Origin of the sequence: Pseudomonas gingeri, from assembly GCF_013386165.1 — a bacterium.
Taxonomy (GTDB): Bacteria; Pseudomonadota; Gammaproteobacteria; order Pseudomonadales; family Pseudomonadaceae; genus Aquipseudomonas; species Aquipseudomonas gingeri_C.
Window position 1 is genome coordinate 1 of record NZ_JACAOS010000001.1, and the last position, 56,907, is coordinate 56,907.

At 61.0% G+C, this 56,907-nt stretch carries 51 protein-coding genes (1 of these 51 only partly in view); 21 read left to right on the top strand and 30 right to left on the bottom strand.

Annotated features, from left to right (window positions below; genetic code table 11):
* Window positions 1-281: 281 nt before the first annotated feature.
* From HX866_RS00005 to HX866_RS00025, 5 genes are all read left to right on the top strand, one after another.
* Entirely contained in the window at window positions 282-1,199 is a 918-nt protein-coding gene (locus tag HX866_RS00005) for a glyoxalase (RefSeq protein ID WP_177137674.1), read from the top strand.
* Window positions 1,200-1,275: 76 nt separating this feature from the next.
* Window positions 1,276-2,745 (top strand): alginate export family protein, encoded by a 1,470-nt coding sequence (locus HX866_RS00010; RefSeq protein WP_177137676.1) that lies wholly within the window; start codon window positions 1,276-1,278, stop codon window positions 2,743-2,745.
* Between the two features lie 147 nt (window positions 2,746-2,892).
* The gene (locus tag HX866_RS00015) at window positions 2,893-3,552 is read left to right on the top strand and encodes a paraquat-inducible protein A (RefSeq protein ID WP_177093311.1); all 660 of its coding nucleotides are present in this window, start codon (window positions 2,893-2,895) and stop codon (window positions 3,550-3,552) included.
* Entirely contained in the window at window positions 3,539-4,162 is a 624-nt protein-coding gene (locus HX866_RS00020; RefSeq protein ID WP_177093310.1) for a paraquat-inducible protein A, read from the top strand. Before HX866_RS00015 ends, HX866_RS00020 begins: the two co-directional genes overlap by 14 nt.
* Complete coding sequence (locus tag HX866_RS00025; RefSeq protein WP_177093309.1) at window positions 4,155-6,458, top strand: PqiB family protein; 2,304 nt, start codon at window positions 4,155-4,157, stop codon at window positions 6,456-6,458. The genes HX866_RS00020 and HX866_RS00025 overlap by 8 nt, the downstream gene beginning before the upstream one ends.
* A 64-nt stretch (window positions 6,459-6,522) precedes the next feature.
* On the opposite strand, the gene mksF is transcribed toward HX866_RS00025, so the two are convergent.
* From mksF to mksB, 3 genes are read right to left on the bottom strand one after another with little or no spacing between them, the layout of a single operon-like run.
* A complete protein-coding gene (gene mksF, locus HX866_RS00030; protein WP_177137678.1) occupies window positions 6,523-9,363 on the bottom strand; it encodes an Mks condensin complex protein MksF in 2,841 nt (946 codons plus the stop codon).
* On the bottom strand, window positions 9,360-10,073 hold the full coding sequence (mksE, locus tag HX866_RS00035; RefSeq protein ID WP_177093307.1) for an Mks condensin complex protein MksE: 714 nt from the start codon (window positions 10,071-10,073) through the stop codon (window positions 9,360-9,362). The genes mksF and mksE overlap by 4 nt, the downstream gene beginning before the upstream one ends.
* Complete coding sequence (mksB, locus tag HX866_RS00040; protein WP_177137680.1) at window positions 10,063-11,343, bottom strand: Mks condensin complex protein MksB; 1,281 nt, start codon at window positions 11,341-11,343, stop codon at window positions 10,063-10,065. Before mksB ends, mksE begins: the two co-directional genes overlap by 11 nt.
* Window positions 11,344-11,511: 168 nt before the next feature.
* Between mksB and HX866_RS00045 the strand changes: the two genes are divergently transcribed.
* The 3 genes from HX866_RS00045 (at window position 11,512) to can (ending at window position 13,449) form a co-directional block, all read left to right on the top strand.
* Window positions 11,512-12,291 carry an energy transducer TonB gene (locus tag HX866_RS00045; RefSeq protein ID WP_177125696.1) on the top strand — a complete coding sequence of 260 codons (780 nt, stop codon included), beginning with the start codon at window positions 11,512-11,514 and terminating at the stop codon, window positions 12,289-12,291.
* Window positions 12,284-12,736, top strand: coding sequence for a ribosomal protein S18-alanine N-acetyltransferase (gene rimI / locus HX866_RS00050; protein WP_100942348.1), 453 nt, complete (start codon window positions 12,284-12,286; stop codon window positions 12,734-12,736). Before HX866_RS00045 ends, rimI begins: the two co-directional genes overlap by 8 nt.
* A 68-nt stretch (window positions 12,737-12,804) precedes the next feature.
* Window positions 12,805-13,449 carry a carbonate dehydratase gene (can, locus tag HX866_RS00055; RefSeq protein WP_177093304.1) on the top strand — a complete coding sequence of 215 codons (645 nt, stop codon included), beginning with the start codon at window positions 12,805-12,807 and terminating at the stop codon, window positions 13,447-13,449.
* A gap of 141 nt (window positions 13,450-13,590) precedes the next feature.
* Here the strand turns inward: can and HX866_RS00060 are convergent, their stop codons facing one another.
* The 4 genes from HX866_RS00060 to HX866_RS00075 form a co-directional block, all read right to left on the bottom strand.
* Window positions 13,591-14,766 carry a hypothetical protein gene (locus HX866_RS00060; protein ID WP_177104737.1) on the bottom strand — a complete coding sequence of 392 codons (1,176 nt, stop codon included), beginning with the start codon at window positions 14,764-14,766 and terminating at the stop codon, window positions 13,591-13,593.
* 199 nt (window positions 14,767-14,965) lie between these two features.
* Window positions 14,966-16,663 (bottom strand): acid phosphatase, encoded by a 1,698-nt coding sequence (locus HX866_RS00065; RefSeq protein ID WP_177137682.1) that lies wholly within the window; start codon window positions 16,661-16,663, stop codon window positions 14,966-14,968.
* Window positions 16,664-16,843: 180 nt separating this feature from the next.
* Window positions 16,844-17,533, bottom strand: a complete 690-nt coding sequence (locus HX866_RS00070; protein WP_177104735.1) for an autoinducer binding domain-containing protein — start codon at window positions 17,531-17,533, stop codon at window positions 16,844-16,846.
* A 278-nt stretch (window positions 17,534-17,811) separates the two neighbouring features.
* Window positions 17,812-19,230 carry a short-chain fatty acid transporter gene (locus HX866_RS00075; protein WP_177104733.1) on the bottom strand — a complete coding sequence of 473 codons (1,419 nt, stop codon included), beginning with the start codon at window positions 19,228-19,230 and terminating at the stop codon, window positions 17,812-17,814.
* Window positions 19,231-19,487: 257 nt separating this feature from the next.
* Between HX866_RS00075 and HX866_RS00080 the strand changes: the two genes are divergently transcribed.
* Complete coding sequence (locus HX866_RS00080) at window positions 19,488-20,801, top strand: MFS transporter (protein WP_177093298.1); 1,314 nt, start codon at window positions 19,488-19,490, stop codon at window positions 20,799-20,801.
* A gap of 25 nt (window positions 20,802-20,826) precedes the next feature.
* On the opposite strand, the gene HX866_RS00085 is transcribed toward HX866_RS00080, so the two are convergent.
* Genes HX866_RS00085 through HX866_RS00095 form a run of 3 tightly spaced genes read right to left on the bottom strand, consistent with a single transcriptional unit; the run spans window position 20,827 to window position 24,295 of the window.
* A complete protein-coding gene (locus tag HX866_RS00085) occupies window positions 20,827-21,855 on the bottom strand; it encodes an SIS domain-containing protein (RefSeq protein WP_177137684.1) in 1,029 nt (342 codons plus the stop codon).
* A 21-nt stretch (window positions 21,856-21,876) separates the two neighbouring features.
* A complete protein-coding gene (locus HX866_RS00090) occupies window positions 21,877-22,881 on the bottom strand; it encodes an ROK family protein (protein ID WP_177137686.1) in 1,005 nt (334 codons plus the stop codon).
* Window positions 22,859-24,295 (bottom strand): APC family permease, encoded by a 1,437-nt coding sequence (locus HX866_RS00095; protein ID WP_177104701.1) that lies wholly within the window; start codon window positions 24,293-24,295, stop codon window positions 22,859-22,861. Before HX866_RS00095 ends, HX866_RS00090 begins: the two co-directional genes overlap by 23 nt.
* 206 nt (window positions 24,296-24,501) lie before the next feature.
* Between HX866_RS00095 and HX866_RS00100 the strand changes: the two genes are divergently transcribed.
* On the top strand, window positions 24,502-25,704 hold the full coding sequence (locus tag HX866_RS00100; RefSeq protein WP_177137688.1) for an ROK family transcriptional regulator: 1,203 nt from the start codon (window positions 24,502-24,504) through the stop codon (window positions 25,702-25,704).
* 48 nt (window positions 25,705-25,752) lie between these two features.
* On the opposite strand, the gene HX866_RS00105 is transcribed toward HX866_RS00100, so the two are convergent.
* Complete coding sequence (locus HX866_RS00105) at window positions 25,753-25,977, bottom strand: DUF6555 family protein (protein WP_177093293.1); 225 nt, start codon at window positions 25,975-25,977, stop codon at window positions 25,753-25,755.
* A gap of 189 nt (window positions 25,978-26,166) precedes the next feature.
* On the opposite strand from HX866_RS00105, the gene HX866_RS00110 reads away from it, so the two are divergent.
* Entirely contained in the window at window positions 26,167-27,483 is a 1,317-nt protein-coding gene (locus tag HX866_RS00110; RefSeq protein ID WP_177093292.1) for a methyl-accepting chemotaxis protein, read from the top strand.
* On the opposite strand, the gene HX866_RS00115 is transcribed toward HX866_RS00110, so the two are convergent.
* Window positions 27,443-27,955, bottom strand: coding sequence for a RidA family protein (locus HX866_RS00115; RefSeq protein ID WP_177104695.1), 513 nt, complete (start codon window positions 27,953-27,955; stop codon window positions 27,443-27,445). The genes HX866_RS00110 and HX866_RS00115 overlap by 41 nt on opposite strands.
* A gap of 135 nt (window positions 27,956-28,090) precedes the next feature.
* Here HX866_RS00115 and HX866_RS00120 point away from each other — a divergent pair, with 135 nt between their 5' ends.
* The 4 genes from HX866_RS00120 (at window position 28,091) to ddlA (ending at window position 32,663) form a co-directional block, all read left to right on the top strand.
* A complete protein-coding gene (locus HX866_RS00120; protein ID WP_177125704.1) occupies window positions 28,091-29,722 on the top strand; it encodes a sensor domain-containing diguanylate cyclase in 1,632 nt (543 codons plus the stop codon).
* A gap of 74 nt (window positions 29,723-29,796) precedes the next feature.
* On the top strand, window positions 29,797-30,666 hold the full coding sequence (locus tag HX866_RS00125) for a Dyp-type peroxidase (RefSeq protein ID WP_177125705.1): 870 nt from the start codon (window positions 29,797-29,799) through the stop codon (window positions 30,664-30,666).
* A gap of 296 nt (window positions 30,667-30,962) precedes the next feature.
* On the top strand, window positions 30,963-31,415 hold the full coding sequence (locus tag HX866_RS00130) for a carboxypeptidase regulatory-like domain-containing protein (protein ID WP_177093288.1): 453 nt from the start codon (window positions 30,963-30,965) through the stop codon (window positions 31,413-31,415).
* A 153-nt stretch (window positions 31,416-31,568) separates the two neighbouring features.
* Window positions 31,569-32,663: a D-alanine--D-alanine ligase gene (gene ddlA, locus HX866_RS00135; RefSeq protein WP_177137690.1), complete on the top strand. Its 1,095-nt coding sequence runs from the start codon at window positions 31,569-31,571 to the stop codon at window positions 32,661-32,663.
* A gap of 47 nt (window positions 32,664-32,710) precedes the next feature.
* On the opposite strand, the gene HX866_RS00140 is transcribed toward ddlA, so the two are convergent.
* From HX866_RS00140 to HX866_RS00150, 3 genes are all read right to left on the bottom strand, one after another.
* Window positions 32,711-33,667, bottom strand: a complete 957-nt coding sequence (locus tag HX866_RS00140) for a cation diffusion facilitator family transporter (RefSeq protein WP_177137691.1) — start codon at window positions 33,665-33,667, stop codon at window positions 32,711-32,713.
* Between the two features lie 383 nt (window positions 33,668-34,050).
* Window positions 34,051-34,722 (bottom strand): ATPase, encoded by a 672-nt coding sequence (locus HX866_RS00145; protein ID WP_177137694.1) that lies wholly within the window; start codon window positions 34,720-34,722, stop codon window positions 34,051-34,053.
* Between the two features lie 183 nt (window positions 34,723-34,905).
* Window positions 34,906-35,298: a tautomerase family protein gene (locus tag HX866_RS00150; protein WP_177137696.1), complete on the bottom strand. Its 393-nt coding sequence runs from the start codon at window positions 35,296-35,298 to the stop codon at window positions 34,906-34,908.
* A gap of 123 nt (window positions 35,299-35,421) precedes the next feature.
* On the opposite strand from HX866_RS00150, the gene HX866_RS00155 reads away from it, so the two are divergent.
* Complete coding sequence (locus HX866_RS00155) at window positions 35,422-36,315, top strand: LysR family transcriptional regulator (RefSeq protein ID WP_218179609.1); 894 nt, start codon at window positions 35,422-35,424, stop codon at window positions 36,313-36,315.
* Window positions 36,316-36,547: 232 nt separating this feature from the next.
* Window positions 36,548-36,979 carry a nuclear transport factor 2 family protein gene (locus tag HX866_RS00160; protein ID WP_177093283.1) on the top strand — a complete coding sequence of 144 codons (432 nt, stop codon included), beginning with the start codon at window positions 36,548-36,550 and terminating at the stop codon, window positions 36,977-36,979.
* A 79-nt stretch (window positions 36,980-37,058) separates the two neighbouring features.
* Here HX866_RS00160 and HX866_RS00165 read toward each other — a convergent pair whose 3' ends face one another.
* Window positions 37,059-37,268 (bottom strand): hypothetical protein, encoded by a 210-nt coding sequence (locus tag HX866_RS00165; protein ID WP_177137698.1) that lies wholly within the window; start codon window positions 37,266-37,268, stop codon window positions 37,059-37,061.
* A gap of 44 nt (window positions 37,269-37,312) precedes the next feature.
* Window positions 37,313-38,248: a LysR family transcriptional regulator gene (locus tag HX866_RS00170; protein WP_177104683.1), complete on the bottom strand. Its 936-nt coding sequence runs from the start codon at window positions 38,246-38,248 to the stop codon at window positions 37,313-37,315.
* A gap of 154 nt (window positions 38,249-38,402) precedes the next feature.
* On the opposite strand from HX866_RS00170, the gene lysA reads away from it, so the two are divergent.
* Window positions 38,403-39,641, top strand: coding sequence for a diaminopimelate decarboxylase (gene lysA / locus HX866_RS00175; protein WP_177137700.1), 1,239 nt, complete (start codon window positions 38,403-38,405; stop codon window positions 39,639-39,641).
* A 42-nt stretch (window positions 39,642-39,683) separates the two neighbouring features.
* Here lysA and HX866_RS00180 read toward each other — a convergent pair whose 3' ends face one another.
* The 3 genes from HX866_RS00180 to HX866_RS00190 all read right to left on the bottom strand — a co-directional run bounded on the left by HX866_RS00180 (window position 39,684) and on the right by HX866_RS00190 (window position 41,184).
* Window positions 39,684-40,055 (bottom strand): VOC family protein, encoded by a 372-nt coding sequence (locus tag HX866_RS00180; RefSeq protein ID WP_177137702.1) that lies wholly within the window; start codon window positions 40,053-40,055, stop codon window positions 39,684-39,686.
* 103 nt (window positions 40,056-40,158) lie between these two features.
* Complete coding sequence (locus HX866_RS00185; protein WP_177137703.1) at window positions 40,159-40,848, bottom strand: helix-turn-helix transcriptional regulator; 690 nt, start codon at window positions 40,846-40,848, stop codon at window positions 40,159-40,161.
* 75 nt (window positions 40,849-40,923) lie between these two features.
* Window positions 40,924-41,184, bottom strand: coding sequence for a TetR family transcriptional regulator (locus tag HX866_RS00190; RefSeq protein WP_177137705.1), 261 nt, complete (start codon window positions 41,182-41,184; stop codon window positions 40,924-40,926).
* 384 nt (window positions 41,185-41,568) lie between these two features.
* On the opposite strand from HX866_RS00190, the gene HX866_RS00195 reads away from it, so the two are divergent.
* Entirely contained in the window at window positions 41,569-41,910 is a 342-nt protein-coding gene (locus tag HX866_RS00195; protein ID WP_256261507.1) for a hypothetical protein, read from the top strand.
* Window positions 41,911-42,029: 119 nt separating this feature from the next.
* On the opposite strand, the gene HX866_RS00200 is transcribed toward HX866_RS00195, so the two are convergent.
* Window positions 42,030-42,629, bottom strand: coding sequence for a SagB/ThcOx family dehydrogenase (locus tag HX866_RS00200; protein WP_177093275.1), 600 nt, complete (start codon window positions 42,627-42,629; stop codon window positions 42,030-42,032).
* A 70-nt stretch (window positions 42,630-42,699) separates the two neighbouring features.
* Between HX866_RS00200 and HX866_RS00205 the strand changes: the two genes are divergently transcribed.
* Entirely contained in the window at window positions 42,700-42,960 is a 261-nt protein-coding gene (locus HX866_RS00205) for a hypothetical protein (protein ID WP_177093274.1), read from the top strand.
* A gap of 138 nt (window positions 42,961-43,098) precedes the next feature.
* On the top strand, window positions 43,099-43,410 hold the full coding sequence (locus tag HX866_RS00210; protein ID WP_371316766.1) for a hypothetical protein: 312 nt from the start codon (window positions 43,099-43,101) through the stop codon (window positions 43,408-43,410).
* A gap of 829 nt (window positions 43,411-44,239) precedes the next feature.
* Here HX866_RS00210 and HX866_RS00215 read toward each other — a convergent pair.
* The 9 genes from HX866_RS00215 to HX866_RS00255 form a co-directional block, all read right to left on the bottom strand.
* Window positions 44,240-44,875, bottom strand: a complete 636-nt coding sequence (locus tag HX866_RS00215) for a LysE family translocator (protein WP_177104673.1) — start codon at window positions 44,873-44,875, stop codon at window positions 44,240-44,242.
* Window positions 44,876-44,999: 124 nt separating this feature from the next.
* Window positions 45,000-46,196 carry an ATP-grasp domain-containing protein gene (locus tag HX866_RS00220; protein ID WP_177104671.1) on the bottom strand — a complete coding sequence of 399 codons (1,197 nt, stop codon included), beginning with the start codon at window positions 46,194-46,196 and terminating at the stop codon, window positions 45,000-45,002.
* On the bottom strand, window positions 46,193-47,449 hold the full coding sequence (locus HX866_RS00225; RefSeq protein WP_177093271.1) for an ATP-grasp domain-containing protein: 1,257 nt from the start codon (window positions 47,447-47,449) through the stop codon (window positions 46,193-46,195). The genes HX866_RS00220 and HX866_RS00225 overlap by 4 nt, the downstream gene beginning before the upstream one ends.
* Before the next feature lie 45 nt (window positions 47,450-47,494).
* Window positions 47,495-48,451, bottom strand: a complete 957-nt coding sequence (locus tag HX866_RS00230; protein ID WP_177093270.1) for a TauD/TfdA family dioxygenase — start codon at window positions 48,449-48,451, stop codon at window positions 47,495-47,497.
* A 149-nt stretch (window positions 48,452-48,600) separates the two neighbouring features.
* Window positions 48,601-50,442 carry a carbamoyltransferase family protein gene (locus HX866_RS00235; protein ID WP_177093269.1) on the bottom strand — a complete coding sequence of 614 codons (1,842 nt, stop codon included), beginning with the start codon at window positions 50,440-50,442 and terminating at the stop codon, window positions 48,601-48,603.
* Window positions 50,439-52,550, bottom strand: a complete 2,112-nt coding sequence (locus tag HX866_RS00240; RefSeq protein WP_256344787.1) for an iron-containing redox enzyme family protein — start codon at window positions 52,548-52,550, stop codon at window positions 50,439-50,441. The genes HX866_RS00235 and HX866_RS00240 overlap by 4 nt, the downstream gene beginning before the upstream one ends.
* A 111-nt stretch (window positions 52,551-52,661) precedes the next feature.
* Complete coding sequence (locus tag HX866_RS00245) at window positions 52,662-53,786, bottom strand: hypothetical protein (protein ID WP_256261505.1); 1,125 nt, start codon at window positions 53,784-53,786, stop codon at window positions 52,662-52,664.
* Window positions 53,787-54,421: 635 nt separating this feature from the next.
* Window positions 54,422-55,144, bottom strand: coding sequence for a FadR/GntR family transcriptional regulator (locus HX866_RS00250; RefSeq protein WP_177093268.1), 723 nt, complete (start codon window positions 55,142-55,144; stop codon window positions 54,422-54,424).
* Window positions 55,145-55,191: 47 nt separating this feature from the next.
* On the bottom strand, window positions 55,192-56,907 hold the 3' portion of the coding sequence (locus HX866_RS00255) for an IlvD/Edd family dehydratase (RefSeq protein ID WP_177126027.1). Its footprint extends 21 nt past the window's final position; only the last 1,716 of its 1,737 coding nucleotides appear in the window; its start codon lies off the right edge, out of view; it ends in the stop codon at window positions 55,192-55,194.

Below are 56,907 nucleotides of genomic sequence, written 5' to 3' on the forward strand. Positions count from 1 at the left end.
GCGAAAGCGATTGGGGTTTTGTTTTTGCGCCTGAAAAACCAAAAGAACACCACGCCTCCCATGTAGGAGCGAGCTTGCTCGCGATAGCGGCAGGGAGAGCACTGCAAGGTTCAAGGGCCCCATCGCGAGCAAGCTCGCTCCTACAAGTCGGCGTGTGCACCACAAGGAGATGTTCCTGCCGGGGCCTTGAGACGTAGCACAGGTGTACAAGCAACCCACTGTTTTTCCTGACTTACTGCGCACATCGGCAGTAGAGGCTGCCTATCTTTCAGGAGAGACGCATGCGTACAGGATTCCTTGTTATTTCAACTGCCTTGTTCGGGCTGGCTGGGCCACTGGCAGCTGTCGTTGCCCCCAGCGCAGCGTTTGCCGCGTCCGGCCCTTCGAGTGTCGCAGTAGCTCCCCAATACGACACTTCGCATGTCTATGTGGCGCCGACGGACGTTGACCGATTCGTCCACAGCTTCCTGGCGACGTTTGGCGGCACAAGCACTCCGCAGGTCGTTGCAACGGTCACGCCGACGCCCAGCAGCACCACCTCGCAACTGCTGCAGACGCCGGTCGGCACGGTGTCGCTGTTCGGCTTCAAAACCCCTGTGCCGACACCCTTTGGTGCCGAGCGCTCGGGCTACCTGGTCAAGGATCTCGACAAGGCGATCAGCGAGGCGAAAAAGGCCGGTGCGGATGTGATCGTGGCGGCTTTTCCCGATCCGATTGGACGTGATGTCGTCATCCAATGGCCAGGCGGCGTGAACATGCAGCTTTACTGGCATAACACTCCACCTAGTTATGCGCCATTCCAGACCGTTCCCGAGAATCGGATTTATGTCTCGGCGCAGCGTGCCTCGGCCTATATCAAAGCGTTCACGACGTTCTCCCGGGGCAAGGTCGTCAGTGACGTCAATAACGCGCCAGGGGTGGAGATCGGCAGGCCTGCGGACACCTACCGCCGGGTCAGAATCGAATCCGACTTTGGCAAGATGACCGTGCTGGTCACCGATGGTCACCTGCCTTACCCCTTCGGTCATGAGACCACCGGTTATGAGGTTGGCAACCTCCAGGACACCCTGGCCAAGGCCAAGGCCGCCGACGCGACCGTGATCGTCGAACCCTTCACGACGGGTGCCCGGACGGCGGCAGTGGTGATGTTCCCAGGCGGTTATGTAGCGGAAATCCATCAACTGTCTGCTGCGGGCTAACCCAGGGGGCACGTTCAAGGCGCAGGCAGCGATTACCGGTGTGCCTGCGTCAACGGCCTCTACGAGAACAATCCAGATGGTCAATCCCCCGAAAACGCTTTATTACCGCGTCGCCAGTCGCTGCTTGTTGCTGGTATTGCCTTTGGTCGCACCCATTGCTCTCGCCACGCCTGAGGAGCAGAGCAATACCGACGCAACGTCCGCGCTGAACACACCTGTCGAGGCAAGCCCGTCGCGACCTGCAATCAAAGCCAATCGTTGGCAGGAGGACTGGTCAGCGCTGGTCAATCTACAACTGCACACCGAGCCGCTGGACAGCCTTAAATATATCTCGCTGTCCTCCTACAACCCTGCGACTTACCTGTCGCTCGGGGCCACGCTCAGGGAGCGTTTCGAGTCAAACGACGCGAGCGGGTTTGGTAGCAAGGGCGTTGCCCGGGATAGTTATCTGTTGCAACGGTTTCAAGTCCATGCCGATCTGCACTTTAACGAGCACTGGCGACTCTTTACCCAGTTGGAAGACGCCAGGGCGTATGACAAAACGACCCTGTCGTCCGCCGATCAGGACCGAGCCGACTTGCGTCTGGCGTTTTTGGAGTACACCCGAAAGTTCGATAGCAATACCCTGAAAGCCCGAGTTGGCCGACAGGATTTTGCCTTCGACTTGCAGCGTTTCGTGTCTTCTCGCGACGGCCCGAACGTTCGCCAGTCCTTCGACGCGGCATGGGCCAACTGGGAAACCGGGACCTGGCGCTTCAGTGGTTTCGTCAGCAGACCTGTGCAGTACTTCGATGATCGTCCTTTTGACGATAAATCTGACAGCACCTTTCAGTTTCATATGCTTCGTGCCGAACGTCTGGTCTGGGGAGGGAACGAGTTATCGGCCTACTACGCACTCTATGAGCACGATGCCGCCCGCTACCTGGATGCCAGCGGCAACGAGCACCGAAATGTGTTCGACGCCCGGTTTGCCGGGGCCGCAGCAGGTTTTGATTGGGATATCGAAGGCATGGGCCAATCCGGCTCGGTGGGAGCGAAGACCATTCGTGCATGGGCCGCCGGCTCGCGGGCCGGCTACACCTTGAGCACCTTGCCCTGGCGACCTCGGGTCGGGATTCAAATGGATATCGCCTCAGGTGACTCCCATCCGGGAGACCAGACCCTGGGCACCTTCAACCCGCTGTTCCCCAACGGCTACTACTTTTCGTTGGCGGGTTACACCGGTTACGCCAACCTGATTCACGTCAAACCCTCGATCACCGTTACCCCCATCAGCAAGTTGAGTGTCATGACCGCTGTCGGCCTGCTATGGCGGCAAACCACGGAGGACGCGGTGTACGTGCAGCCCAACCTGCCGGTTTCAGGTACTGCGGGACAAGGTAATCGCTGGACGGGTGCCTACGGACAGATGCGCACCGACTATGCCTTTAGCGCCAACCTGACAGGCGCCATCGAAGCCGTGCACTACCAGATCGGCCAGAGCCTGCGCAATGCGGGTGGGCATGACAGCAACTATCTGGGGGTAGAGCTCAAGTTTGGTTGGTAGGGCTTCGCCGGGTAATCGATTGTCTCTGCGGGTTTCCAGACCAATCCCTGACCAAAGAGCGACCGCTCCCCGACAAATTTGCACAGTTATTTTCGGGCTGGAGCACTAGAATAGGCGCAATCTTCTACAGAGCCTGAGCCCCTACTTATGCCGGATCCGGTTGACACCCCCCAGGTCTCGGAGCTGCCCCTGGACGAGCTGGTGGCCTGTCACGAATGCGACCTGCTGATGCGCAAGCCCGAGTTGGGCCTCGGCGAGAAAGCCCAGTGCCCACGTTGTGGCTATGAACTCTACGCCCATCGTCACAATGTCGTCGAACGCAGCCTGGCCCTGGTGATCGCCGCACTCCTGCTCTATGTCCCGGCGAACTTTTTACCGATCATGCAGCTCAATCTTCTGGGCCGCAGTTCCGACGACACGGTCTGGAGCGGCGTACTGGGCTTGTACCATACCGGCATGTCCGGCGTCGCCGTGGTGGTGTTCCTGTGCAGCATGGGGGTTCCCCTGCTCAAGTTGCTCTGCCAGTTGGCCGTGCTGTTGAGCATTCGCTGGAATATCGGGCGTAGCTACGGCTTGTTGCTGTACCGCATTTACCACCACCTGCGCGATTGGGGCATGCTCGAGGTCTATCTCATGGGTGTGCTGGTGGCGATTGTCAAACTGGCCGACCTGGCGGAGCTGAGCCTCGGATTGGGCTTGGCCTGTTTTGTCGCTTTACTGCTGGTCCAAGTGCTGCTGGAGGTGGTCATGTCGCCCCACCAGATCTGGCAGGCATTATCGGGAGAGGACGAACATGCGGGCGATTGATGCAGGCATCCTGATCTGCACGGAATGCCACGAGCTGAACCGGCAGGAAGAAGACAGCGACGAGCAGGTCTGTACCCGTTGCGGTGCCTGGGTGCACCCTCGGCGTCCCAACAGCCTGATGCGGACCTGGGCGCTGCTGCTGACCTCGGCGATTCTCTACATTCCGGCCAATATGCTGCCGATCATGACCGTCAGCTCCCTGGGCAAGGGTGACCCGAGTACCATCATGTCCGGGGTCATCACCCTGGTGCAGCACGGCATGTTTCCCATCGCCGCGGTGGTGTTTGTCGCCAGTATCCTGGTGCCGACGTTCAAGTTGGTGGGCATTGCCCTGTTGTTGTTCTCGGTGCAGCGCCGCCAGCCGCTGTCGGCCCGGCAGCGGATCATCATGTACCGTTTCATCGAGTTCATTGGCCGTTGGTCAATGTTGGATATCTTTGTGATCGCCATCCTGGTGGCGGTGGTGAACTTTGGCAGAATTGCCAGCGTCGAAGCCAATTTCGGCGCAATAGCCTTTGCCAGTGTGGTGATATTGACGATGCTTGCCGCAGTAACTTTCGATCCCCGACTCATCTGGGACAACACGGAGTCGGACGACGACCATGAGTGATTTGCCAAAAGCCAAAACCCGTCCGGCCTCGACCTGGTCGGCCGTCTGGGTCCTGCCGTTGATTGCCCTGATCATTGGCGGCTGGCTCGGCTGGCGTGCCTACAACCAGACCGGCATCGAAATCCAGGTGCGCTTCGAAAGCGGCGAGGGCATCCAGGCCAACAAGACCGAGATCGTCTACAAGGGCATGCCCATCGGCAAGGTCAAGGCCCTGAGCCTGGATGTCGAAGGCAACACCAAAGGTGTGCTCGCCACCATTGAGATGAACAAGGACGTCGAGTCGTCCCTGCGCACCAATACTCGCTTCTGGCTGGTCAAGCCCAGCGTGACCCTGGCAGGGATTACCGGCCTGGATACCCTGGTGTCCGGCAACTACATCGCGGTCAGCCCCGGGGATGGCGAGCCGGAGCGCAAGTTCAAGGCCTTGAACCAGGAGCCGCCGCTGTCGGACCTCAAGCCGGGCCTGCACATCACCATCAAGGCCGACCGCCTGGGCTCGTTGAACCGGGGCAGCCCGGTGTTCTACAAGCAGATCCAGGTTGGCCAGATCAAAAGTTATGCACTGTCCGCTGACCAGAACATGGTCGAGCTCAAGGTCTTTATCGAACCGACCTACGCCAACCTGGTGCGCAAACACACACGTTTCTGGAACGCCAGTGGCATCAGCATCGACGCCAACCTGTCCGGGGTGAAAGTACGTAGCGAGTCCCTGGCGAGCATCGTCGCCGGGGGGATCGCCTTCGCCACGCCGGAGAATCGCAAAGACAGCCCGCCCACCGATCCGAGCCTGCCGTTCCGCCTTTACGAGGACTTCGACGCCGCCCAGGCGGGGATCCGGGTCAAGGTGAAACTCAGCGACTTCGAAGGCTTGCAGGCCGGGCGTACGCCAGTGATGTACAAAGGCATCCAGGTCGGCAGTCTGAAAACCCTGAAGATCGATCCCGACCTGTCCAGCGCCAACGCCGAGCTGACCCTCGACCCGCTGGCGGAAGACTACCTGGTGGACGGCACCCAGTTCTGGGTGGTCAAGCCGTCGATTTCCCTGGCCGGTATCACGGGCATCGAAGCCCTGGTCAAAGGTAACTACATTGCCATTCGTCCTGGCGACAAAGGCGGTCACCCGCAACGCGAGTTCGAGGCCCGGGCCAAGGCGCCGCCCCTCGACCTGCGCTCGCCGGGGCTGCACATGGTGTTGTTCACCGACAACCTCGGTTCCCTGGACGTCGGCAGCCCGGTGCTCTATCGCCAGGTGCGGGTCGGCTCGGTGCAGAGCTACCAGTTCTCCCGTACCCGCAAGCAAGTGATTATCGGCGTCCATATCGAGAAGGAATACGAAAACCTGGTCAACGCCTCGAGTCGCTTCTGGAATGCCAGTGGCATCACCCTGAGCGGTGGCCTGACCGGCGGTATCCAGGTGAAAAGCGAATCGCTGCAAAGCCTGATGGCCGGCGGCATCGCCTTCGAAACGCCACAGGATAAAGCGCCGCTGCAGAAACGTATTCCGCGTTTCCGTCTGTTCCCCAACCATGATGATGCACAGCAGCAAGGCACCCTGATCACCATTCGGGTCGACCGTGCCGACGGCTTGCGCAGTGGCACGCCGATCCGCTTCAAAGGTTTGGATGTGGGCAAGATTGAAAGCGTCGACCTGAGCGATGACTTGCAGTCGGTGCTGCTCTCGGCGCGGATCACCGAAGTGCCGGAGCGTATCGCCCGGGTTGGCAGTCAGTTCTGGGTGGTGAAGCCGGAGTTGGGTCTGATCAAGACCGCCAACCTGGAAACCCTGGTCACCGGCCAGTACCTCGAAGTGCAGCCGGCGACGAAGAAGCTCGGCGTGCAGAAGGATTTTGTCGCGCTCAAGGACCCGCCGGATGCGGCCGTGCCCCAGGCCGGCTTGAGCCTGACCCTGAGCGCCGCGCGGCGCGGTTCGCTGAAGGAAGGCGTACCGGTGACTTACCGCGAGGTGACGGTGGGCAAGGTCACGGGGTATGAGTTGGGAGCCACGGCGGATCGGGTATTGATCCATATCCTGATCGAGCCACGTTATGCGCCGTTGGTGCGCGGTGGCAGCCGTTTCTGGAACACCAGTGGGTTCGGTGTCGACTTCGGCTTGTTCAAGGGCGCGACGGTACGGACCGAGTCGCTGGAGACGCTGATCCAGGGCGGGATCGCCTTCGCGACGCCGGATGGCGAGCGCATGGGTGTGGCGGCGCGACCGCTGCAGACCTTCCCGTTGTTCGACAAGTTCGAGGATGAGTGGCTGACCTGGGCGCCGAAGATCAGTCTCGGCAAGTAACCGATACCGGGAATGAAAAGGCCGCGATCAATGATCGCGGCCTTTTGCTTTCCGGCTTCTTGAATCAGACCTCGTCCAGCTCCGGTTCCGCCGCTTCACTCAAGCGTGGTGCGCGAACCTCATCGTGCCGGCGGATGTACTTCCAGTCCGCTTCGTCGATATAGATCCCGTTCGGCCCGCTGCCACCTTCCAGGTCGATGGCCACGTGCGCCGAGACCTGGGGTTTCACGCTCGCCAGGATCGGTACGAAGCCCAGTTGCAGGCTGGTCTCCAGCAGCGCCGCCTGGTTGCGTTCGTCGATGTCCGCCGCCTCGTCGAGGTAGTACGGCAGACGCACGCGCCCGGCCTGGTCACGATCCATCAGGTGCAGCAACAGGTACATGTTGGTCAGCGCCTTGATGGTCATGGTCGTGCCGTTGGACGCCGCGCCGTCGATGTCGGTGTGGATCACCGGCTGGCCGTTGACCTTGGTGATCTCGAACGCCAGCTCGAACAGGTCCTTCAAGCCCAACTGGTTGTGGTTCGCCGCCACCAGTCGCGCCAGGTATTCCTTGGCCTCTTCGTTCTTGTTGTCCTGCTCGGCACTCTGGCTCAGGTCGAATACCGACAGCGTCTCGCCTTCTTCGTACTGGCCGGCACTGTGGATGATCTGGTCGATGTGCTTGAGGGCGTCCTTGTTCGGCGCCAGGACGATGCGGAAACTTTGCAGGTTGGACACCTGGCGCTTGTTGATCTCGCGGTTGAACAGCGCCAACTGGTGTTCCAGGCTGTCGTAGTCGCTGCGGATATTGCGCAGGGTCCGGGCGATATCGGTCACCGCCGCGCGGCGGGCCTTGCCCAGGGTCAGGGCTTCATCGGTGCGGTGGTCATAGGCGTTGATCAGCAGTTGCAGGCGGCGTTCGACGTCGTCCTCGCTGTCGAACTTGGCCACGCCCTTGAGACGTACCTGGGCGTAGAGCGCGTCGATCTGCCCGTCGACCCGCTGCAAGCCCTGCCAGCTGTCCTGGTAGTCGTTGAGCAGCGGCAACAGGTTGTCCATGGAGTCGTCGATCGGGTCCATGAACGGCGTGCCGAACGGCAGGTCGGCCGGCAGCAACTGGCGACGGCGCAGGGCGTCGTCGAGGGTGCGCTGCTTGGCTTCCATGTCACCGATCTGCCGGCCCACCAGTTGCAGTTTGGCCGACAGTTGCTGGACACGTTCGGTGAAAGCGTCGCTGGAACGCTTGAGTTCATCCTGGGCGGCTTCCAGCTGTGCCAACTGCTCCAGCTTGTCGCTTTCCTCGGCGCCCAGGGTCTGGGCGCGACGGAAGTCTTCCAGGGCTTTCTGCGCATCCAGCACCTGCTGGTACAGCGCTTCGGTCTGGGTCTTGCTCGCGGCCCGGTCGGCGGCAACGGCCTGTTGGGTTTTCGCCTGCTTGAGCTCTTTCTCCAGGCGCTCCTTCTGGTCGCGCAACGCGGCGCGATCCACCAGGGCTTGCAGCGCCGGTGGCTCGATATGGGACAGGTCGATGGACAGGCCCGGCACTTCGAAGCGCTCGCCCTTGAAACCGTCGAGGATCAGTTCCATGGATTTGACCCACTCACCTTCCTCGTCCAGGGCAATCCCGTGTTCGCCCAGGGGCAAGCTGAACAGGGCGCTGTTGAACAGGCGCATCAGGCGCTCGACATCCTGCTGCGAGAACTCTTCGCGCAGCCGTGCATAGCTGTTGTTGTCGGCGTGATCGAGTTGCTGTTTCACCGACTTCAGGCGTTTTTCCAGGTCGCGCAGGCGCTCTTCCAGGTCCTCGGCACTGAACTGCCGGGACTGGGCCAGGGCGCCGGCGAGTTCGTCGTGGGCATCCTTGGCCGCCAGCAGTTGCTGTTCCAGCACCTTCACATCAGTGACCAGGGCGAAGCGATGCTTGAGCACCGACAGCTCGCCGAGCCAGCGTTGCAGATCGCTGACCGCCCGTTCCAGGCGCATCAGCTCCTGGGTGCTGCTGCGCTGGTCGTTCTGCAGGGCGTCCTGTTCATTGCGGTAATGCTCGGACTGGATCAGCAGCTCTTCCTTGCGCGCACCGGCGTAGTCCGACCAGGTGCCGAGCAACGAGTCCAGCAGCGGCGAGATACGGTGCAGCTTGCCGCGCAGCACTTCGCGTTGGCGTACCCCGGAGGCCAGCGCCTCGACCAGGGGACCGGCGGCGACCATGGCGTTGTAGTCCTGCTCCATGCGTCGCACATCGCGGAAGGCTTCTTCGCAGGCGGCGATATAGTCGACGCTGCCGGAACGCAGACTGTGCTCGAAAGCATCGAGGAACAGCTGCTTGAGCTTGGCCGCAGTGATCTCGCGCATGTGCAGCAGGTTGATGAACAAAGCGCGGAAGGTTTTCAGGCTCTGTTCACTGGTGGAGCGCAGCGGGATCAGCGTCAGGTCCAGGGGAATCGAGGTGTGACCGCCGACCAGCAGGCGCCGCAGTTCATCGGGCTTGAGCTCGTAGGCTTTCAGGCCGTTGCGCTCGAGGTTGTTGAACAGCTCCTTCTGACGCAGGCAGGTGTCGTCTTTCTGGTAGTGGGCCAGGTCCAGGCGTCCGGCATAGGCGAAGAACTGGTGGCCGAAACCGCCGCCGGGGCCGCGTCCGACCACGCCGATGACGTGGGGGCCGTGGGGCAGCGCGACTTCGACGAGGATGTAGCTGGTGTCGGTGGCGAAGTAGAACCGCCGTGATTGTTCCAGGCTGTACTTGCCGAAGCTCATGTCCGACATGCGCGCCAGGATCGGGAACTGCAAGGCGTTGATCGAGGCCGATTTACCCAGGTTGTTCGCGCCGTAGACCGACAGCGGATGTTCCAGGGGAAACAGGCCGAGGCTGTAGCCGGCCGTGTTCAGCAGGGCGAAGCGGCGAATACCGTAGCGTTCCTGGCTCATGCGTCCATCTCCTGTTGCTCGGCGGCAATGGCCCGGGCCAGCGCGTCTTCTTCACTTTCTTCGGTGGGCTCGACGAATTCGCTGAGGTCCAGCGGGTCATCGGTTTCCAGCAGTTTTTCGTCGCTGTCGTCATCCACCAGCACGGGCGTCGGCAACGGCAGCACGCTGTGCAGGCTGGCGGCCATGTCACGGTCCTGCTGGACCGACAGGCAGACATCGAGGAAGCGGTGCATCGGCGGCAGGAAACGGTAGATACCGGGTTCCTCGAGGGCAAAACCGAGCTGGGTCATGCGGCGCATGATCTTCTCTTCCAGCTCCTCCTGGGTGGTGACTTCGGCCTGGACGAACAGGTCGCGGTACTTCTCCAGCAGCGACGGCAGTTCGTCACGCCCGAGGCTGCCGCCATCGAGCACGGCAATCGGGTCGCGGCCCTGGTCGGCCAGGTGTTCCACCAGGATGAAGGTGAACAGCGCCAGGCGCTGGGCGGTCTTGTTCACCTGGGCGGCGGCGTTGTCCGGGACGAAGTAGTAGAAACCCCGGGTGTCGCAAACCAGTTCGAAACCCAGGGCCTTGAACAGCGTGCGGTACTGGTCCTGGCAGTTGGACAGTTGGGCGTACAGCTCCGGGTCGCGGCGGCTGACGTGATAACCCTTGAACAGCTCGCGAAAGATCGGTGCCAGCTGGGACAGTTCGGAAAGATCAAGATGCATGGGGAGTGCTCGCGGAATTCTCGCCGGCTTCTTCAGCACGCGAGAGCAGGGCGAAGGAGCGCAGGCTGACCTGGTGCTCCTGTGTGTGGTAGTCGCGGCGTTCGAGGCGCTCGCGCTGGAAACGTTTTTCCCGCGACAGGCGCGAGAACCAGTAGAGCAATTCGTCGGTGGCGCCTTCCGGCTCCTGCTCCAGCAGCCAGCTCATCAGGTCCGGCATCGGCAGGGCGTCGTTGCAGCGTTCGAGCATTTCCTTGACCGTGCGCGGCGCCCGTGGCGACTCGCCGCCGCTGGACGACTTGTGGGCCTTGGGGAAACGCGACGGCTTGGCTTCGAAACGGGCCAGGGCGTAGACATAGGCCTCGACCTGGCCGGAGCTGCCGAGAAAGGTGCTTTGCGGACGGGTGAACATCGGCATCGCCGCTTGCGGTACGGCGTCCAGGCCCTTGCGCCGGATCACCGACAGGGCCAGGGCGGCGCCACGGGTCACGGCGTTGTGCCGGCGGGCTTCTTCACGCAGCGGCAGCAGCAGTTCGCGGGCGTGGCGCAGGGTCAACTGGGCGCTGGTCTGCATCTCGAGGATGCGCGCGTGGGTGCGCAGCAGCATGTCATCGTCCACCAGGTGGCCGAGGCGCTGCTGTTCACTGAGCATGCGCAGCAGCACGTTCTCGACCTTGCGCACGCCTTGTTCGAAGGCGCCGTCGGCGTTCACCAGCTGGATCATCGGTTCGACGTATTCGTCCCAGGTCGCGAGGACTTCGGCGTAACGCTGGCGCAGGGGAATCTGCCGGTCGCTGGTCTTGGCCCGTTCGGCGACCGCCACCAGGGCCTGTTCGTCGTTGGCGAGCTTTTTCAGTACATCGCGTACGCGCATGTCGAGCAGGCGCAGCTGGCGGGCCAGGTCGTTGCCGTCGCGGATGTCGAAGGCGTCCTGGATATAGCCGGCCAGGCGCTCGAGGTGGCGCAGGTAGGCTTCGATCTCCAGGCACAGGCCCAGGCGGTGCTCGCGGCGCAGGTAGGCGAGGAAGTCGTGGATCTGGGCGTTGAGCTCGAAACGGTTCGGGCTTTTCGCCACGGGGACCAGGATGTCGAGGCGAATCCACACGTCCAGCAGGCTGGTGATGTCCTGGGGCGTGCTGTCCAGCTGCTGGGCAGCCAGTTGCTGGCGCAGTTCACCGAGGCTCAGGGTGCCTTGGTCGAAGTGTTCGCACAGAGGCTCCAGAAGGGCCCAGTGCTCGGCGAGGGCGCGCAAGACGCGCTTGGGTTCGATCATGGGAGAGGCCGGCTGGTTGGCAAATTAAAAGCAGCGATTGTACTGCATGCGGCGTCTGATTTATCCCCAGCTGATCAGAGGCTTGGCGTTCTTGCGATCAACTGCGGGCGATCTTCGCCGAAGGGCGGTAGAATCCCTGCTTTCAACTTATCCACAGATGGCCGACCTTTGCTTATCGAGTCCCGCCGCCGCGCTTATCTGACCGCCATGCAGGTGGTCCACTGGCTGCCCCGCACCGAACTGCCGTTCGCCGCGCCGTCGCGGCCGGAGTTGTTTGTCGAGCTGGCGCCGTTGGTCGAGGTCCAGGCCCCTGTGCCGCAAGCGCGCGAGGCCGCCGAGCCGGTGGCCAGGCCCGCCGAACGGCCGAAGATCGAAGTGCCACGACCGTCGTCGAGCCCGCGGGCGCAAAGCAAGCCGGCGGTTGTCTCTGAAGAGACGCCGGCCCCGGTCAAGGTAGCTCAGGTCCCGCCGCCGCGTTTCGCCCTGCAACTGTTGCGCGCCGGGCGTTGCCTGGTGCTGGTGGAGTTACCCACAGGCGAAGCGTTCCAGAGCCGCGACCCGGCCTACCTGCTGCTCAAGGACCTGCTGCGCGCCGCCGGGCTGCCGGACAGCCCGCAGATCGTCGGCGAGCCGGTGCGCTGGCCGCTGCTGGTGCGTGGCAACCTCGACCAGGGCCCGGACGCCGCACGGGATTTTGTCCAGGGCTTCGTCCAGGCCCGTCGGGAAGAAGGCGAGTGCGCCTGCCTGTGGCTGATCGGTCTGCCGGCAGTGCGTTTTGCCGGTGAAGCGAATGCCGAGTCGTATAACCGTGAACTGCAGGTCGAAGGCCTGGGATCGGCCTGGGCGCTGCCCGGTCTGGAATTATTGATGGATGAGCCACAGCGCAAGGCTGATGTCTGGCAAGCCATGCGCCGGCTGATGGCGCGATGGAAAAGTAACGATGAGTGATGCGGTAAGTTTTCGCCCGATGACCGAGGCGGACCTGGATGCGGTCCTGAAGATCGAATACGCGGCGTTCAGCCATCCCTGGACCCGCGGGATTTTCCTCGATGGCCTGGGCAAGTACCAGATCTGGCTGATGTTCGAAGGCAGCCAGCAGGTCGGGCATGGCGTGGTGCAGATCATTCTCGATGAGGCGCACCTGCTCAATATCACGGTCAAGCCCGAAAGCCAGGGCCGTGGCCTGGGCTTGCGCCTGCTTGAGCACCTGATGTCGCGAGCCCATGCGGCCGAGGCCCGGGAGTGTTTCCTGGAGGTGCGCGACAGCAATCGTGCGGCCTTCCGCCTGTATGAGCGCTATGGTTTCAATGAAGTCGGGCGTCGTCGCGATTACTACCCGGCGGTGGGTGGGCGCGAGGATGCGGTGGTGATGGCGTGTACGTTGGTTGACTGAGGATTTTCCACGTGACCCCAGCCCGGGGTCGGGTGTCATAGCTTCGGACTATCTTGAGGCGGCAGAGCATGAACGAACTACAGGATCTGATTGATAACAACGAGCGCTGGGCTGCTGCGATCAAGGAAGAAGACCCGGAGTTCTTCGCCAAGCTGGCGCGTCAGCAGACTCCGGAGTTTCTCTGGATCGGCTGTTCCGATGCGCGGGTGCCGGCCAACGAAATCGTCGGCATGCTGCCGGGCGATCTGTTTGTGCACCGCAACGTGGCCAACGTGGTGCTGCACACCGACCTCAATTGCCTGTCGGTGATCCAGTACGCGGTGGATGTGCTCAAGGTCAAGCACATCCTGGTCACCGGCCACTACGGCTGTGGCGGGGTCCGGGCGTCGATGCAGGATCGCCAGTTTGGCCTGATCGATGGCTGGTTGCGTTCGATTCGCGACCTGTACTACGAGAACCGTGAAGTGCTGGCAAAGTTGCCCACTGAAGAGGAACGGGTCGACCGCCTGTGCGAGCTGAACGTGATCCAGCAGGTGGCCAACGTCGGCCATACCACCATTGTGCAGAACGCCTGGCATCGTGGGCAGAGCCTGTCGATCCACGGCTGCATCTACGGGATCAAGGATGGGCGTTGGAAGAGCCTGAACGCCACCATCAGCGGGATTGAGCAGTTGCCGCCGCAATACCGGTTGCGCCCGATGGATGCCCCCTGAGGCGCAAACCTTGTAGGAGCCGGCTTGCCGGCGATGGGGCCCTTGAGCCTTGCGGCGCCTGTCCGGACGCCATCACCGGCAAGCCGGCTCCTACAGGATTGTGTCGAGCACAGGTTCTGCGCCCGACACCCGCCTGGTTCGTCAGATGACCGGCAGTGCGGTCATCGGCGCAGGCGCCGGTTTCTTCAACTGATCGAGCTGGGTCTTGACGTCCGTGGTCGTGCACTTCTTCTCGGCATCGGCTTCAGACAACTTGCGCACCGACTCATAGAACAGCACGCAAGTTTTCTGCGTGTTGGTCACCTGCCAGTTGTCGGTACAGCTTTTCAGCAACGCCGCCGGATCGCCGCTCGGCTTCTGGCCCATGCCGGCCTGCCAGCAGGCAGCACTCAAGTCCTGTCCCATCACCTTCAAGCCCGCGGCATCGGCTTTTGCCTGGTCGCCGCCGTAGCTGGCCGGGTCCGCCGCGTACCAGATGTAGCTCGGGTGGTTGGAGCCCAGTACCGGCACCGTCACGCTGCCTTTTGTCGGGCTGATTTCACCCAGCTGCAACACGCCGACGGTTGCGCCGTATTGCTGCTTGATCCAGTTCCGCACCGGCGCACCGAAGGCCACCATCGGCAATGCCGTGCCCTTGGCGGTAATGCTGACTTCCTTGACCATGGTGGTCTGGTAGTCGGTGAAGTAGCTGTAGACCGTTTCCAGGGTGCTGCCGGCGTTGGACGGCGCGGCAATCGGTGCGATGTCGACGATGGTCTGGTAACCCGGCGTCTGGTCCTTGGGGATGCCGTTGTCGGTCAGCAACTCGGCCCAGCGGTCGGTGGTCGCCGATTCCAGGTAGTCCTGGGCCTGGGTCAGTGAGTAATCCGGTGGGAAATGCAGCAATTCGACGCTCTTGCGGTTATCCAGGGCCAGGCCCAGCGGCAGGAACAGGTACCAGTTGTAGGCCCATTTACCGTCGACATTCAGTTTGGAGGCACCCTTGTAGGCCAGCTCGCCGGCATTGAGCAGTTGCTCCAGGGGTTTGTCATAACCTTTCGGCACGCCGCTGAAGTGCGCATAGAGTTGGCCGGCATCGTCCTTTACCGTCACCTTGGCGCTGGTATAGCCGTCACGCTGCACGCTCTGGTTCAGGTAATGCTCGGCGGTCTGTTCCAGGGTCCAGTGGCGATAGCAGATGACATTGCAGTTGTTGGGGTAGGCGAAGAGTTGGGTGACACGTTCCCGGCTGCCCAGTTTCATTTCGACATCGGCGTGGGCGAGGGTGCTCAGGGTGAGCGCCGCTAAGGTACTCGTCAATACAGCGATTTTTGACATGCTCAGATCCTTTTCAGCGTTGGCCTCATCAATGCGGAGGCAGCGCCATACTGGATCAGGTTCGGCCACTAGAAAAGCCGGTAGTCGGTGTTTTTTTCGCGGTTTGACGCAAGTAGGAAGGCTTGTCGCAATTAGCTGTCGGACCGATCCGAAGGAGGGCTCGCTCCCCGTGGGGGGAGCGAGGTGGAAGCGATATCCGTCAGGCCGTGAAGCGCAATGCGTTGGTCAGATCGCCCATCGGTTTCTGACCACGGGACGTCATCGCATCATCGCGTTGCTTGATCCCGTCGAGTTTCTCCAACTGGAACACCCGGGTGATCAAGCGCAGGATCGAGGCGGTGTCATACACCGTGTGATCCACCGTGCCCTTGCGGGCGAAGGGCGAGACCACCAGGGCCGGAATCCGTGTGCCCGGGCCCCAGCGATCGCCTTGCGGCGGCGCCACGTGGTCCCACCAGCCGCCGTTTTCATCGACGGTGACGACCACCACCATGTTTTTCCACTGCGGGCTTTCTTGCAGCACTTTCAGGATGCGGTCGATATGCCGGTCGCCGGACGCCACGTCGGCGTAACCGGCGTGCATGTTCAGGTTGCCCTGGGGTTTGTAGAAGGTGACTGCGGGCAACTTGCCGGCCTGAGCATCGGCGAGGAACTTGTTGCTGCTCGGGTCTTCACCCAGCCCACCATCGCGCAGGCGCTTGGTACGCTCGGCTTGATTCTCCGGCCCTTGCTGCTTGAAGTAGTTGAACGGCTGGTGGTGGTACTGGAAGTTCGGGATCTTCGGAATGCCGCCCGAGTCCTTGAACTGGTCCAGGGTGGTTTGCCAGGCACCGGCGTACCAGGCCCAGTCGACGTTTTTCTTCGACAGCTTGTCGCCGATGTGTTCGTGGCCCTGGGGCACCAGCACAGTGGGCAAGCCCGGCTTGGCGTAGTCGGGGTGATCGGTGTCGCGGATCCAGGTCGGCCAGTAGGGCGGCGCCATGGTGTTGACCGCATAGCCATCCGGAGTCAGGGCGCTGGGACCGAATTGCGGCGCGCCGGTCATGGCGCTGGCCGGGGATTTTTCCAACGGCTTGAGGCGCGTGTCCAACGGGTTATCGCTTTGCAGCGTGGCGATCTGCGGCTTGGCCACCGAATTGGCGGCGTCCGGGTAGAAGGGCACCGCCGCGCTGATCAGGTATTGGTGGTTGAGGAACGAACCGCCGAAGGCACCCTGGAAGAAGTTGTCGCAGAGCACGAATTCCTTTGCCACGTCCCACAGGCGCAGCGAATAACGGTTCTGGGCGTAGTGACCCATGGTCAGGCCGCCGGAGTCGGCCCAGGCGACGAACTGGTCGTTCTTGCCGCCGTTGATCTGCATCTGGTTCTGGTAGAACACGTGCCACAGGTCGCGGGTGACCAGGCTCAGGGGCAGGTCTTCGCCGTTCGGGCCCTTGAGGGCATACGGCGCGTTGGGCAGGTTTTGCTGGAACTGGGTTTCTGCCGGATAGGTCACGCCGTCGACGCTTTGCGGGCCGATCTGCAGGACACCGCCCCAGGCCGGTGGCAGCGTCTGCAGCAGGCTGCCGTCGCGATCATGTTGCTGGTAATCCGCAGGCGCCAGGGCCGACAAGGGCTTCTCGAGCCCGGGGAACTCGGCGAACAGGTTGTTGAAGCTGCGGTTCTCGGCGTAGATCACCACCACGGTTTTCACCTGGTCGTGCAGCGCCTTGTCCAACTCGGCGCCCGACAGCTCGCGGGCATCCGGCTTGCCGGGTTCGCTTGGGGAACCGCAGGCGGTCAGCGTCGCGCCAACGCCCAGCACCGCCACGCCACCGAGAAAGCGGCGGCGACTGGTGTCGGTGGGGTGATCGGTTTCGGGCGCTTGCGACTGGTCGAGGTCTTTCTCGTCACTCATCCTGGGTTCCTGCTGGCTGGGTTTGACGTATCAAAATATTTCGCATCGCAACTTAGCAACGCAATATGACGGAACAGCGACAGATCCATTCTGCCGCCGGGCAGTATGCCCATTGTCGAGGGGATGAGGCAGGGTTTGCGCCAGGTAATTTTACCGAAGCGTCAGCTTTTTCCGTGGACCCTACAGGGCCCCGGATTGAATGGCCGCGACCATCGCCGCGACTTTATTGGTGGTGCCGGTCTTGGTAATCGCGTTGGCGATATGGAAGTTCACGGTGCGCACGTTGAGTTCAAGCAGGAGGGCGATTTCCGGTGCGGTTTTACCGGCGCCCGACCACTTCAGTACTTCGACTTCCCGGGGGGACAGGGAAGGAGGGGAGGATGTCGCGAGGCGCTCGCGGGTGGCCGCTGCGTGCAGGACATTGCACAGCCACAGGATATGTCCGGCCTTGTGCTGGAACTCGTGGTGGTCGATTTCACCCTCGGGGCGGGAAACGCATAGGATGCTCTGGTGACCCTGGATATGCTGAACCGCCTGGGACCAGCCGTAGCGCATGCCAAACGATTGCTTTTTGGCCCAGAACGCGGGTGCCTTGGCAACGGTCTCCGCAGACCAGAGCACGGGCAGGTGCGAATGCCGGGTGCAGGTCAGTACCGGGTCGATCTCCTGGAGGTTGTGCTCCTGGTAGTAGCGGTTCCACTCCTCGGGATAATTGTTCCTTATCCAGGGCGCGGCCCCTTGGCTCAATTTGATATAGCGATAGTAGGCATAACCCAACTGCCAGATCAGGCTGGGCAAGAGCTCGAGCAATTCCTGCTCGTCTTGTATTGAACCCAGACGCTGCAGTTGCTCTTCTTTCCAATGGTTCATGATTCATCCACCTTGCAGCACGACGGGTGGGGCAGGGCACGCTCGGAAAAAATAGATGGTACGGACGTGCTGCTTTGTACGGATAGCCTAATACATGATGCTAATCATTGACCCGAAGAATTTGCCTTCTTGTGGGCTCGTTCAGCAACAATTCAGCATTGTGGCGATTCGCGTCGTCGTTTTTGACGATTGAAATTTTTTTATGATTTTCAGGCTGTGGCGAGCCGAGACAAGCGCGCGGATAACGGCGCTCTTGCCTCGGTTTGCAGGCCTCGAGGTTATGGCATCACCGGCCCGTTGTAGGCCAGGGTGGTCCCCAGGGCCCAGAGCAGGAACAGTACCAACGGTGCATGCACCAGCAGTTGCACGAAGGAGAAACCGATCAGGTCCCGTGCCTTCAAACCCAGCACGCCGAGCAGCGGCAGCATGTAGAAGGGATTGATCAGGTTCGGCAGCGCCTCGGCGGCGTTGTAGATCTGCACCGCCCAGCCCAGGTGGTATTTCAGGTCATTGGCCACCTGCATCACATAGGGTGCTTCGATGATCCACTTGCCGCCACCGGAAGGAATGAAGAAGCCCAGTACCGCCGAGTACACCCCCATCAGCAACGCGTAGGTGTCATGGGAGGCGATCTGGGTAAAGAAGGTCGAGATGTGGTGGGCCAACGTCAGGGCATCAGCGCCCTTGACCGTGGTCATCAGCGCGGCGATGGAACCGTACAAGGGAAACTGGATCAGCACACCGGTGGTGGTCGGCACCGCACGGGCCACGGCATCGAGGAAGCTGCGCGGACGCCAATGCAGCAACGCACCGGCCATCAGGAACAGGAAGTTGTAGGTGTTCAGGCCGGAAATGGCGCTGATCGCCGGTTTGGTCGAGAACTCGTGGAACAGCCAGCCGGCGGCCAGCAAGGCCAACAGGATGGTCAGCAGCGGGCTGTATTCCAGCCACTCGCCGGGCCGTGAGCGCTGGCTCAACGGCGGCAGGTTGAAGCTCGGATCGACGCCGCAGGCCTTGGCATCCCGGGCCGAATCGGGCCCCGGAGCGGTGGCGTAGGCGATCACCAGCGAGACCACGATCAGTGCCAGCAAGAGCACGCCGGACTGCCAGAGAAAGATGGTCTGGGTGAAGGGGATCACCCCGGTGATCGACAGGATCGACGGCGGCAGGCTGGCCGGGTTGGCCTGCAGCTGGGCGGCGGACGAGGACAGTCCCAGGGCCCAGACGGCACCCAGGCCCAGGTAGGCCGCGGCACCGGCGGCGCGGTAATCCATGCGCAGGTCGGTGCGACGCGCGAGGGCGCGAACCAGCAAACCGCCGAAGACCAGGGACAGGCCCCAGTTCAGCAGCGAGGCGACCATGGAAATCAGCGCGACCCAGGCCACTGCCGAGCGGCCATTCTTCGGGATACGGGCGAGGCGGTCGATCAGCTTCACCGCCGGAGGCGAGCTGGCAACCACATAACCGCCGATCACCACGAAGGCCATCTGCATGGTGAAGGGAATCAGGCTCCAGAAACCGTCGCCGAAGGCCATCGCGGCTTCGCTCGGCTTGGCGCCGATGGCCAGGGTGGCGAGGGCAACGACGATCACCGCCAGGGCGGCAAATACCCAGGAGTCGGGAAACCAGCGCTCGGCCCAGTTCGAGCAGCGCAGGGCAAAGCGGGCGTAGCGGCTGGCTTCAATAGCAGCGGCCATGGGAAGGTCCTCTTGTTCTTGATCTTATTAGGGGAGCCACAGGCGCGGCGCTGGGGGCGCAACACACGGGCAGGTGTCCACGATAAATCAATCCTGTGGCATTTTCCGGTTCTCTTTAGTAGCAGAGTGATATTGCCTTTAGTGGACACCGACGATGTCGGCCCTATGCCCTTGGCAAACTCAGGTATCCTGCGATTTTTCGCAGCGGCTGCAGAACCGGCCGATGCTGTACCTGAATACATTGCCAGAGTGTTTTCATGACTGCCGATCACATTCCACACAGCCGTCGATTTGCCCGGTCCGACTACAAGACCCTGGGCCTGGCGGCATTGGGCGGTGCGCTGGAAATCTACGATTTCATCATTTTCATGTTTTTTGCGCTGACCCTCAGTGAGCTGTTCTTCCCCCCGCAAATGCCCGAATGGCTGCGCGTACTGCAAAGCTTCGGCATTTTTGTCACCGGTTATCTGGCGCGCCCGCTGGGCGGCATCCTGATGGCGCACTTCGCCGACCGCCTGGGGCGCAAGCGGGTCTTCAGCCTGAGCATCCTGATGATGGCCCTGCCGTGCCTGCTGATCGGGGTCATGCCGACGTATGCCCAGATCGGTTACTGGGCGCCCCTGCTGTTGTTGCTGCTGCGGGTATTGCAGGGCGCGGCGGTGGGAGGCGAGGTGCCGAGTGCCTGGGTCTTCGTCGCCGAGCACGCGCCGGCTGGTCACCGTGGTTACGCCTTGGGCGTCCTGCAGGCGGGGCTGACCTTCGGTTATCTGCTGGGCGCCTTGACCGCGACCGCCCTGGCGAGGATCTATAGCCCCGGCGAAATCCTCGATTTCGCCTGGCGCTTTCCCTTCCTGCTGGGCGGTGTGTTTGGCGTGATCGGCGTCTGGCTACGCCGCTGGCTCAGTGAGACGCCGGTGTTCATGGCCCTCCAGGCGCGGCGGGAAGAAGGCGAGACGGTGCCGCTGCAGGCGGTGTTGCGTAGTCATCGTCGGACGATTCTGCCGGCGATGCTGCTGACCTGTGTCCTGACCTCGGCGGTGGTGGTGCTGGTGGTGGTGACCCCGACCGTGATGCAGAAAACCTTCGGCATGAGTGCCAGCCACACGTTCGCCCTGAGCAGCCTGGGGATCGTGTTCCTGAACATTGGTTGTGTCCTGGCCGGGCGTTTGGTGGATCGCATCGGTGCCTGGCGCGCGGTGCTGTTCTATAGCGCCTTGCTGCCGCTCGGGATCGGCTTGCTCTACACCTGCCTGATCCAGGGGGCTGAATGGATTGGCCTGGCCTATGCCCTGGCAGGCCTGAGCTGCGGTGTCGTGGGGGCGGTTCCCTCGGTGATGGTGGCGTTGTTCCCGGCGCGGATCCGGGTCTCCGGCATTTCCTTTACCTACAACATTGCCTACGCCCTCTGGGCCAGCACCACACCGCTGTTGCTGATCGGTCTGATGCCCTGGAGCCCGTGGGTCAGTGTCGGCTATTGCGCGGTGATGGGGAGTGTCGGAGCCCTGACCGCGTTGTTTTTCGGCCTGCGCTCATCAGCAACAGCCAATGCCTCGTGCGTTTCCGACGCCTGAGCCTGTCCGTGTCGATTTTGCGCAGTCACCGCGTCTCGGTCACCTTCTTGAGAAACCGTGGCTGATCGGGATTGCGCCCACGCAGCACGGCCAGCTTGGCCGCCATCAGGTAAAAGCCCTGGATCATGCTGAACGGTTCCAGTAACGGATGGGCTGTCGCGACGCTGGTCAAGTTCGCGCCGGGCGTGCCCGGTGGTGCGACCAGCAAAACCTGGGCGCCGCGCCGGCGCATGTCCTCGGCGAATGCCAGGGTACCGGCCTGCTCAGGGCCAGACGGGGCGAAGAGCAGGACCGGGTAACCCGCCTCGATAATCTCCATCGGCCCGTGGCGGACCTCGGCGCTGGAAAAGGCTTCGGCCTGGATGCCCGAGGTTTCCTTGAGTTTCAGCGCCGCCTCCTGGGCGATGGGCAACGCCGGGCCGCGTCCGATCACCACCATCTTGTCCACCGACTGCAAGACCTCAAGGGCCAGCGACCAGTCCTCGTCGACCGCTTGCGTCAGGGCGGCGGGCAATGCCTGCAGGGCGACACCGAGGCCGTTGTCCTGCCCCAGCCTGGCGGCCAGTGCTGCCACGGTCTGCACCCCGGCCATCAACATGGCGACATAACTTTTGGTCGCGGCCACGCTTTGTTCCAGCCCGGCCGGCAGCAGCACCTCGGCGTCACTGGCGGCGGCCAGCGGCGACTCGGCGGTATTGACGAAGGCCGCCACGCGCGCGCCGCGCTGTTTCAGGTAGTTCACGCTGGCGATCAGGTCGGGGCTTTTGCCCGATTGCGACAGGGCGGCGACCCAACAGTGCTTCAGGCGCAGCGGCGGCTGTTGCAGGCTCACCAGCGACAGGGGAATCGACAGCCAGGGAATCCCGACCTGGCTCATCATGACGTAGCCGAAGTAGGCGGCCGCGTGATCCGAACTGCCACGGGCGACGCTGATGATCAGCTCCGGCGGTGCGGTGGCCAATTGCTCGGCCAGCGCCGCGATGGCACGGTCATCGTCGAGCATGCGTTGCACGACATCGGGTATCGACAGGGTTTCCTGGAGCATCAGTGACATAACTAAATACCTGGATGTCCGTCAGCCCTGCGGGCTGTCGGGTACACAAAGAAGATCGCCGGGAATGAAGCTCAGGCCGGCGGCGTCCATGGCCATGCTCAAGGCGCCCCACAGCGGCGCGTCATGGGTGAAGTGGGCGGCGACAATCTCCGGGGGGAAGGGCACCGCCTGGCCGATCAGTTGTTTCAGCGCCGGCGCCAGGGTCGAGGCCTGATGGAACAGCCCGCCACCGATGGCGATGCGCTCGACGTCGAGGGCCACGGCGAGGTTGCTGACCTGCACCGCCATGCCGGCGATACGCCGTTCCAGCACCTGGCGTACCGTCAGGTCACGGCTGGTAAACAAGTCCAGGGCCCGATGGCCCTGGCCGAGCATCTCCGTGGCCAGGCGGGTCAGCGCAGCGCCGGAGAAAAACTCCTCCAGTGGCGCGGCGCCTTGCGCGTGGGTCCGCCACAGTTCCGGGTACATCGGATCAAGAAAGGGCTCGAGCATGTAGCCGATTTCCATGGCCGCGCCGTTCTGGCCGCGTATCAGGCGGCCATTGGCGATGGCCGCCGCCGCCAACCCGGTGCCCAGGTTGAGGTAGATGGCGTTGTCGATTCCCACCAGCGCGCCCCAACGGGCTTCGGCCAGGGCGCCGGCCTTGACGTCGTTGTCGAGCAGCACGGCCTGGGTGCCCAGGCCTTCGCCCAACAGCGACGGCAGGTCGAGGTCTTCGAAGCCCGGGGTGTTCGGTGCCATCAGCAGGCTGCGACCGCGCACTACACCGGGGAACACCGCGGCCACACTGGCCACCCGCGAGCCACCGAAGTCAGCGACGCAAGCACGTGCCGCCGCAATGATGCGCTCGAGGGCCGGCACGCCACGGGCGCCGTCGGCATGGGTGGTCAGTCGGCGTGTGCGCAGATGCTGGCTGACCGGGTCGTAGCAGGCGATCTGGGTCTTGGTGCCGCCGACGTCGATCGCCAGCAGCACACCTTGGGTGGGCGCCGCAGCGCCCGGGTTATTCAGCGGTTCGTGCGTCATGGGTATCGCTTGTCTTGTTGAAGGGCCAGAGTTGTTGTACCCGCGCCCAGAACAGGTAGGCCACGCAGCCGGCTGCGACCCACACCAGCGACCACTGGATCGGATAGGCGCCAGGGGCGTTGTGGTTGGACGCCAGGTAAATGTAGACCCAGCCCAGCAGGGCGATCACCGCCGGTATCGGATACAGCCACATGGTGTAGGGACGGCTCAGGTGCGGCTTGGTCTTGCGCAGCACGAACAACGAAATGATCTGCGCCACCGACTGCACCAGGATCATCACCGTGGTCAGCAACTGGATCAGGGTGGTGAGGTCGGTCAGGCGACCGATCATGAAACCGCCGGAGGTCAGCACGCCCATGCTCAGGATGCCGTAGACCGGAAAGTCGTGCTTGGGATGGGTGACGCTGAAGGCATTGAAGAATACCTTGTCCTTCGCCGCTTCGAATGGCACCCGCGAACCCCCGAGCAGGCCGGCGAACACCGAGGCCACGGCGGTGATCAGGATCAGCACGGTGACCACGGCGGCGGCGGTGTCGCCCCAGGTTTCACTCAGCAGCACCGAAGCCACGGAGTTATAGGCCGCCGACTTCTGGTCGAGCATGCGGTGCCAGTCCACCACGCCGAGCACCCCGACCTGCATCAACAGGTAGACCACCAGCATGCCGAGCACCGACCAGATGATCGACTTGGGAATCACCCGACCCGGTTGTTCGACTTCCCCCGCCAGGTAGGCCGAGGTGTTGTAGCCCAGGTAGTCGTAGATGCCGATGGTCAGGCCGCCGGCCATGCCGAGCCAGAAGCTGCTGTCGCCCAGGTTGAAGGCTCCTTCGGGAAAGCTGAAGGCCAGTTCCGGATGAAAGTGCGAAAAGGCCGCGGCGATCAGCGCCGCGATGCTCGCCAGCATGATCACCCAGAGCACGATGCTCAGGCGGGCGATGGACTCGATCTTGCGCCAGAGCAGCACAATGATCAGCCAGATCAGCACCAGGCCGATGAGGTTGCCGGTGGTCTGGCTCATGTCCGGCCAGAACCAGGTCAGGTACTGCACGAAGCCGATGATCCCGGTGGACATGATCAGCGGGATAAACAGCATCGCGGTCCACACGAACAGGAACGGCAGCAGCTTGCCGGTACGCTTGCCAAAGGCTTCACGCAGGTAGACGTAGGTACCGCCGGCACCGGGCAGCGAGGCGCCGAGCTCGGCCCAGACCAGGCCGTCGCACAGGGCCAGCAGCGCACCGAGGATCCAGCCCAGGTAAGCCTGCGGGCCGCCCATGATGACGATCATGGTGGGAATGGTGATGAATGGGCCGACGCCGCACATCTGGCTCATGTTGATGGCCGTGGCGGGAAACAGGCCGATCTTGCGTTTGCTGCCGGACGCGCTCTGTCCGGGGGGATTGGAGGTGCTCATGGTGTGACGTCCTCTTGCGTGAGTGACCGAAGGTGGCGGGCAGGTAGCGAAGGTGCTGCGTGCCGGCGACGCCTTGCATCGACTCGGTATCGTTATTGTTATGGGTTCCGGGCGCCTGGGACCGCGGCGACCTGACGAATAGAAAAGCACGTCATGAGTATTAATTCAACTTGATTTAATTAATTGGCAGCACCGATCATTCACCGATGAAAAGTCTCCAGAACACCCGCACGGTGACCACCGGCACCAACGCTGAACACGCCCGCCTGCATAACCGCCGGGTGATCCTCGAAGCCATTCGCCTGGGCGGCCGCCTGACCCGGGCCGACCTGACGCGGCTGACGTCGCTGACGGCGCAGACGGTGTCGAACATCGTCACCGAGTTGCAGGAGGAGGGGATGCTGCTGGTGCATGCGGCCGAGAAAATCGGTCGCGGCCAGCCGCCAGTGCCATTGTCGATCAACCCCGAGGGCGGTTATTCCATCGGTTTTCACGTGGCGCAGCACTCGATCATCGGCGTGATGCTCGACCTGTTGGGTAACACCCGCGCCCAGGTCACCCTGGCGGTGAACTACCCCGGCTTCGAGGAGGCGTTACCGCTGATCCTTGAAACGGTCAAGGCGTTCCGCGAGCAGCTGCCCCACGGTCGCTTTCTCGGCGTCGGCGTGGCCTTGCCGGGGCCTTTCAGTGTCGAGGGCATGACGGCGGTGGGGCCGACGGCGATGTCCGGTTGGGACGAGCCCGATATCGCCCTGCGCCTGCAGCAAGCCGTGGGCCTTCCGGTTCTTCTGGAAAACGACGCCACGGCGGCGACCATGGGCGAGCGACTGCACGGGATTGCCAGCGACCTGCAAGACTTCATCCACCTGTTTATCGGCAGCGGCCTGGGCGCCGGCTTGTACCTGGGTAATCGCCTGTATTCCGGGCACTGGCACAACGCCGGGGAAATCGGCCACATGACCGTGGTGCCCGGCGGCAAGGTCTGTCATTGCGGCAACCATGGTTGCCTGGAGCGTTACATTTCCATCGCCGCCTTGCTCGAGCATCTGGGGCAGGGCGCCGACCAGGACATCAGCGCCTGGGACATGAGCGAGCCGCGCTTTGCCGCCGGTGTCCAGGCCTGGCTCGACGAAGCGGTGCCGGCCTTGCGCCAGGCGATCAACATCCTCGAGTCGCTGCTCGATCCGCAGACCATCCTCATCAGTGGTTTTTTACCGCCCGCGATCCTGGGTCGGCTGGTGGACAGCCTGGAACCCTTGAGCCGCTCCATCAGCCGTCGTCGCGACCGCGAGTACCCGCGACTGCAACTCGGCACCGCCGGCCACGACGCGGTGGCGCTGGGGGCGGCGGCGTTGATGATCCTGGCGGAAATCAGCCCGGATTATGAGGCGTTGCTCAAGCCGGAATAAGCGCGTGGCCAGGGGCAATGCGCCGCCTGGCCACTCATTGGAACGGCTTCAGGCCTGGCGCCAGCTCACCGTGTCGATACCGAATTTCTCGGCCATGGGCTTGCTGGTTTTCTTCACCCGTTCTCGACCGAACTTGCCGATACGGCCCACGCCGGCATCACAACTTGCCCAGTGCCAGGCCTCGGCATTGTCCATGTGCTCCGAGCGAATCACGAAGGACTTGGGAATGCCATGAAGGGTGTAGTCGATAACAAAAAGCTTTGCCGTGTTCATAAACCTGAGAATCCTCCCTGGGATGCTTCCTTGTCGTTCTAAAGTGATCCCTGGGCGCGAGAAAAATTCAGTCGAATTGTCAGTCGGCGGCTCGCTGGAAATAACCCGGAATCTTCCTTCAGAAAAAACCACCCGAGCCGATGCCAATGACTGACTACCCGCGCTTTCATTTGCCCATCGGTGCCTTCCATGTTTAACAAACGCTTGAAGCAGGAGCTGTCGGCTCTTCGCGAAGAACTCTCCAGCCTTCAGCAAGTCAAGGACAGCCTTGAGATGGAAATGCTCGTGCTGACCCTGGATCCCGATGGTCGCATTGAATTTGCCAATCAGAACTTCAGCGATGAAATGCTCTATCCAAGCGGTTCGCTGGTGGGGCGCCGCCTTGAAGAATTCGTACCGGACTACCTCAAACATTCGGATTTTCACCAGCGCTTCAAGAACGCACTGACCCGTGGCGAGCATTTCTGCGGTGCGGTGCGCTTGTTGCGCGGTAACGGTCAGGAAGCCTGGCTGCGCTCGATCCTGCAGCCGATTCGTGATTCCCAGGGGCGTATCCAGCACTTCTCGATCTATTCCAGCGACCTGACCCGTACGATCGAAGCGTCCCGCGAGCACGAGAACCTGATCGGCGCGCTGTTACGTTCCACCGCGGTGATCGAGTTCAACCTGGCCGGTGAAGTCATTACCGCCAACGACCGTTTCCTCAATGGCCTGGGTTACAACCTGGCGCAGATCCAGGGCAAGCATCACCGCATGTTCTGCGAGCCGGCGGAATACAACAGCGCTGAATACCAGGCGTTCTGGAAGCGCCTGAATGCCGGTGAGTTCGTCGCCGGCCGCTTCAAGCGGGTCGACAGCCGTGGTCGCGAGGTCTGGTTGGAAGCGTCTTATAACCCGGTACTCGATGCCAACGAAAAGCTCTACAAAGTGGTCAAGTTCGCCACCGTGATCACCGACCAGGTGAGCCGGGAGAAGGCCGTGGCCGAGGCCGCGAACATTGCCTACAGCACCTCGTTGCAGACTGACAGCACCGCCCAGCGCGGGACCACCGTGGTGACCCAGGCCGTGGAAGTGATGCGCGACCTGGCGGCACACATGCAGACCGCCAGTGACGGCATCGAAGCCTTGAATGCTCAGTCCCAGGTGATCGGTACCATCGTCAAGACCATCAGTGGTATTGCCGAGCAGACCAACCTGCTGGCGCTCAACGCGGCCATCGAGGCGGCGCGCGCGGGCGAACAAGGTCGCGGGTTTGCGGTGGTGGCGGACGAAGTGCGGCAGTTGGCGTCGCGTACCAGCCAGGCCACCGACGAGATCGTCGGCGTGGTGCGGCAGAACCAGGACATGGCGCGCGATGCCGTGTCGCTGATGAACAGCGGCAAGACCCAGGCCGAGGAAGGTCTTGCGCTGGCGGCGGAGGCCGGTACGGTGATCGTCGAGATCCAGGACGGCGCGCAGAAGGTGGTCAATGCGGTCGGGCAGTTTGCCAACCAGCTGACTCATTGAGCGCCACCACCATATCCACCTCGACCGAGGCGTTTTTCGGCAGTTGGTAGACCCCGACCGAGGTGCGTGTATGCACCCCGGCTTCGCCGAACACCGAATACAGCACTTCGGACGCCCCGTCGGCGACTTCACTCTGTTGCGTGAAGTCCGCCGCGCTCTGCACATAGACATTGATGCGCAAGACTTTCCTGATCCGTCCCAAGTCGCCATCGAACATCTGTCGCAAAATCGCCAGGGCGCGCATAGTACTGATCTGCGCGCCGTGCCGTGCCCGTTCCAGTGTGGTTTCAGCGCCGACTCGGCCTGTCACCATCACGGTATTCTCGACACGCGGAATTTGCCCGCTGACATACACTTCAAGATCGTTCTGCACCGCCGGCACATAGTTGCCGCCGATCTTCATTTCACCGTCGAAGCTATAGCCGAGCTCCTGGGCGATGGCTTCGAATGAGGCGTTTCGGGTGTCTGACATGGTCCAGTTCCTGATCAGAGAAGTTCAGTGCGTAATGGCCAGGCGCGATCCGGCCTGGGCAAGGCTTGGCGCTGGTATTTGCGCAGCGTTGGGGAAAATAGCGAAAAGTGCAATCTCGTCGGTTACACTTCGATAATGTCAAAAAAACATCATGCAGCGTTGATCTTCGCCCGAATCTACCACAGCGTATTGACCCGGCTGCTGGTGTTGGCGCTGTGCATTGTGGTTTCTGGCGCTATCGTGCGTTATTACGTCTTGACCCACTTCCTGCGCGAGGATCTGAGCAGCGTCGTGGAAGGCCAGCAACTGGCGCTGGCGACTTATGTCGCGCACGATGTCGATAGCAAGATTGTTCGGCGCAGGCTCTTGATCGAGCGCCTCGCGGCCAGCGTGCCCCTCGACTTGCTGGCACGGCCTGAACAACTGCGGGACTGGCTGAAAGATCGCTCGCCCTACCAGACCTTGCTCTCGATTGATGTCTTTATCGTCGACGCCAGTGGCAAGCGGGTGGCGGGCTACCCCGATCAAGGGGCGGCATCCGAGACCGATTATGCGGGCCGTGATTACATCCAAGCCGGGTTGGCCGGTAAGTCCTTTGTCGGCCAACCGATCGAGAGTGGGGTAAACGCAGAGCCGGTGCTACCGATCTCCGCGCCGGTCAGCAATGCCGAGGGCAAGGTACAGGGCGTTCTTGTCGGCATGATGTCGCTCTCGGCTCCCGGGTTTCTGGATTCCTTGTTGCAGAGCCGTGGGGGAACGAGCACCGGCGAGTTCCAGCTGATTTTTCCGCAGAGCCGCTTGCAGATCGAATCCTCGCCGCAGGGGATCGGCTTCAAGTCGATCTCGCCTCCCGGCCTCAATGTCTTGCAGGACCGGGCCATGGCGGGTTTTCGTGGTACCGGGATAACGGTCGGCATCGATGGCAAGGAAGAGGTCCGCGCCATGGCCTCCGTGCCTAGCACGGGCTGGTTCATTGTCGCCAGCCTGCCGGGTCACGAGGCGTTTTCAACCGTTGAGCGAACCCAGGGTTTCTTGATCAGAGGTGCGCTCTCCTCGATTTTCCTGTTCGGCATTATCTGCTCCATCGTGCTGTATTTTGTCTTTCGCCCGCTGTTCCATGCTGCCGCGCAGGCGGACTGCATGACCCGTGACGAACTGCCCCATGCGCCCTTGCCGGTGGTACGCAACGATGAAGTCGGCCACTTGATCTCCGCGTTCAATCGCTTGTTGTTCAAGCTCAACGAGAAACGCGCGGAACTGGAGAAGATCGCTCATCACGACACGCTGACCGGCTTGCCCAACCGCCATCACCTCTCTGGCCGTCTGCGCCAGGTGTTGGCCCAGGCCCAGCGAAAAGGGACGCAGGTCGGCTTGTTGTTCATGGACCTCGATGGCTTCAAACGGATCAATGACACCCTCGGGCACGATGCCGGTGATGAGGTGTTGCGTCAGGTGGCCAAGCGCTTTGGTGCGGTGGTACGGCTGAGCGATACCCTGGCGCGTATCGGTGGTGATGAGTTCGTCATCCTGCTGAGCGATCTTGGGGCCGACTCCGAAGAAACCGTGAGTACCGTGGCCACCAAGTGTATCGCGGCGCTGAGTACGCCTTTTCTCATTGCCGGTACGGTTTGCCGGGTGGGGGTCTCGATCGGTATTGCCCTGGGCAGTGGTGAAAGTTCCGCCGATGCACTGCTGCTGACCGCGGACCGGGTCATGTACCAGGCCAAGAAAACCGGGCGTGGTCGTTACATGACCCACAGGCTTTGACGGTGCTCTCGGTTCGGTCGCAAGCGTAGCGGGCGCAACAAAGGTAAACTCCGCGCTTTCCTGAAGGAGTTCCCATGAGTCACTACCAGCCCGGCATCCTTGCCAAGCCTGTGCCCTTGCAGGCACGCCACCTGTTTTTTGCCCTTGAATCCGCCGAAGCATTGCCGGCTGCACTCGACAATCTTGCCCGGCTGGTTGACGTAAAGCACACCGTGGTCGGTTTTGGCGAGTCGCTGGTGCAGGCGCTGGGTGGTCATGTCGAGGGGCTGCGGGCCTTTCCCGGCATCACTGGGGCGGGTGTGGATAACCCGTCGACCCAGCATGCCCTGTGGTGCTGGTTGCATGGCGAAGACCGTGGCGAGTTGCTGCACCGCAGTCGTGCGCTGGAGCAGGCGTTGGCACCGGCGCTGAAGCGGGTGCAGATGACCGAGGCCTTCCGGCACAAGAGCGGCCACGACCTGACCGGTTATGAAGACGGCACCGAGAACCCGGTGGACGAAGCCGCGGTCGAGGCCGGGATCGCCGCGGACGGTGGCAGCTTTGCCGCGATCCAGCAGTGGCAGCATGACCTGGATGGTTTCGCCGCGCTGCCTGCCCACGAGCAGGACAACATCATGGGGCGGCGCAAGAGTGACAATGAGGAGCTGGACGACGCGCCGGAGTCCGCCCACGTCAAACGCACCGCCCAGGAGAGCTTCGCTCCGGAGGCCTTCGTGGTCCGCCGCTCGATGCCCTGGGCGAACGAGCAGGGCGCCGGCCTGATGTTTCTGGCGTTCGGTCATTCCTTCGACGCCTTCGAGGCGCAACTGCGGCGTATGAGCGGTTTGGACGATGGCATCGTCGACGGCTTGTATCGCTTCAGCCGGCCGATTACCGGTGGTTATTACTGGTGCCCGCCGTTGCGCGAAGGGCGCCTGGACCTGAGTGTGCTCGGCGCCGCTTGAGTCCCCCGTTGGCCTGACCTACGCCCGATGTCGTCCATCGGGCGTGTTCATGGGCAGGTCTGGAAACCGCCAGTCCTATCCGCTCCTCTTCTGACTTGATATTGATCTAAGCGCGCTGTGGGTCAGCACTAGACTTAAAGGTGCAGTCGCTGCGAAGTGAAGTGAAATCAACCCCCGCTCATCCGCGCAGCTCGCTCGCCATCCAGAGACCCGCACCCGACTGTCGAATGAAACCGGGCGACAGCCCAGCGTGAACGATGAGACTCGGGCTCCACCGGAGCCAGGGAGTGTTCATCATGATCTCCGTTCGTGTTCTTTTGTTCTGTACCTTGCCAGGCCTTGTGCTGTTGGGCGTGTCGCCGACGGTTCGGGCGACGGGTGAGAGTGAACCGATCAACCAGGAGGCGGTGCAGTTATCGCCTCAAACCCAGAACGGCGTGCCTTACCTGACCGGTGGTATCGGTCAGGATGAGACTCAGGCATTGCTGCATACCCACGGTTACAACCTGCATATCGTTTCGGTCATCGGGCCCAAGGGTGAGTACATGCCCGATGTGGACATCACGATCCAAAAGGCCGGTGGAGAGTCGGTGCTGTCGCTGACTCAGGTCGGGCCGATGGTCTACGTCAAACTGCCAGCGGGCAAATACGAGATTGTCAGCCGTCTTAATGGCCGCGAGGACCGGCAGAGCGTTGTTCTGAATGGCAAGGCCGGCCAGACGGTGGATGTGCGTTGGCGAGACGAATAATGAGGGGCCAGCAGGAGCCGGCTTGCCGGCTCCTGCAAGGAAGCCGCGTGCAAAAATCACAAATCAGGGGATGCCAAATCAGCGCCTTGCGAATAGTCTGCGCACAACAAAGGGAATCCCCCTGAAACACAGATTTGGAAACGAGGTCGGAAGATGGGCAAGTTGCGAGTCGGGATTATTTTCGGTGGGCTGGGCGCCGAGCACGAGGTGTCGCTGCAATCGGCGCGCAATGTGGTCGATGCACTGGATCGTGAGCGTTTCGAACCGATCCTGATCGGTATCGACAAGCAGGGCCACTGGCACCTCAACGACAGCTCCAACTACCTGATCAATGCCGAAAACCCGGCGCTTATCGCCTTGAACCAATCCAATCGCGAACTGGCGGTGGTCCCCGGCAAGTCCAGCCAGCAGTTGGTGGACACCAGCAACCAGGCGTTGCTGGAGCAGGTCGATGTGATCTTCCCCATCGTCCACGGCACCCTTGGCGAAGACGGTTGCCTGCAAGGCTTGTTGCGCATGACCGACCTGCCTTTTGTCGGCTCCGATGTGCTCGGCTCGGCGGTGTGCATGGACAAGGACGTGAGCAAGCGCCTGCTGCGTGATGCCGGGCTGGCGGTGACACCCTTTATCACCGTGAACCGTGTCACCGCCGCGCGGCTCGGCTTCGAGGCCGCCCAGGCGAAGCTGGGCTTGCCGATGTTCATCAAACCAGCGAACCAGGGTTCGTCGGTGGGCGTGAGCAAGGTGGAGACCGCCGAGGAGTACCTGACAGCCTTGGCCCTGGCACTGAGTTTCGACGAAAAGGTCCTGATCGAGTCGGCGGTCAGCGGACGGGAGATCGAGTGCGCGATCCTTGGCAACGACCAGCCGATTGCCAGCGGTTGTGGCGAGATCGTCGTGCGCAGCGGCTTCTACTCCTACGACAGCAAATACATTGACGAGCAGGCCGCCGAAGTCGTGGTGCCGGCGGCAATCAGCGAAGAGGACAGTGAGCGGATTCGCGCCAACGCCATCGAGGCTTTCCAGGTCCTGGGGTGTGCCGGGTTGGCGCGGGTCGATGTGTTTCTGACCGCTGACGGTGAAGTGCTGATCAACGAGGTCAACTCGCTGCCCGGTTTTACCCGCATCAGCATGTACCCCAAGCTCTGGCAGGCTGCCGGGATGAGCTACAGCGAGCTGGTGAGTCGCCTGATCGAACTGGCGCTGGAGCGGCACGAGACGCGCAAGAGTTTGAAGAACAGTCGTTAAAAGGCCCGAAGCCGCGTCGAGTGCTTCAGGCCTTGGGAGCCCTGGTTTCAGGCTCCGGATCGGGAGGGGGCGAGATGGTCCAGGTCCGGCCGATGCCAGGGGTCAATGTGGGTCATCAGGTTCAGGACCCGATGGCGCAGCATGACATTTTCACGGGCGGCCACGGCAATCGCATGACCCTCTTCAACGGACATCGAAGCCTCCACTTCGATGTGCGCATCAACCGTGAGCATGTCGCCCATTTTTCGTGTGCGCACATCGTGCACGCCCTTGATGCCGGGGGTGTCCAATAGCGTGGTGCGAATGGAGGCCACTTCTTCTTCATCGGCGGCGCTGTCCATCAGGTCATTCAAGGCGTTCCAGCCGAACGACCAGCCCATCCTGGCAATCATGCCGCCGACCACCAGTGCGGCAATCGGGTCGAGAATCGGATAGCCGACCAGGTTGCCGACAATACCGACCCCGACTACCAGCGACGAGGCTGCATCCGAGCGGGCATGCCAGGCATTGGCAATCAACAGGCTCGACTTCACCTTCTTCGCCACGGCCAGCATGTAGCGGAACAGCAGCTCCTTGGTCAGCAGCGCGGCGCCCGCCACCCAGAGTGCGGTGATATGGACCTTCTGGATGGATTCCGGGGTTTGCAGCTTGAGCACGGCCGAACCGATCATGCCGATGCCCACGGCCAGCAGCAGTAACCCGAGGATCATCGACGCCGCGGTTTCAAAGCGCAGGTGCCCATAGGGATGGCCTTCATCGGCGTCCTGTTTGCTTTTATGGCCAGCGAACAGCACCACAAAGTCAGCAATCAAGTCCGACAGGGAATGAATACCGTCGGCGATCAGGCCTTGGGATTTCGACAGGATGCCGACGAGGATTTGAATGCACGACAGCGCCAGATTGACGGCCACACTGACCCAGGTGCAACGGGACGCCGCTGCTGCACGTTCGGCAGGACTGTAGCGTTCGTCCTCGTGTTCATCGGAGAACTTTTCAGCGTTCATCAGACACGTCTTCCACTATTTGCACATGACTTTCGGCACGCGGCATTCAAGGCTTGCCGGCTAACTAAGTGCCGGGGTTCAGGTGATTGGCAATCATTGGCGTTCGCCTTGAAACAGGCGTGTTCAAGGAATAAAGCATACTGAAAAGTTGCAGGGGATACACAGGCTATTTAAATAATCGGGGCGATTGAAAATTTGTTTCAACTCACTATTGTTCATATTCACAAATGCGAATCTTAATGTTTTCTCGTGTCGTGTTTGAAGTCATTTGCGCTGACTTCAATATCTTATGACGTGCTGTTGGCGGCTGATGTTCCGCGAGTGTCAGAGGGAGGGGAAAAAGAACAGGGGAGCTTGGCTCCCCTGAGGATGTGCGGCAAAAATCAGTTGGTGGCGACCCGGTCGGTTTCACCCGAGGTGACCAGTGCTTTGAGCGAGGTATCGAACTGCTTCAAGGCATCGACCTGCAACTCGCGTTGCTGGTTGATTTGCGCGGCAATCTCAGGCGCGGCCTTGCCGTGGACCCAGATCGAAGGCAGCTCCTTGCCACCGAAGCCTTCGGCCTTGCCGATATATTGCAGGTTCGAGTCGTAGAACGTTGCGACGAAACTCGCTTCGAACTGGTTGTTGCGTTTGGTCACCAGGCGGCTGTAGGTGTCGAGCATCACCACCACATCAGGACGGGCCTTTACCAGTGCATCAAGGTTGTCGTAGACGGTCACCGAGGCGAAGTGTTGCTGTAGCGAACCCATCAGCCAGTCAATGGCCAACTTCGGATCGGAGCTGTTGACGAAGGCGTCACTGATACGAGGGTCCAGCGCCGCATTCTTCGCGCCGCTCAACGCGACGCTGTGGTAGCGCTCAAGGTACTGGAGTGTACCGACGGTGTTTTCACTGTAGAGCACGCCCACTGATTGGCTGTGTTTCAGGCTGGCGGCGCTGTCGGCCACCGGCAGGAAATGGCAGGACTGATCGCCGGCTGCATAGGCAGGGGCAGTGGCGACGAAACCGCCGGTCAATACGGCGACAAGAGCCAGCAAGGTAGAAATTCTCATCGCGCGTTTTCCTTCTGAAGTCGGTTTGGCATGACGCTATCCTCCTCCTTTGACAGAAAAACAGAACTTGCATTCCTTGATGGTTACTATCAATTGAACGAATGATAGGCGCCCGTGCCTTGTAGTGTAGCCGCCAAAGTGGCGCCGTATTGAGTGCGCCACCCCAATATTTAAAATGTCATCTCATTCCGTCGGCGCGTACTGCATCTCCCCATTGCCGAACGACCAGTCCTCCCGTTTTACATCGACCAGACTGATCCAGATGTCCTCTTTGCGCAGCCCGGTCCGGGTATGAATACCCTCGGCGATTGCCTGGTAGAAGGCCTTTTTGACCTCAACCGTGCGTCCGGCATTCCAGGTGACCTGAATAAAGACGATGTTCGGCGTGTAGGTGATGCCGAGGTAACCGGCGGCGGGGTAGACCAGTTCATCCCGGGCATGGCGATTGATGATCTGAAATTTGTCGTGTTCGGGGACATTGGCCGTACTGACCATGGCCTGGTAAACCACATCGCTGATGGTGGCGACGGTTTCAGGGGCGGTGTCTGCAGCCACGTCGATTCTGACTAAAGGCATGGGGCGATCCTTTTGGGGCGGTGAGGGAAACGGCCAGACGTTCAACGGCACGTGCCATGAAGCTAAGCTCGAAATCTAGATTCATCAAGCGCATAATTTTTAAAATTATCATGAGTAATCAGCATGCTATTCGAGGACCTCAAAGCCTTTGCCGCCGTGGTCGAGTGCGCTTCCCTGACCCGGGCCGCCGAGACCCTTTGCCTGACGCAGTCTGCGGTGTCGCGGCGGATTCAGCACCTGGAGCAGTCTCTGGGCGTCACGCTGTTCGACCGGACCAGCCGACCACCGGTCCCGACCGCCATGGGCCAGCGGATTTACCGGCATGCGTCGGGATTACTGAGGGAGGCGGATTGCCTGTTGAGTATCGCTCGGGAAGACGCGGGACCCAGCGGCAGGTTCCGCGTGGGGTTCACCCAGGTCGTCGCCGACGCGGTGGTGTTCGAGATGGTGACGGCGATGAAGCGCGCCTTCCCAAACCTGGAAATGCAGTTGGTCACTGGCTGGAGCTCCGAGCTCGAGCAACTGATGGCTCGTGGTGAACTGGACGCGGCGACGCTTATGCAGCCGGCTCCGAGTAGCCTGCCGCAAGGGATGAGTGGCCAGAAAATCACCACCCTCGAGATCCTCGTGGTTCAGAGTAAACAGCACCCTATCGTGGACGCTTCGACCCACATAAATAACCTGTGCGGTCAGGAGTGGATCCTCAATCCGGTGGGCTGCGGTTACCGGGCGGCGCTGGAGGCTGCCATGGGTGGGCAAGGACGACGACTTAAGCTCGGCGTGGACACCCACGGCGCGGCGATCCAGATGCGGATGATCGCCGCCGGCCTGGGGCTTGGGTTGATTCCTCGGCATCTTCTGCAAGCCAGCCCGTATGTCGACGAACTCTCGGTCATCAGCCTGGATGACTTTTCGCTCAATATGGATATCTGGATCGTTCACTCGAGCCAACCCGGCAATCTGAAACAGGCCAATGAGCTGCTTCGTCGAAGCGTCGAGGTTGGTTTTCCCCTTTGAGGGAGGGGCTGGCAGTACCGTCCTGGCTCTCGACGGCATGGCCTCGGTAGCGCCGTCGTCCGTCCGGTAAATGCCTATTGTGTTGTACGATGACTGACGATATGGTCGGCAACGAGAACGGTCCAGGCGCTGCACGGGTCCCCAGGTGTTCATCGCGATCCCTGGTGCTGCCTGCTCACGCCGGGGCCGGGTTCTTCTATCTCCAGTCCCCATAACAACAAGGAAATACCTCGTGAAAAAGATCAAAGTGCTGATTGGTTTCCTGTGCCTCTTCAGTGGCTACGTCGCTGCGGCTCCATCATCAGGGGAGAAGGAGGTTGCCGCCGCGGTGGACCATCTGACCCAGGCCATGTTGAACAGGAACATTCCTGAGCTGAAAGCGCTGACCGGCGAGAACCTGACCTATGGGCATTCCAGCGGGAAGGTACAGGGCAAGAAAGACTTTATCGGCGATATTGAAACGGGGAAAAGCGCGTTCAAGACACTGGAGATGCAGAACCAGACCATTACCCTGTCAGGTGATGTGGCTTTCGTCCGCCATCACTTTTCGGGACAAGCGATCAAGGGCAGCGAGCTGATTCCCACCGAAATTGAAAACTTCCAGGTCTGGCAGAAACAGCACGGCAAATGGCTGTTGGTGGGTCGGCAGGCTTTTCATCTCTGACATTTGAGTCATAGAGAGGAACATATCGAGTCAGCGCTGAACATGGCTAACATTTCGGGTTGACGACAGGCTCTGCCGGCTATGGGAACGCCAACTGTTTCAGGGTCGCCATCATGGCGATTACCAAAACAGCAAGTCCTACCCCAGCTGTCCACTGGGCTTCTGGCGTTTCGGCGAACCAGGAGCCCTTGATTGGGTATTTGCCTCGTGTGAGCAGTTTCACAATAGGCCAGCCGACGGGAAAGCAAATGGCGTGAAAAATTACTTGCGTTATCAGCTCGTCGAACACGTTGGTAAGTCCTTGTAGCCAGTCAGAGAGTTAACGCCTGAAGTCTACAAGTTCACACTTGAATGAGCACTGATCGCCGCCAGTCGAGCTTCAATCGCCGACGCCTGTTCCCGCAACGCCTCCTCAAACCGGCTGACCAGCCTGGAAGCCGGACGGTGCAAAGGTTTGATCAGGCTGACGGTAAAGGGTATCGAGACGCTGAACGGGCGGATCTCCAGGCCCTGGCCGACGAAGTCCAGGGCCGTCAGCGGGTTGACGATGGCCAGGCCGACGCGCTCGCGCACCATGGCACAGACCGACGCCGCACTGTGGGTTTCCAGCACCCTGTGCCGTTCGACCTGAGCCTGCCGGAAAATCTCGTCTATCTGCTGCCGGTAGCTATCGAGGCTGGACAAGCTGATGAAGGGTTTCGAGGCAAAGTCCTCAGGTGCCAGAACCGGCTTTTCCAGCAGCGGATGGCCAGTCGGCAAGACACAGACTTCATCCACGGTCATCAAGGGCGACAGCTCTGTCCCCGGTGGCGCATTCGCCACTTCGGTCAGCCCCAGGTCGTAACGCTGGGCCGACAGCCACTCCTCCAGCAAAGGCGATTCCTGCGGCGTGATGGTCATGCTCGCTTTAGGGAACTGCGTCACGAAACGCTGGCACGCCTTGGGCAACAGCGATTGCGAGAACACCGGCAGGCAGGCAACGGACAACTGACCCTGCTCGAACTCGCGCAATGACGCCGCCGTATTGAGAATCCGACCCAAGCCGAAATAGGCCCGTTGTACTTCCTCGAATAGCGAGAGGGCCTGTGCCGTCGGTCGCAGGCGGCCGCGCACGCGATCAAATAGTTGGAGTTGAGTCAGTTGTTCAAAACGCGCCAGCTCACGACTGACCGTCGGCTGCGAGGTATGCAGCATGGCGGCGGCTTCGGTCACGCTGCCGGTGGTCATGACGGCTCTGAACACTTCTATATGGCGCAACGTGGCGGACATGGGCCTGGGCTCAGCGGTTTTGAAGTCCATATCATAAATGAATGATCTTGTTGAATATTGATATTTTATGACTGGCTCTTCTTTCTCCATCATGCCGCCAACTGCGCGATAGCCCCTTTGCTGCGCGTGCATGGCCTGCCTGAGACCTGCTGATATGAAAACCCTCGCGGATAACCTGCTACTGCAACTGACCGAACAACATGGCACCCCTTTGTGGGTGTATGACGGCCAAGTGATTCAAGAACGCATCCAGCAACTGGGCGCATTCGATACGGTGCGTTTTGCCCAGAAAGCCTGCTCCAACCTGCATATCCTGCGTTTGATGCGCGAGGCTGGGGCGAAGGTGGATGCCGTTTCCCTGGGTGAGATCGAGCGTGCGCTGCTGGCCGGATTCACCACCGATTCTGCGCAGGGCGCGGCAGGTGTCGTGTTCACGGCCGATGTGTTTGATCGAGCAACCTTGCAGCGCGTGGTCGAAGCGCAGGTCGAGGTCAATGTCGGCTCAATCGACATGCTGCATCAACTGGGGCCGCTTTCCCCCGGCCACCGCGTGTGGCTACGGGTCAACCCGGGCTTTGGCCACGGGCACAGTCGCAAGACCAATACCGGAGGCGAAAACAGCAAGCACGGGATCTGGCATAGCCAACTGCAGGAAGCCCTGACGCTGGTTCGCGACTACGGCCTGCACCTGGTGGGGCTGCACATGCACATCGGTTCCGGGGTGGATTACCAGCATCTGCAGCAAGTGTGCAGCACCATGGCGGAATTGGTGGTGGGCCTGGACCAGGATATCGAGGCCATTTCAGCCGGTGGCGGTTTGTCGGTGCCCTACCGGGCGGGCGAACAGCCGGTCGACGTCGATCACTACTTTGTTCAGTGGGATCACGCCAGGAAGCAGATCGAACGCCATCTGGGCCATTCGATCCGCCTGGAAATCGAGCCGGGACGCTTTCTGGTGGCAGAGGCGGGTGTGCTGGTATCGGAGGTGCGCGCCACCAAACCCATGGGCGGCAACCATTTCACCCTGGTTGATGCCGGCTTCAATGACCTGATGCGCCCATCGCTGTATGGCAGTTATCACGAGATCTCATTACTGACCCTGCGCGACGAGTCCTTGCCCCAGCGAGCGACGGTTGTGGCCGGACCTCTTTGCGAGTCCGGCGATGTCTTCACCCAGGCCGAAGGGGGCATCGTCGAGTCCCGTTTGCTGCCTGCTGCCGAGGTCGGCGATTACCTGGTTTTCCATACCGCCGGGGCGTACGGTGCCTCCATGTCCTCCAACTACAATAGCCGCACCCACGCGGCGGAGGTGTTGGTGAATGGCCGTGAGCAGCGCCTGATCAGGAAACGCCAGATCTTGAGCGCGCTGTTGCAGCTTGAAGAAGAGAACTGACGAGGCGCGGGATCCGGCTCCTTGGCTTACCCCGGACGTCAATCAGGCGTCCGACGAGGCGAACACCCGCAGCCGATGACCGTCCGGATCAAGCGCGACAAAGGTAAAGCCGAAATCCATCTCTACCGGTGCCTGGAGAACGGTCAGCCCCTTGGCAACCCAGGCTTGCCAGGTTGAATCAACCAGGGCTTTTTCCGCGATGCTGAACGCCACTTCGCCTGCAACCCCGATGTCGGCCACCGCTGGTTCTACCCTGTGCTTCGACCAAAGGCCCAGCATGAACCCTGAGTCCAAAGCGAACAGCGCAAACGTAGCCGAAGCCTCTACCGGTGCGCGACCCAACAAGTCGGCATAGAAACGTGCGCTGGACTCCGGGCTGTCTACATACAAGATAAAAAAGTTGGGCGTGATCATGGGTGGCTCCTGGCCGGGGATGGAAGTGACGCTAGCAGCACCGTGCTTGCTAGCGCCTCCTATCCTACGGATGCCCCTACCCATTTTTGTCAGCAGTGATCGCCTATTGAGGACTGATCCCTTCCTGGAGACGCCAAGCCTTCAGCAGTGCCTGGCGTCGGCGTGGATAGCGTTCCTGAGCCATCTTGAAGTCGGTAATCCGTTCACTGCGAAAGTGCCGGAAGCCGTCACGCAGTTCGCACCAGGCCACCAGCACACGGGCATCATCAAAATAACCCAGTGCAAAGGGCCAGATGGTTCGGCAGGACTGCTCACCCTTCAAATCCAGGTAGACGATGTCCACCTTCAGTTCTGCCCTGATCGCCTGGCGAATCAGTGGTTGCACGACGTCGACCGGTAAAGGCGAGGCGCTGGGCCCGATCAGCAGCGCAGAGGCGTCCAGTTCGTCCTTCAGTCCAGGTGGCAGGACAGCAGAAATTTTATCCAGAGCATTACGTGCCGCCAGCCCCAAACGTTCATCTGCCCGCTCGGCTACCCAACGTGAACCGAGGACGAGGGCTTCTATCTCATCTTCTGAAAACATCAGTGGCGGAAGCATGAAGCCAGGGCGCAATACAAAACCCAGCCCCGCGGCCCCTTCAATGTTTGCACCTTGTTCCTTCAGGGTTCCGATATCCCTGTAGAGGCTGCGCAAGGTGATCCCCAGTTCCTGGGCCAGCATGGCGCCGGCAACCGGAAAACGGTGGCGCCGTAAAATCTGGATCAAGGTCAGGAGACGTTGGGAGCGTGACATTGAGGTGAGTTCGAAAAGGCATTGGTTGATAGCGTTTCATATCAAGGAAGGCACTACAACCACCCGGCAGCGACCTCACCCCAATTGCGCTTTCAATTCGTCAGCGACCGATTTGAGAATTTCCTCGGAGAGCTTTTCGTCGTTTACCGCACGGGCTAGCGACACGGCACCGACCAGCGCGGACAACTCGGCGGTGTGGTCCAGCGTGCTGTTGGCGATGGGCACCACGGCCTGGCTGCCATCGTGCAGGGCATGCTTGACGGCTTCGGCCACCAGTGCCTCGCGAGAGCCAAAGTGCCGGTAGACGCCTGCGTGGGTCAGGCCCGCGTCCTTCATCAGGTCGGCCACCTACACAATGCGCGCATAACTCTCGGCCTTGTCTGCCGTTGAAGGGCCAGGGGATAGGCAGATCCCATCACTCAGGAGCAGTCGATATAACGTGTTGATTGTCATATCGAATAACGCTTTATATTCACGGAGGCGGAATGGAAGTTTATATCGGAATAGCTGGATCAATAGCTTTATTGGATTCTTTTCGTCTTTATAAAAAAGCGCCAAAGGCAGGTATTTATTTCAGCATTGGTTTCAGGTGACAAGTTGGGTACATGATTTACCTAGACTTTACTTTGGTACATCATGAAATTATCAAAAAGGGCTGTCTGAAAGGTATGTCCGGAGATATTATTAATTCCGGTTCAGCGCAAAAAAAGAGGACTTATCATGATTAGTCGACTCTCAAAGATGAAAGTAGCGGTCTTGCTCCTTGGCGTACTCGCCATGGCAGGACAGGCTGAGGCCCGTGGCTACGGATACGGTTGGGGTCACGGTTATGGCCACGGTTACGGTGGGGGATGGGGTTGGGGCGGTCCAGCCCTGTTGGGCGCAGTGGTCGGCGGTCTCGTAGTGGGCTCGGTCGTGGCCAACTCCCAGCCTCCGGTCTACGTTCAACAGCCGGTTTACGTCCAGCCGCAGCCGGTGTACTACCAGGCTCCACCGCCGGTCTACTACCAGGCTCCGCCACCGGGCTACTACTACGCGCCACAACCGGTTCCGGCACGTTAGGCGCTTGTGGATCATTGACAGGTTCTTGATGCCACAGGTCCCACCTGAAAACGGGGCCTGTTTTGTTTCGTCGGCAAAAAGGCCGTGCAGGGTGCGGCTGCTATCCGTGTGCCGTCGTTCTAGTTGAGAGGATGCCCCACGCAGAAAACGGCGACCGGAAAAAAGGGTTGTTCAAGCCGCCAGGCGTCTTTCATCTTGAGGTCATCAAAGCCCATCACGACCACGCCGCCCAGACCTGCTGCGGTCACAGCCAAATACATATTTTGAACAACCGCCCCCGCTTCGAAATCAACGTAGCGTGCTCCCCTCAGTCCGTCGGTTTGTTGCTGGGCGAAATGATCAATGGCCACCGCTCGTTCGGCGACGATGGCGATGACGGCGGGAGCGTCTTCCAACCAGGATTCATCACCCAAGGCCGCTGAGTTCAGCACGCCCTTATCGATCGGATCGCCAATGCGCGCGAGTTGCCCTGTCTGTGAGTCGTATAGGTATACCCCGGGTACGAGCCCTTCGACTTGGCGCACAACTACCCTCAGCGCGAGTGGATGCAGTGCATGTGCCGAGGGGGCGGTTCGCTTGCCGTCCGTGGAGGTACGGCCCTGTCCGGCATACAAAAACGCCTCCAGGGCGGTCAGGCTCAGTGGTTTCTCACTGAAGGATCTGACACTGCGCCGCGCGGACAGCAGGTCTTTCAGCAGAGCAGTGTTCTGAGTTTCCATCGAGGGTCATCCATACCTGATTCTGCTGACAGTAGCAGACATTTTTCATGGGAAAGAGACGTCTCTATGAATGACTTGGCGCTGGACGTCTGTCCCGCTGTGGCTTCGTCCCCTGCCGGTCGCCATTGCGTTAAAACAGGGTCAAAAGGGTGGTCGCCAGGGCATAGACACGTCGCCGCCACCGTGGTGCATTCAATATTCAGGGCATGATGTTCATGCAAAGTATCGTTTTATCTACACGGAAGATTGTCAGAAGTTGGAGTTTGGACGGCGAGATCAATTCATTTACTGGGTGTTTTTTGCTTTTTTTGAAATGGCCAGGAGAAAGTAAAAGTTTCAGGTAACAAGTTGGATACATGCTTTACCTAGTATTTACTTTGGCGTGTGACGATTTTCCAAAAATAACGGTCTGATAAGTATTCCCGGAATTTTATTAAAGTGCCGGTTCGTTACGTAATGAGGACTTATCGTGAGTAGTCAGCGCTCAAGAGTGAAAATAGCCGTCTTGCTTCTCGGCGTGCTCGCCGTTGCGGGGCAGGCTGAGGCCCGTGGTGGATATGGTTGGGGGCCGGCCCTGTTGGGTGGCGTGGTCGGCGCTGCGGTAGTGGGGGCGGTTGTTGCCAACTCCCAGCCCGTCCAGCAGCCGGTTTACGTCCAGCAGCCGGTTTACGTTCAGCCGCAGCCGGTGTACGTCCAGCAACCGCAGCCGGTTTACTATCAGGCACCCCCACCGCCTCCACCGCCGGGCTACTACCAGCCACAACCGGTTCCGATGCGTTAGGTCTCTGTGGGGCACCGCGACGTGTTTAATGGCGTAGGTCCCAGCGTATAAACAACAAACCCCGCCGAAGCGGGGTTTGTTGTTTTGGCTGACTTCAATCGTACTTATGCAGTGACGCTGATGGTCTGGCCGATGCTCTGCCCGGTGCCGCTTACAGACGGCTTGGCAGATGCGCTTGTGCTGTCGCTATCGCTGCTAGTGCTGCTTTGTTCGGCGTGGCGGTGATGGTGCTTGTGGGTGGCGCTGGTGCCGCTAGTGGTCGTGCTGGCAGTCGCGGATTGCGTCGCAGACTGGGTCGCGGCCTGAGTGGTGGCGGTAGTGGGGGTTGAAATCGAAGCTGAGATTGCACCGATAGACATCGTTACCTCCGGAATACTGGGAAAGCCTGCGTGAGTCGGAACGAGAGGCGCAGGTTGTCGTTTGTAATTTCTGAATTATTTGACCATTCAGCAGGGCCGGCTGCGGGATAGTCCCGAAGCTAATCAGAGGTTAACACCAGCACTTTGTCAGCTTTATCGGCATCATGTCGGGGTTGTGTGGCGTTTTTTGTACAGTGTTTAACTTGATTTTGATCCTGGCGTGCAGGTGCAGGTGAGCAAGGACGAGTATGAGGCCCCGCCTGGCATACCAGTAAGATTTTAAATGTTTTGAATGAAAACTGTGGTTGTTGTCGGAACTGCAGTTTCTTATGCAGCCCCTCCCGCGATTATTTATAAATGAAGCACCCCAGAACATGGCGAGTGCCTGGGGCTTCTTATTACTAATAACGAGGCATCTTGCACGGTAAAAATAGAGAAAGTTATTGCTCGATCAAGTACAGGATGCTCTATCAGACCATCGGCTTGCGAAACAGGATATCGACCGCAAACAAACCGAGTACCGTCCCGGAAAGCCAGCGCTGGGTGCGCATGGCAGTGGGGCGTTTGGTCAGGTAGCTGCTGACCCGGGAGGCGGCCAGGACGATGATGCCGTTCACGGTGATGGCAATGACGATCTGTACCAGCCCCAGCTGAATGAACTGTTGTAAGGTCGATCCCGCGGAAGGGTCGATGAACTGGGGAATCAGCGCGGAATACATGAGTGCAATCTTCGGATTCAGCAGGTTCGTTACCAGGCCCATGGTGAACAGCCGCTTCGGCGAGTGAGGTGGTAGCTCGCGTGCCTCGAAGGGGGAGGCGCCCCTGGGCTTGAGCATGTTCCAGGCCAGGTAGCCCAGGTAGAACGCGCCCGCGATCTTGACGACGTCGTAGGCCACTGGCACAGCCTTGAACAAGGCCGCCAGGCCCAGTCCCGAAGCCACCAGGTAGCACACGAAGCCCAGGGCCACACCTGCCAGGGAAATCATCCCCGCCAGTCGCCCTTGGGAAATCACCCGCGAGGTCAGGTAGATCATGTTCGGCCCAGGTGTCAGCACCATGCCCAGTGCGATGATGGCCACACCGGCCAGGTTTTCCGGCGCAACCATCAGCGTGCTCCTTCGTTTACAGGGAAATAGGCGACCGGTCGCTGTTCGCGCCTGCCATGAATGGCCGGGGTACGGCCGCATGCCTCGTCAATGCCAGTGCTGGCATCGGTTACAACGGCTGTTTTCATGATTGAACGCTCCATAACTCGGATAACTGTTCGAAGACCTTTCCGACATCGTGTTCCAGCGCGGGGCCATCGAAGCTGCGCAGGCGCAGGCGGGTCCGGGACCCTTCATAGACACCGCTGGCGGAGTGCTCAAGGTCCTGCGGTTGGGCCCAGTACAGGGTCCCCAGGCCATCGCGTGGCGAGCTGCCGAGCCGGGCGATTACCCAGGCTCCTCGCTCGCGGTGCAAGGGCCGGCCCTCATTACTGCGGCTGCGCGCAAAGTCCCTGTAGCGGGTGGATGCCTCTGTCTGCAACTCCCAGGCGATCCCCAGGAGGTCGATATCCCTCACCTCCCGCCAGAGGAACGGAATTTCGGCACCGCCGACCCGTGCACCAATCTCCAGGAACAGCAACTCGTCACCCTGGTCGAACAGTTCGAGATGGAAGACGATTTCCCGTTCCGGCGCGAAGGCCGCCAGCAACTGCTCGACGCGTCGCGCAATTCGCTGCTCGTCCTCGCCTTCCTCCAGTTCGATACTGCCCAGCGGGCTGTCCGGGCCGAAATCGGCGCAACTGTTCACATAGCGCGACGCGGTGACCACCACGATCCGCTGCCCATCCCACCAGCCATCTACGTGCAGGATGGGGGCGGCGCAGTAGACCTGGACCATCATCGGCTCCACGGCCTGCTGCAACAGGTCCAGATCCCCGGGGCCGCGCAGGATACTCACGCCACGACTTGCCGTGCCGTAACGTGGTTTGAGCACCAGTGGATAACCATGCTCGGTCGCCAGTTGCTCCACGGCTTGGCGGGAATCGGCGTTCACCGCCGGCAGCACGCTGATCGACGACTGCCGACCCGCGATGTCCAGCATGGTGAGCTTGTCGCGAAACCGCTCGGTCCAGGCCACACGGTCTCCCGGCACCTTCCATCGCTCGCGAATCGACGCGGCATTGAGCAGGTCGCCTTCATTGAGGGCGACCACCAGCGCCGGCACGCCGTGCCGCTCGACCAGGCGTTCGACCTCGGCCATGACCGCCCCGGTATCGTCCAGCGAGGCCAGCGTCGAACTCGACGCCAGGCGCTCGCTCGGCAGCGACGCGATGGACTCGGGCGTACAGATCGCCCGAATCATCATCCCTGCAGGCAACTCGTATCGGTCGTAGAGGGCTTGGGAGCCGACCCAACGATGCAAGCAGAGCAGGTAGCTCATGCCTTGGGCTCCACGATGAAGTGAACGGCCTCCACCAGTTCGTCGCCGATCCGCACGGCGTCCTCACGGGAGACGCCTGTTGCCAGGACATACCCCGAGACGCAGTCGGCAACGGTGTCGAGTGGCGGGATCTGATCGCCCTCGTGCTTCTGGATGACCACGGCGCGCTCGGCCTGGCCCAGCTCGAACAGGAACGGCAGGAACACCAACGGCTTCTCGCCCTGCGGGGTGTGACGCACGTCGACGTCAGGCTTGAGGTCGAGCTCGACCTTCTTCACTTGGCCAGGTGTCGGGACGAAGAACTGGATCGCCGCCCCGGCTATCGGCTCTGGCGACACTTGCGGCAGGGTGTCGATACCCAGGGGCACGGTCAGGAACATCCGGTTCAGGTCGAGGCCGAATGCGCGTCTTACCAATTCCGGGGCACCGGAACCTGCCAGGCGTGCGTGGGATTCGAGCACCCGAGGGCCTTTTGGCGTCAGCACGAACTCGCTGTGGGAAGGGCCTTCCTCCAGCTCCACGGCGTCGAGCAGGCGGCAGGTCATTTCCTTCAGCTCTTTCAGCCATTTCTTGGCGTCGGTGCTTGGCGTGCTGACTTCCCACTCGACATACTTGTCGTTCATGCGGTACTGGGAGTAGCCGATCGGCAGGTGGCGGCGCTTGAAGGAGAAGGAGTCCACGCTGACGACCGGCCCCTCCAGGTATTCCTCGATGATGATGTGCTTGACGTCGGCGTCCAGCAGCGCTTGCCAGGCCAGGGTGGCGGAGGCTTCGTCATCGCAGGGATGGATATGCAGGCTGGCGACGCCTTCGGCCGGCTTGAGCACCGATTTGCCATGCTCCTTGACGAACGCGACGGCGATCTGCGCGCTGGTGACATGGCGATAGGCAACCGGACTCAGATCGTGCTTGGCCAGCAGCTCGCGCATCGCCACCTTGTCCTTGAGCAGGCGCGCGGTCTTGTAGGAAACCCCGATGAGGCCGAAATGGTCGACCACCTTGCCCGTCGATTCGCCCGCCACTTCGGTGGTGGTGATGATGCGATCGAATGGACGTTCACGATGCAGGGGTTCGAGTGCCTTGATGATCGCCTCGGCGTCGTCGATCCGGGCATGCACCACCTGTTCGCAATGGGCGACGATCTCCGGCTCGTAGTCACCCTCCTGATGCACCAGCACTACATCGATGCCCAGTTCCTTGGCACCGTGAATAGGCGAGGGGCGACCACCGATTACTGCAATACGCTTGTTCATGCGTGAATTCCCTATTTATCGTGATGGGGCTTGAAGAGAAAAGGCTCAGTTGCAATACACCCTGCGCAGCCAGCGGGCCTTGCTGTCGGGCATAGGTTGGAACGCCTTGCGTCGATGCAGCACGCGGGCGTTCTTGAAAATGAAAAAATCACCCGGCTGCAGCACCACCTCTATACCTTGGGTATTGCGCAGGCATTGGCGCAGAAGCCCGAGGGCCTCTTGGCTGTCCGGGTCGAGCGCGGTCACGATGCCGTCGTCGAAGCGCAGGCAATAACCGTTATCGCTCTGCTCCAGGATCGGCAGCACCTTCTGCTGGCCGTCGAAGCCCTCGTTGGACGCCGGCGCACCGAAGGTGTAGGCCGGTCTTTGCAACTGGGCCGTGGCCCAGGCGGGCAGCAGTGAGACAACGTGATCCACACAGACGATGTCGGTGGAGGCACTCTCGGCGTTGCGTACGGCAGCAAAGGCCAGGAAGTTCGGTACGGATACCGTGGCATCACGGCCCAGGTGGTCGAAGGGCCAGTTGGGGTTGTCGGTGTGCCAGAAAAACTCCACGTCCGCGCCCCAGGAACTCGTGGTGCCCGCGGCCTCGGGCACCGGCACCACGTTCCTGACCAGCTTGCCGAGGTTCTCGTACTCGACCGCATGGGGCCTGACACCGAGCAACTGCAACATGCCGAACTGCAGCAGGTCGAAGTCGAGGATGCACTCGGCATTGGGCAGGAAACCATTGCACGGCGTTGCGACCTCCGTGGACAGCGAGATGCCCCGCAGCAGCAGCGCCTTGTGCGGGCTGGCGGGGAACGCACGGATCGCCTCGAGGGTGTCGTTGCCCAGCACCGTGCTGAGCCACTCTCTGCCGATTTCCCCGACCCTGTCGGCGCGGTGCGGTAATTCGGCCAACCTGGCGCGACAATCCTCCAGCCCTGTCAGGTCGGGCTTGTCGATGACCATGATCTGGACTATCGAAGCCTGCTGAACGTCCATGGCCATGATGCTCATGATTTGCGGTTCAGGTATGAGCTGACCTTGGGGTCTGGCCGGTGGGCGAACGCGCGGGTTCGACGGATAAACATCCCCAGCGGCAGGATCAGGTAGAGCAGAACGTAATCCATGGTGCACCTTCCCTAGTGAATGAAATGATCAGTCCATCAGTCCAACGGCACGGTCTCGCGCCAGTCGACGGCTTCCTCGAACTGGGGTTGCTCCGACTTGTCCAGGTAAAAATCGCCGATTGCCAGCACATCGATGTTGGTCCGCATGAAACAGCGATAGGCTTCGAACGGCGTGTTCACGATGGGCTCGCCCCGTACGTTGAACGAGGTGTTGACCAGTACGGGACACCCGGAACGCTCGTAGAAGCGCTCAAGCAGCGCGCGGAACCGCGGGTTGCGCTCCCGGTCCACGGTCTGCACCCTGGCCGAGAAGTCCACATGGGTAATCGCCGGCAGATTGCTGCGCGCCACCTTGAGCAGGTCGATGCCGGTCAACTGTGCCTGCTCCTGTGGGATCACCCTGCGAATGGCTTCGGCCACCGGCGAGACCACCAGCATGTAGGGGCTTTCCTCGACGATATCGAAGTAGTCCGACGCTTCCTCCTCAAGCACCACGGGCGCGAAGGGGCGGAAGGATTCGCGAAACTTGATGCGCAGGTTCATGGTCGTCTGGGTGTCCGCGCGGCGTGGATCGCCGAGGATCGAACGGCCGCCCAGCGAACGTGGGCCGAACTCCATCCGCCCCTGGAACCAGCCGATCACCCCACCGTTTTCGATGCTGGCGATTACCCGGTGATCGACTTCCTCCTGGGAAAGCCGATGGAAAACCGCGCCGCAGGCTTCCAGTTCGTCCCTGATCTGCTCCTCGCTGTATTCCGGGCCGAGCAAGGCTCCGCTCATGCCATCGAGGACGCCGACGGGTAGTTCGCGACGGGTCACTCCGCGGTATTTGCGGTCGGTCAGCAGCGCGGCGCCCAGTGAGCCGCCGGCATCGCCCGCCGCCGGTTGAATCCACAGCCTGTCGAAGGTTCGTTCGCGGGAGATCACGCCATTGGCCACGCAGTTGAGGGCAACGCCTCCGGCCATGCACAGCGTTGTCTCGCCGGTCAGTTCACGGGCGGTCCTGGCCAGGCGCGACACCACGATTTCCGTGACCTTCTGCACCGATGCCGCGAGGTCGAACTCGCGCTCGGTCAGTGGCGCTTCGGACAAGCGTCGTGGCCCACCGAACAACCGCTCGAAGGCCTTGCCTGTCATCACTTCGCCCTTGATGAACTCGAACTGGGTCCAGTCGAGCCTGAAACTGCCATCGGGCTTCACGTCGATCAGGTTCGCGAGAATCGTGTCGACGTAGGTCGTCTTGCCATAGGGCGCGAGCCCCATCAGCTTGTATTCACCGGAGTCCACCTTGAAACCGCAGAAATAAGTGAACGCCGAATAGAGCAGGCCCAGCGAATGAGGGAAGGACAACTCCGCGACCAGCTTGATGCCGTCTGCCTTGCCGTGCCAGAGCGTGGTCGTCGCCCATTCGCCGACACTGTCGATGCACAGGATCGCAGCGCTCTCAAATGGACTGGGAAAGAACGCCGAAGAGGCGTGGGATTCGTGGTGGCCATGCACTTCGACCTGGCGCCCGTCCCGGTCCCCCATCGCTTTCAGATGACGCACGACCTCACGGTCCATCCGCCGCTTGGTCGACAGCCAGTCGCCCAGTGCCGGCGCATAGGTGCGCACGGCTGAAAGTCCCGCCACGGCGGCAGTCGAGAGCACGCGCCGGAACTTGAGCGCCGGATCTTCGTAATAGGCAACATGGTCGACGTCGGTCAATTTGATGCCCGCGTGCTTCAGGACGTACTCGATGGCCTGGCGTGGAAAGCCGGGGTCATGGCGGATCCGGCTGAAGCGTTCTTCCTGGGCGGCGGCAACGATCTTTCCGTCCACCACCAAAGTGGCCGCGCTGTCGTGATAGAAGGCGGAGATGCCAAGGGTGTACGTCATAGCAGCTCCCTCACTTTCTTGCGAAACTTGTCCAGCATGGTTTGCTCCCTGGGTGGATTGAGCGCGACGAATCCGGTACGGACCCGCGCCCACATTTGGTCCCGATCATTGCGAGGAAATGCGCTGAGGTAGGCATCCAGACTCGCGGCAGCCCACGCCGTGTGCCCGGTGGAGATGTTGTCGATGGAGTTGTGCAGATCAACGAACATCGTTGGGTAGCCATAGGCAACCAAGGCCTTGTGGGTCCGTCGATAGCCGCCACCCACACCGGACAGCTCCATCGCCAGGTTCAGCCCGAGGATCTCCGGGCAGTAGGTTTGCGAATATCGCCTGATCGATAACCAGAACACCGGCAGTTCGAAGTCTTCATCGTTGAAGCAGGCTGCATTGGCGTAGCCAGGGTCGGCAGTGGCTGGCAACTCGCCATGTATCGCCTTGAGCAGATGGCGGTAGATGACGGGATGGTTCTGAGCCTCGATACCGTTGCCCAGTTCATCGAAAAGCGTTTCGAACAGTCGGCTGCCGTAGGCCGTGGAGGCCACCGCCGGATGGGCGAACCCGGCCAGCCAGGCACCGTCGATCATCGTCAGTGGCGCCAGGGAGAGGATATCGGCCACCACGTCCTCCCGGGATGGCAGCTCTTCGTCCTGTTCCAGTGATTGGTTGGACGCTACGTGCTGGCCTTGCAACCACGATTGCAGAACACCGGGAGCCCATTGTTCCGGCAATGGGCAACGCCCGTTGGCGACCCCGCGCGAGGCCCTGATCAGCCAGCGCATTACGTAGTGTTCACTGTAGGATTCTTCTGCTGGCGTAAGCTCTACCCGCAGCAATCTCGGGTAGGCTTGTCGCGGGCTGAGACCGGTCACCAGAGTCGGTGCCTCGATGTCCTCCCGGATAGCCCCAACGAGCCTGCCGTCGTCCTTCCAGATCTGGCAGGCGGCGGGTTGCAGGGGCGCCTCGGCGTAGGGCAGGCCGGCGATCCAGCGGTGAAGAATGACGATGTCGTCGCGGCTGAAGATGCGGAACATCTTGCCCCGCGGTGAAATCAGGCTGGTGAGCAGCGGACTCGACTCCGGCTTGCCCGGTCTCACATAGGTGCTGGCAGCAAGGTGGTCGAGGAAGGCCAAGGAGTCATCGACCTCCAGCAAAGGCTTCATCGGCACTTTGTTCAGTTGCGTCTTGTCATGGTACTGGCAAGCATCCAGCCGACGGCGGCTGATCAGATGACGCGCCGCTTCCCTTGGATCAAGCCAGCGCTCAAGCACTTCAAGCAGTGCCTCGCTCGTCGCCTCGGCTTGCCAACGCGCCCACAGGTAGCCTTCACGTACGCCTGCGTTGCCAGACTCCCCCGCGTGCAGGAGGAATTCGCGCACTGCTGTTTCCGCGAGCACGGCGAGGTCATCGGTTCCCCCGGCCGGGTCGCAACGCAGATCGAGGAATTGACGGGCGGACGGCTCATCGTGAGCGATGAACTCGAACGTGGGCAGCAGCCCGCAATGACGCAGGTACAGGTTGGCACCCAGGATCTGCGCCATCAGTGATTCCGGGAAGTGCCCCAGCATGGCCAGTGTCGAGGCAAAGTTGAAGGCCCCATCCGAGATCCTCGGGTCGGCCCCTGCCCGCAGGAGGTCTTCACCGACATCCGCCAGCCCATGCTGACGCAGCAACTCCTGGTAGCGTTGGATGCGACTGGCGGCCGGCTGGCCGACACCGACATCCATTGCGTGGATTCTCAGGGTGGCCATCGCGTAGCGCGCTTCGTTGTTCCAGCTGCCACACAGCCCATGAATCAGGTACTGGCTGCCGATCAGCAATGGCGCCGACTCAAGGGCTGCCTTGGCGCGTAGTGCACGGGAATCCGCCTCGTCAGCCTCGATCGCTCGCGCCAACCTGCGCAGTCCCTCACGCACGGGCCTGAGTCGTTCGAATGCAACGCCCGGCAGTCCGGCCAGGACCGCTCCGCGGCTGAAGTCGGCGTCTGCCAGGTCCGCTCCAGGCACCGTTTCGAGGCAAGTGCGCAGGGATGCCGGCGTAAACAGACGCCTGGCTTCCTCCCCTGCCTGGGCTCCGAGGAAGCTGGAAAAAATCTGCCGATTAGTCTTCATCAGTACATTGGATAGATGGAGGAATTGTTTTTCTTCTTGGCTTTTTTCTTCTTCTTGAACAGCCCGCCAAGTGCCTTGCGAATTCGCTTGAACATAAAGCCTCCTTAATCCTTATTGCAGGTTTCGATGAATGGCGCGTGCCACGACTTCATTGCCAAGGTCGGTGTAGTGCGCGCGGTCGACAAATAACCACTCATCGGCCGGACGTTGACGCAAATCATCGACTAGATTGCCAAAACGAATACCCATCGCATGGCAGCCACTGGCCAGCTTGTCGGCGTAGTGGTCCGCGGCGGCGGGGTCCGATATATCGCCATACAAGTATTGCCAAGTGCCCAATCGGGAAATTCGGTCAAGCTCGTCGAAGAGTTTTTGCTCTTCGGTGCAGGGCGTTCTGACCCAGGTCGCCAAGGGCTGCATTAAAAAGCAAAGTTCCGCGCCCAAGGAATCCGCCAGTCGTTTCCACGTGCGTAGGCAATTAAGGGTTTCTTCGGCTGCGCGGGCCACTGTTTGTGCAATCGGAGGCACTGAGGTGGTTTCAGTGGGCCACTTTGGAAGTTTGACGGGCGGCAGTTCAGCGCCATTCTCATCAGCGATTTCATCAAACTTTTCATAGTAGTCGCCGCAGAAGTAGAACGGCGGTAGATCACTGCGGATGAACTCGGGAAGGCGTGCCATGACCAGCGTGTTGAAGCCGCCCATGACCACGATCTTGCGCACTTTGGGCAAGCGGTGCAGATGCAGCGTGAACAGCATCAGTTCCTGGGTTGAATTGAAGCAATGTCCTGCGAAATTCAGCCATGGTGTAGCGTCGGGATCTTGCGCGGCAAGGCGGCTCGCCACCGTGGCGGCATCGCTGGACGCCCCGTAGCCCAAGGCTGACGAGGCCCCGACCAGCAAGTTGACGGCCTGCGGCGCGCGGGCCTCCAGGCTGCCGACACTGATCGGTCGGCCTTCAGCATCATGGGCGAGACGAAAGCCGAGTCGATCGGTATTGATCGATGTCGAACGGTAGTTGGCGGCATTGAAACCCATGACATAGGGCAAGTACTGGGAGCGACCACGACTGGCGAACTTATCGTAGTCGAGCATCTGCGGTGTCAACTTCACACGTTCCAGACTGGGGTCATCGAGTGCGATGCGCTTGCGACTTTTAAACATGGCCAAGCCACTCCTTGAGTGAGAACTGTAATTCCATTTATTCAAGAGCACTTTTTTCAGGGCGAACTTCGCCATGCAACGATCGAAGTGATCATTTCGAAAATAATGAACAGGCTGACAACGGCCTATGGAAAGCCGGGCAGCATGAACGTTAGCGATTGCGTAATAGCACTTTCTAAGGTGTAAAGGTCGAAGAAGATTCAGGGAAAAGAAGGGCAGTAGAAGTCGCACCGCGAAGCGGTGAGAAAGAGAGGTGACGAGCGATTATTGTTGTAAGGACGCGTAATCTGGAAGTATTACATGCTGTAATACGGTGCAGCCGAGGATTTCCAAGCATGCGTATATTCCTTTATTTTATCCCCTTCGAATCCCTCCGAAGGCACATTTATGACGTCGATTCTAGGCGTAAAATTTTGCCTGTCAATATGTAACAAGGTGTATTTCATCGATAAGTACAAATGTTTGTGTATTTCGCTCCTCGTGGTTGGTCACGGGGCTAACAGCGTAACCGGTTCCTTCACCTTATTGCGTGGGTTTTAAATGCTAACGCATCGGTCAGGATATCGTTTCTTCGTCCGCCTTTTACGTGGCTGCGAGGTGTCTTTCATCAGGGTTGGACGTGCGCTGTGCGACAGCCGATCAAGCTGCGCACCGGCCGTTGCGGGGGCGTTGATCCCGCGCCTGCGGAAAAGCCAAAAATATGGGTGTGTTTACAGCGGGGTCAACACGTTCATCACCGTATCCAGCGCCACCCGCGTGTCATCCAGTTGCACCAGCGAGGCATGCCGCGCGCCGAGGGCATCACGGTTCTGGATCGCGGTGAGGATCGCCTTGTGCCGGGGCAGGCTCAGGCCCTGGATATCCGGGCGGCGGTTGGTGATGTTGATCGATTCGCGCAACGGCAGCGACAGCATGTTGCACATGTAGGCGAGCAAATCGTTGCGGGTGGCATCGGCAATCGCGTGGTGGAAGTCCAGGTCGGCCTGCAGCAGGTCTTCGTGGGTCTTGGCGGTTTCCATGCCCAGGTAGGCTTTTTCGATGGTGGCGATGTCTTCATCGGTGGCGGTGGTCGCGGCCATGGCGGCGATTTCCGGTTCGAGGATGCGCCGCACGCCGGCCAGGGTGTTGAAGAACTCGCTATGGGGGGTGGACTGCATCAACCAGGACAGCACGTCCGGGTCGAGCAGGTGCCACTTCACGCGTGGCCGCACCACCGCGCCCACCCGTGGCTTGGAATACACCAGGCCCTTGGCGCTGAGCACCCGCGTCGCCTCGCGCAACACCGAGCGGCTGACCTTGTATTCCTCGCAGAGCGTGGCTTCCATGGGCAGTCGTTCTTCGGGTTTGAAGCGACCGGAAACGATGTGCATGCCCAAGTCCTGAACGATCTGGGCATGCATGCTCTTGCGCGGCTTGGGCGGCAGGTGATCCATAACGGGAGAGATGCTCTGGCTAAATAGGCGGCATCATAACATCCCAATTAGTGGGAATGACGGGGGACTTCGGCCCCACGGCAACCCACCAGGAAGTCAAAGTCGCAGCCCTGGTCCGCTTGCAAAACATGGTCGATATACAACTGACGGTAGCCGCCGACGATCAGGTTCTGTGGCGGTTTCAGGTCTGCCATGCGGGCCGCCAATTCTGCGTCGCTGATGTCCAGGTGCAGGCGACCACTGGCGCAGTCGAGTTCGATCCAGTCACCTTCCTGCACCGTGGCCAACGGCCCGCCGGCAGCGGCTTCCGGCGCCACGTGCAAGACCACGGTGCCGTACGCCGTGCCGCTCATGCGCGCATCGGAAATTCGCACCATGTCGGTCACGCCCTGGGCGAGCAATTTGGCCGGCAAGCCCATGTTGCCGACTTCGGCCATGCCTGGGTAACCCTTGGGCCCACAGTTTTTCATGACCAGGATCGAGTTGGCATCCACGTCCAGTTCCGGGTCATTGATGCGCGCTTTGTACAGGTCGAAGTTCTCGAACACCACCGCACGCCCACGATGCTGCATCAGCTCCGGGCTGGCCGCCGAGGGCTTGAGCACGGCGCCCAGCGGCGCCAGGTTGCCACGCAGTACGCAGATACCCCCATCGGCGCGGATCGGGTTGTCGAGGGTGCGGATCACTTCGTCCTGGCCGTAGATCGGCGAGTCCTTGGTGTTCTCGCCCAGGGACTTGCCGTTGACCGTCAAGGCGTTGGGGTGTGGGATCAGGTTGGCTTCGCCGAGACGACGCAGCACGGCGGGCAGGCCGCCAGCATAGTAGAACTCTTCCATCAGGAAACGCCCTGACGGTTGCAGGTCGACGATGGTCGGCATGCCGCGGCCCATACGGGTCCAGTCGTCCAGGTCGAGCTCGACGCCGATACGCCCGGCGATGGCTTTCAGATGGATCACTGCGTTGGTCGAACCACCGATGGCCGCATTCACGCGGATCGCGTTTTCAAAGGCTTCCTTGGTCAGGATTTTCGACAGCTTCAAATCTTCGCGGACCATCTCCACCGCACGCATGCCGGACATGTGGGCGAGCACATAGCGCCGCGCATCCACCGCCGGGATCGCCGCGTTGTGGGGCAGGGAAGTGCCGAGTGCTTCGGCCATGCAGGCCATGGTCGACGCGGTGCCCATGGTGTTGCAGGTACCCGCCGAACGCGACATGCCGCCCTCGGCCGCGAGGAAGTCATCCAGGGTGATGGTGCCGGCCTTGACCTGTTCGCTGAGCTGCCACACCACGGTGCCCGAGCCGATGTCCTGGCCCTTGTGCTTGCCGTTGAGCATCGGCCCGCCGGTGACCACGATGGCCGGTACGTCGCAACTGGCCGCGCCCATCAACAGTGCCGGGGTGGTCTTGTCGCAACCGGTCAGCAGCACGACGCCGTCGATGGGGTTGCCGCGAATGGCTTCTTCCACATCCATGCTCGCCAGGTTGCGGGTGAGCATGGCGGTGGGGCGCAGGTTCGATTCACCGTTGGAGAACACCGGGAATTCCACAGGGAAGCCACCGGCCTCGATCACCCCACGTTTGACGTGCTCGGCGATCTGGCGGAAATGCGCGTTGCAGGGGGTCAGCTCCGACCAGGTGTTGCAGATACCGATGATCGGCTTGCCATGGAACTGATGGTCGGCAATGCCCTGATTCTTCATCCAGCTGCGGTACATGAAGCCGTTCTTGTCGGCGGTACCAAACCACTGGGCGGAGCGGAG

Excerpts from the sequence above, each read along its gene's own strand:
- HX866_RS00005 (WP_177137674.1), top strand. The coding sequence starts at position 282 with ATGCGTACAGGATTCCTTGTTATTTCAACTGCCTTGTTCGGGCTGGCT.
- HX866_RS00010 (WP_177137676.1), top strand. The coding sequence starts at position 1,276 with ATGGTCAATCCCCCGAAAACGCTTTATTACCGCGTCGCCAGTCGCTGC.
- HX866_RS00015 (WP_177093311.1), top strand. The coding sequence starts at position 2,893 with ATGCCGGATCCGGTTGACACCCCCCAGGTCTCGGAGCTGCCCCTGGAC.
- HX866_RS00020 (WP_177093310.1), top strand. The coding sequence starts at position 3,539 with ATGCGGGCGATTGATGCAGGCATCCTGATCTGCACGGAATGCCACGAG.
- HX866_RS00025 (WP_177093309.1), top strand. The coding sequence starts at position 4,155 with ATGAGTGATTTGCCAAAAGCCAAAACCCGTCCGGCCTCGACCTGGTCG.
- mksF (WP_177137678.1), bottom strand. The coding sequence starts at position 9,363 with ATGAGCCAGGAACGCTACGGTATTCGCCGCTTCGCCCTGCTGAACACG.
- mksE (WP_177093307.1), bottom strand. The coding sequence starts at position 10,073 with ATGCATCTTGATCTTTCCGAACTGTCCCAGCTGGCACCGATCTTTCGC.
- mksB (WP_177137680.1), bottom strand. The coding sequence starts at position 11,343 with ATGATCGAACCCAAGCGCGTCTTGCGCGCCCTCGCCGAGCACTGGGCC.
- rimI (WP_100942348.1), top strand. The coding sequence starts at position 12,284 with ATGAGTGATGCGGTAAGTTTTCGCCCGATGACCGAGGCGGACCTGGAT.
- can (WP_177093304.1), top strand. The coding sequence starts at position 12,805 with ATGAACGAACTACAGGATCTGATTGATAACAACGAGCGCTGGGCTGCT.
- HX866_RS00060 (WP_177104737.1), bottom strand. The coding sequence starts at position 14,766 with ATGTCAAAAATCGCTGTATTGACGAGTACCTTAGCGGCGCTCACCCTG.
- HX866_RS00065 (WP_177137682.1), bottom strand. The coding sequence starts at position 16,663 with ATGAGTGACGAGAAAGACCTCGACCAGTCGCAAGCGCCCGAAACCGAT.
- HX866_RS00070 (WP_177104735.1), bottom strand. The coding sequence starts at position 17,533 with ATGAACCATTGGAAAGAAGAGCAACTGCAGCGTCTGGGTTCAATACAA.
- HX866_RS00075 (WP_177104733.1), bottom strand. The coding sequence starts at position 19,230 with ATGGCCGCTGCTATTGAAGCCAGCCGCTACGCCCGCTTTGCCCTGCGC.
- HX866_RS00080 (WP_177093298.1), top strand. The coding sequence starts at position 19,488 with ATGACTGCCGATCACATTCCACACAGCCGTCGATTTGCCCGGTCCGAC.
- HX866_RS00085 (WP_177137684.1), bottom strand. The coding sequence starts at position 21,855 with ATGTCACTGATGCTCCAGGAAACCCTGTCGATACCCGATGTCGTGCAA.
- HX866_RS00090 (WP_177137686.1), bottom strand. The coding sequence starts at position 22,881 with ATGACGCACGAACCGCTGAATAACCCGGGCGCTGCGGCGCCCACCCAA.
- HX866_RS00095 (WP_177104701.1), bottom strand. The coding sequence starts at position 24,295 with ATGAGCACCTCCAATCCCCCCGGACAGAGCGCGTCCGGCAGCAAACGC.
- HX866_RS00100 (WP_177137688.1), top strand. The coding sequence starts at position 24,502 with ATGAAAAGTCTCCAGAACACCCGCACGGTGACCACCGGCACCAACGCT.
- HX866_RS00105 (WP_177093293.1), bottom strand. The coding sequence starts at position 25,977 with ATGAACACGGCAAAGCTTTTTGTTATCGACTACACCCTTCATGGCATT.
- HX866_RS00110 (WP_177093292.1), top strand. The coding sequence starts at position 26,167 with ATGTTTAACAAACGCTTGAAGCAGGAGCTGTCGGCTCTTCGCGAAGAA.
- HX866_RS00115 (WP_177104695.1), bottom strand. The coding sequence starts at position 27,955 with ATGTCAGACACCCGAAACGCCTCATTCGAAGCCATCGCCCAGGAGCTC.
- HX866_RS00120 (WP_177125704.1), top strand. The coding sequence starts at position 28,091 with ATGTCAAAAAAACATCATGCAGCGTTGATCTTCGCCCGAATCTACCAC.
- HX866_RS00125 (WP_177125705.1), top strand. The coding sequence starts at position 29,797 with ATGAGTCACTACCAGCCCGGCATCCTTGCCAAGCCTGTGCCCTTGCAG.
- HX866_RS00130 (WP_177093288.1), top strand. The coding sequence starts at position 30,963 with ATGATCTCCGTTCGTGTTCTTTTGTTCTGTACCTTGCCAGGCCTTGTG.
- ddlA (WP_177137690.1), top strand. The coding sequence starts at position 31,569 with ATGGGCAAGTTGCGAGTCGGGATTATTTTCGGTGGGCTGGGCGCCGAG.
- HX866_RS00140 (WP_177137691.1), bottom strand. The coding sequence starts at position 33,667 with ATGAACGCTGAAAAGTTCTCCGATGAACACGAGGACGAACGCTACAGT.
- HX866_RS00145 (WP_177137694.1), bottom strand. The coding sequence starts at position 34,722 with ATGAGAATTTCTACCTTGCTGGCTCTTGTCGCCGTATTGACCGGCGGT.
- HX866_RS00150 (WP_177137696.1), bottom strand. The coding sequence starts at position 35,298 with ATGCCTTTAGTCAGAATCGACGTGGCTGCAGACACCGCCCCTGAAACC.
- HX866_RS00155 (WP_218179609.1), top strand. The coding sequence starts at position 35,422 with ATGCTATTCGAGGACCTCAAAGCCTTTGCCGCCGTGGTCGAGTGCGCT.
- HX866_RS00170 (WP_177104683.1), bottom strand. The coding sequence starts at position 38,248 with ATGTCCGCCACGTTGCGCCATATAGAAGTGTTCAGAGCCGTCATGACC.
- lysA (WP_177137700.1), top strand. The coding sequence starts at position 38,403 with ATGAAAACCCTCGCGGATAACCTGCTACTGCAACTGACCGAACAACAT.
- HX866_RS00180 (WP_177137702.1), bottom strand. The coding sequence starts at position 40,055 with ATGATCACGCCCAACTTTTTTATCTTGTATGTAGACAGCCCGGAGTCC.
- HX866_RS00185 (WP_177137703.1), bottom strand. The coding sequence starts at position 40,848 with ATGTCACGCTCCCAACGTCTCCTGACCTTGATCCAGATTTTACGGCGC.
- HX866_RS00190 (WP_177137705.1), bottom strand. The coding sequence starts at position 41,184 with ATGAAGGACGCGGGCCTGACCCACGCAGGCGTCTACCGGCACTTTGGC.
- HX866_RS00195 (WP_256261507.1), top strand. The coding sequence starts at position 41,569 with ATGATTAGTCGACTCTCAAAGATGAAAGTAGCGGTCTTGCTCCTTGGC.
- HX866_RS00200 (WP_177093275.1), bottom strand. The coding sequence starts at position 42,629 with ATGGAAACTCAGAACACTGCTCTGCTGAAAGACCTGCTGTCCGCGCGG.
- HX866_RS00205 (WP_177093274.1), top strand. The coding sequence starts at position 42,700 with ATGACTTGGCGCTGGACGTCTGTCCCGCTGTGGCTTCGTCCCCTGCCG.
- HX866_RS00215 (WP_177104673.1), bottom strand. The coding sequence starts at position 44,875 with ATGGTTGCGCCGGAAAACCTGGCCGGTGTGGCCATCATCGCACTGGGC.
- HX866_RS00220 (WP_177104671.1), bottom strand. The coding sequence starts at position 46,196 with ATGAGCTACCTGCTCTGCTTGCATCGTTGGGTCGGCTCCCAAGCCCTC.
- HX866_RS00225 (WP_177093271.1), bottom strand. The coding sequence starts at position 47,449 with ATGAACAAGCGTATTGCAGTAATCGGTGGTCGCCCCTCGCCTATTCAC.
- HX866_RS00230 (WP_177093270.1), bottom strand. The coding sequence starts at position 48,451 with ATGAGCATCATGGCCATGGACGTTCAGCAGGCTTCGATAGTCCAGATC.
- HX866_RS00235 (WP_177093269.1), bottom strand. The coding sequence starts at position 50,442 with ATGACGTACACCCTTGGCATCTCCGCCTTCTATCACGACAGCGCGGCC.
- HX866_RS00240 (WP_256344787.1), bottom strand. The coding sequence starts at position 52,550 with ATGAAGACTAATCGGCAGATTTTTTCCAGCTTCCTCGGAGCCCAGGCA.
- HX866_RS00245 (WP_256261505.1), bottom strand. The coding sequence starts at position 53,786 with ATGGCGAAGTTCGCCCTGAAAAAAGTGCTCTTGAATAAATGGAATTAC.
- HX866_RS00250 (WP_177093268.1), bottom strand. The coding sequence starts at position 55,144 with ATGGATCACCTGCCGCCCAAGCCGCGCAAGAGCATGCATGCCCAGATC.